45 protein-coding genes and 1 tRNA gene (2 of these 46 running past the window's edge) are annotated in these 57,671 nt (G+C 42.5%); 32 read left to right on the top strand and 14 right to left on the bottom strand.

Going from position 1 to position 57,671, the window contains the following annotated elements:
- A protein-coding gene (locus L0M98_RS05855) for an MFS transporter (protein WP_227216459.1) crosses the window boundary here: on the bottom strand, positions 1–356 show its 5' end (the start). It extends 1,009 nt beyond the left edge of the window; 356 of the gene's 1,365 nt are visible here — the first part of the coding sequence; its start codon is at positions 354–356; the stop codon falls past the left edge of the window.
- Positions 357–443: 87 nt separating this feature from the next.
- Between L0M98_RS05855 and L0M98_RS05850 the strand changes: the two genes are divergently transcribed.
- The 30 genes from L0M98_RS05850 to L0M98_RS05705 all read left to right on the top strand — a co-directional run bounded on the left by L0M98_RS05850 (position 444) and on the right by L0M98_RS05705 (position 33,547).
- Positions 444–1,586, top strand: coding sequence for an isochorismate synthase (locus L0M98_RS05850; RefSeq protein WP_227216457.1), 1,143 nt, complete (start codon positions 444–446; stop codon positions 1,584–1,586).
- Positions 1,567–3,261: a 2-succinyl-5-enolpyruvyl-6-hydroxy-3-cyclohexene-1-carboxylic-acid synthase gene (gene menD / locus L0M98_RS05845; RefSeq protein WP_227216455.1), complete on the top strand. Its 1,695-nt coding sequence runs from the start codon at positions 1,567–1,569 to the stop codon at positions 3,259–3,261. Before L0M98_RS05850 ends, menD begins: the two co-directional genes overlap by 20 nt.
- 35 nt (positions 3,262–3,296) lie before the next feature.
- Positions 3,297–3,869: a DUF4840 domain-containing protein gene (locus tag L0M98_RS05840; protein WP_227216453.1), complete on the top strand. Its 573-nt coding sequence runs from the start codon at positions 3,297–3,299 to the stop codon at positions 3,867–3,869.
- A 38-nt stretch (positions 3,870–3,907) separates the two neighbouring features.
- Positions 3,908–4,729, top strand: a complete 822-nt coding sequence (menB, locus tag L0M98_RS05835; protein WP_227216451.1) for a 1,4-dihydroxy-2-naphthoyl-CoA synthase — start codon at positions 3,908–3,910, stop codon at positions 4,727–4,729.
- Positions 4,730–4,932: 203 nt separating this feature from the next.
- Positions 4,933–5,517 carry an RNA polymerase sigma-70 factor gene (locus L0M98_RS05830; protein ID WP_099291469.1) on the top strand — a complete coding sequence of 195 codons (585 nt, stop codon included), beginning with the start codon at positions 4,933–4,935 and terminating at the stop codon, positions 5,515–5,517.
- A gap of 63 nt (positions 5,518–5,580) precedes the next feature.
- The gene (locus tag L0M98_RS05825; protein WP_227216449.1) at positions 5,581–6,660 is read left to right on the top strand and encodes a FecR family protein; all 1,080 of its coding nucleotides are present in this window, start codon (positions 5,581–5,583) and stop codon (positions 6,658–6,660) included.
- A gap of 154 nt (positions 6,661–6,814) precedes the next feature.
- Entirely contained in the window at positions 6,815–10,171 is a 3,357-nt protein-coding gene (locus L0M98_RS05820; protein WP_227216447.1) for a SusC/RagA family TonB-linked outer membrane protein, read from the top strand.
- 11 nt (positions 10,172–10,182) lie between these two features.
- Positions 10,183–11,640: a RagB/SusD family nutrient uptake outer membrane protein gene (locus tag L0M98_RS05815; protein ID WP_227216439.1), complete on the top strand. Its 1,458-nt coding sequence runs from the start codon at positions 10,183–10,185 to the stop codon at positions 11,638–11,640.
- A 10-nt stretch (positions 11,641–11,650) separates the two neighbouring features.
- Entirely contained in the window at positions 11,651–12,397 is a 747-nt protein-coding gene (locus tag L0M98_RS05810; protein WP_227216431.1) for a DUF4843 domain-containing protein, read from the top strand.
- Positions 12,398–12,417: 20 nt separating this feature from the next.
- On the top strand, positions 12,418–14,064 hold the full coding sequence (locus L0M98_RS05805) for a PKD-like family lipoprotein (RefSeq protein WP_227216430.1): 1,647 nt from the start codon (positions 12,418–12,420) through the stop codon (positions 14,062–14,064).
- Positions 14,065–14,067: 3 nt separating this feature from the next.
- Complete coding sequence (locus L0M98_RS05800; RefSeq protein WP_227216428.1) at positions 14,068–15,195, top strand: TlpA disulfide reductase family protein; 1,128 nt, start codon at positions 14,068–14,070, stop codon at positions 15,193–15,195.
- Positions 15,196–15,214: 19 nt separating this feature from the next.
- Positions 15,215–16,564: a TlpA family protein disulfide reductase gene (locus tag L0M98_RS05795; protein WP_227216426.1), complete on the top strand. Its 1,350-nt coding sequence runs from the start codon at positions 15,215–15,217 to the stop codon at positions 16,562–16,564.
- A 199-nt stretch (positions 16,565–16,763) separates the two neighbouring features.
- Positions 16,764–17,825, top strand: a complete 1,062-nt coding sequence (locus L0M98_RS05790) for an o-succinylbenzoate synthase (RefSeq protein ID WP_186976098.1) — start codon at positions 16,764–16,766, stop codon at positions 17,823–17,825.
- A 3-nt stretch (positions 17,826–17,828) separates the two neighbouring features.
- A complete protein-coding gene (locus tag L0M98_RS05785) occupies positions 17,829–18,854 on the top strand; it encodes an AMP-binding protein (protein ID WP_227216424.1) in 1,026 nt (341 codons plus the stop codon).
- 129 nt (positions 18,855–18,983) lie between these two features.
- Complete coding sequence (locus L0M98_RS05780; protein WP_227216423.1) at positions 18,984–19,898, top strand: glutaminase; 915 nt, start codon at positions 18,984–18,986, stop codon at positions 19,896–19,898.
- Positions 19,899–19,969: 71 nt separating this feature from the next.
- A complete protein-coding gene (locus L0M98_RS05775; RefSeq protein WP_227216421.1) occupies positions 19,970–21,244 on the top strand; it encodes a FimB/Mfa2 family fimbrial subunit in 1,275 nt (424 codons plus the stop codon).
- Between the two features lie 100 nt (positions 21,245–21,344).
- Complete coding sequence (locus L0M98_RS05770) at positions 21,345–22,061, top strand: YebC/PmpR family DNA-binding transcriptional regulator (protein WP_099291457.1); 717 nt, start codon at positions 21,345–21,347, stop codon at positions 22,059–22,061.
- A gap of 73 nt (positions 22,062–22,134) precedes the next feature.
- Positions 22,135–22,207 (top strand) — tRNA-Lys (locus L0M98_RS05765).
- Positions 22,208–22,459: 252 nt separating this feature from the next.
- The gene (locus L0M98_RS05760; protein WP_099291456.1) at positions 22,460–23,695 is read left to right on the top strand and encodes a site-specific integrase; all 1,236 of its coding nucleotides are present in this window, start codon (positions 22,460–22,462) and stop codon (positions 23,693–23,695) included.
- Positions 23,696–23,830: 135 nt separating this feature from the next.
- Positions 23,831–25,963, top strand: coding sequence for a hypothetical protein (locus L0M98_RS05755; protein ID WP_186976133.1), 2,133 nt, complete (start codon positions 23,831–23,833; stop codon positions 25,961–25,963).
- A 503-nt stretch (positions 25,964–26,466) separates the two neighbouring features.
- Complete coding sequence (locus L0M98_RS05750) at positions 26,467–27,198, top strand: hypothetical protein (protein WP_099291454.1); 732 nt, start codon at positions 26,467–26,469, stop codon at positions 27,196–27,198.
- 3 nt (positions 27,199–27,201) lie between these two features.
- On the top strand, positions 27,202–27,411 hold the full coding sequence (locus tag L0M98_RS05745; RefSeq protein WP_099291453.1) for a hypothetical protein: 210 nt from the start codon (positions 27,202–27,204) through the stop codon (positions 27,409–27,411).
- 24 nt (positions 27,412–27,435) lie between these two features.
- On the top strand, positions 27,436–27,951 hold the full coding sequence (locus L0M98_RS05740; RefSeq protein WP_099291452.1) for a hypothetical protein: 516 nt from the start codon (positions 27,436–27,438) through the stop codon (positions 27,949–27,951).
- A gap of 215 nt (positions 27,952–28,166) precedes the next feature.
- The gene (locus L0M98_RS05735) at positions 28,167–28,439 is read left to right on the top strand and encodes a hypothetical protein (protein ID WP_186976134.1); all 273 of its coding nucleotides are present in this window, start codon (positions 28,167–28,169) and stop codon (positions 28,437–28,439) included.
- A gap of 92 nt (positions 28,440–28,531) precedes the next feature.
- Positions 28,532–29,419, top strand: a complete 888-nt coding sequence (locus L0M98_RS05730; protein WP_186976135.1) for an AAA family ATPase — start codon at positions 28,532–28,534, stop codon at positions 29,417–29,419.
- Between the two features lie 73 nt (positions 29,420–29,492).
- Entirely contained in the window at positions 29,493–30,449 is a 957-nt protein-coding gene (locus L0M98_RS05725; protein ID WP_370645591.1) for a DUF3871 family protein, read from the top strand.
- Between the two features lie 984 nt (positions 30,450–31,433).
- Positions 31,434–32,039, top strand: a complete 606-nt coding sequence (locus L0M98_RS05720) for a hypothetical protein (RefSeq protein WP_186976137.1) — start codon at positions 31,434–31,436, stop codon at positions 32,037–32,039.
- A gap of 33 nt (positions 32,040–32,072) precedes the next feature.
- Positions 32,073–32,489, top strand: coding sequence for a hypothetical protein (locus L0M98_RS05715; protein ID WP_186976138.1), 417 nt, complete (start codon positions 32,073–32,075; stop codon positions 32,487–32,489).
- Positions 32,482–33,021, top strand: coding sequence for a hypothetical protein (locus L0M98_RS05710; RefSeq protein ID WP_186976139.1), 540 nt, complete (start codon positions 32,482–32,484; stop codon positions 33,019–33,021). Before L0M98_RS05715 ends, L0M98_RS05710 begins: the two co-directional genes overlap by 8 nt.
- The gene (locus L0M98_RS05705) at positions 32,954–33,547 is read left to right on the top strand and encodes a hypothetical protein (RefSeq protein WP_186976140.1); all 594 of its coding nucleotides are present in this window, start codon (positions 32,954–32,956) and stop codon (positions 33,545–33,547) included. The genes L0M98_RS05710 and L0M98_RS05705 overlap by 68 nt, the downstream gene beginning before the upstream one ends.
- Before the next feature lie 302 nt (positions 33,548–33,849).
- Here L0M98_RS05705 and L0M98_RS05700 read toward each other — a convergent pair whose 3' ends face one another.
- Entirely contained in the window at positions 33,850–35,466 is a 1,617-nt protein-coding gene (locus tag L0M98_RS05700; protein WP_227216419.1) for a hypothetical protein, read from the bottom strand.
- Positions 35,467–35,639: 173 nt separating this feature from the next.
- Between L0M98_RS05700 and L0M98_RS05695 the strand changes: the two genes are divergently transcribed.
- Together L0M98_RS05695 and L0M98_RS05690 are read left to right on the top strand one after the other, a co-directional pair.
- A complete protein-coding gene (locus tag L0M98_RS05695; RefSeq protein WP_227216417.1) occupies positions 35,640–36,215 on the top strand; it encodes a DUF4251 domain-containing protein in 576 nt (191 codons plus the stop codon).
- A 156-nt stretch (positions 36,216–36,371) separates the two neighbouring features.
- Positions 36,372–39,602: a glycoside hydrolase family 2 TIM barrel-domain containing protein gene (locus tag L0M98_RS05690; protein WP_227216415.1), complete on the top strand. Its 3,231-nt coding sequence runs from the start codon at positions 36,372–36,374 to the stop codon at positions 39,600–39,602.
- Here the strand turns inward: L0M98_RS05690 and L0M98_RS05685 are convergent.
- The 12 genes from L0M98_RS05685 to L0M98_RS05630 all read right to left on the bottom strand — a co-directional run.
- Positions 39,568–41,340, bottom strand: a complete 1,773-nt coding sequence (locus tag L0M98_RS05685) for an ATP-binding protein (RefSeq protein WP_227216413.1) — start codon at positions 41,338–41,340, stop codon at positions 39,568–39,570. The two genes, L0M98_RS05690 and L0M98_RS05685, sit on opposite strands and share 35 nt — an antisense overlap.
- A 188-nt stretch (positions 41,341–41,528) precedes the next feature.
- Positions 41,529–43,040 carry a fimbrillin family protein gene (locus tag L0M98_RS05680; RefSeq protein ID WP_227216411.1) on the bottom strand — a complete coding sequence of 504 codons (1,512 nt, stop codon included), beginning with the start codon at positions 43,038–43,040 and terminating at the stop codon, positions 41,529–41,531.
- A 28-nt stretch (positions 43,041–43,068) separates the two neighbouring features.
- The gene (locus L0M98_RS05675) at positions 43,069–43,890 is read right to left on the bottom strand and encodes a fimbrillin family protein (protein WP_227216409.1); all 822 of its coding nucleotides are present in this window, start codon (positions 43,888–43,890) and stop codon (positions 43,069–43,071) included.
- 11 nt (positions 43,891–43,901) lie between these two features.
- Positions 43,902–45,287: a TlpA family protein disulfide reductase gene (locus L0M98_RS05670; protein ID WP_099291438.1), complete on the bottom strand. Its 1,386-nt coding sequence runs from the start codon at positions 45,285–45,287 to the stop codon at positions 43,902–43,904.
- Between the two features lie 31 nt (positions 45,288–45,318).
- The gene (locus L0M98_RS05665) at positions 45,319–46,650 is read right to left on the bottom strand and encodes a hypothetical protein (protein ID WP_227216408.1); all 1,332 of its coding nucleotides are present in this window, start codon (positions 46,648–46,650) and stop codon (positions 45,319–45,321) included.
- Between the two features lie 23 nt (positions 46,651–46,673).
- Positions 46,674–48,170: a RagB/SusD family nutrient uptake outer membrane protein gene (locus L0M98_RS05660; RefSeq protein ID WP_227216399.1), complete on the bottom strand. Its 1,497-nt coding sequence runs from the start codon at positions 48,168–48,170 to the stop codon at positions 46,674–46,676.
- Positions 48,171–48,181: 11 nt separating this feature from the next.
- On the bottom strand, positions 48,182–51,595 hold the full coding sequence (locus L0M98_RS05655) for a SusC/RagA family TonB-linked outer membrane protein (RefSeq protein ID WP_227216397.1): 3,414 nt from the start codon (positions 51,593–51,595) through the stop codon (positions 48,182–48,184).
- A gap of 123 nt (positions 51,596–51,718) precedes the next feature.
- Positions 51,719–52,876 carry a FecR domain-containing protein gene (locus L0M98_RS05650; protein ID WP_227216395.1) on the bottom strand — a complete coding sequence of 386 codons (1,158 nt, stop codon included), beginning with the start codon at positions 52,874–52,876 and terminating at the stop codon, positions 51,719–51,721.
- Between the two features lie 77 nt (positions 52,877–52,953).
- Positions 52,954–53,517 carry an RNA polymerase sigma factor gene (locus L0M98_RS05645; protein WP_186976176.1) on the bottom strand — a complete coding sequence of 188 codons (564 nt, stop codon included), beginning with the start codon at positions 53,515–53,517 and terminating at the stop codon, positions 52,954–52,956.
- Between the two features lie 168 nt (positions 53,518–53,685).
- Positions 53,686–53,967 (bottom strand): RNA polymerase sigma factor, encoded by a 282-nt coding sequence (locus tag L0M98_RS05640; RefSeq protein WP_186976152.1) that lies wholly within the window; start codon positions 53,965–53,967, stop codon positions 53,686–53,688.
- Between the two features lie 349 nt (positions 53,968–54,316).
- On the bottom strand, positions 54,317–56,947 hold the full coding sequence (locus L0M98_RS05635; RefSeq protein WP_227216393.1) for a zinc-dependent metalloprotease: 2,631 nt from the start codon (positions 56,945–56,947) through the stop codon (positions 54,317–54,319).
- 111 nt (positions 56,948–57,058) lie between these two features.
- Positions 57,059–57,671, bottom strand: the 3' portion of a protein-coding gene (locus L0M98_RS05630) for a hypothetical protein (protein ID WP_227216391.1). Its footprint extends 299 nt past the window's final position; the window shows 613 of its 912 coding nt (coding positions 300–912); its start codon lies beyond the right edge, outside the window — the gene reads right to left on this strand; the stop codon is at positions 57,059–57,061.

Genomic DNA, 57,671 nt, shown 5'->3' with positions numbered 1-57,671 from the left:
AGCAAGGCTTGCACCATAGACAGCGATTGCGTCACGACCAGCAAAGCCCGCCGGTTGAAACGATCGACAAAGACACTCATGTAAGGAGTCACGACCAGCACGGGGATTTGCGCCATAAACGTGACCGTCGCCAACAGGAACACGGATCCCGTCAGGCGGAATACCAACCAGCTCATGGCTATCTGCTGCATCCACGTTCCGACGAGTGACACGCATTGTCCCCCGAAATAAAGCCTGAAATTACGATTCTTCAGCGACGCAAACACCTGGGAGAAAGCCCCCGAGTTATTCGGCAATAACTCACGAAGCCCTCGCCAACCGCCCAAGAATTTATGTTTGTCACCACTTTTATTCATGTTTTACAAAAGTAGTTAGTTTTTACTTGAATCATGAAGCAACGCAGAAGAATTTTGGTTACTTTCGCGTAAAGATTAGGGTACATCATGACACTACAAACAGAAAATAGATTATCCGTGGCAGAAGCACAAGCCATTTGCTTGAGGAATAATATTCCTTTCTACTCTTATCGCCTGCCCGGTTCGCATGAAGTCGTATTCGGGGCACAATTGACCAATAACATCCGCCTTTTTAAAGGATTCGAAAAACACCGGGGCGAGAAAGGCTTCATCATCACCCCTTTTAATCCCGCGTCATGGAGTTTCCCCTTCTTCATACAGGCAGACCTGACGTTCACGGACTATCTCACGGATCAAGAAGCTATCGTTAATCTCCGGAATACCGTGTTCAACACGCCGGGACGTATTTTCACCAAGCAGGATTGCGAGCATTTCGAGTATCTGGACGAATTGCGCACCCTAATCGCCACGTTGAAACGGGAGGGAATGCGAAAAGCGGTACTATCCCGCACGATCACCATCCCGTGTGATTCCCTGCGGATAGCTCCCGTGTTGTTTGAACAGATGAGGCAATACCATCATGCCTTTCTTTTCTTTGCTGCCATTCCCGGCAAATGCGCGTGGATGGGAGCTTCGCCGGAGACTTTCTTGAAATACGATCGCAACGGATTTTTCTCTATGTCGCTTGCCGGCACGCAACCCGTGTCTACCGCACAGAACCCGCCGCAATGGGGAGAGAAAGACATCGAGGAACAACAAATAGTAACCGATTATATACAAAATACTTTAAAGCAATTTTTCACCCGCCATCTCGAAACGGAAGGACCGATCACGCTTCAAGCGGGCAACGTGTTCCACCTCTGCACCTTTTTCAGAAGTGACGAACAGATTCCACCCGACCGGATCGACGAACTGGTCACACAATTACACCCTACCCCGGCCGTTTGCGGTATTCCCAAGAAACGGGCGATGCAAGTAATAACCGAAATCGAGAAGCAGGAACGGGGATATTATGCCGGGTACCTCGGCCCGTTACAGGCAACCGGGGCGTTTGACCTTTTTGTCAACCTGCGCACGATGGAGGTATTCGACGATGCCTTGAAACTATACGTGGGCGGAGGTATCACCCCATTGTCCGACCCGGAAACCGAATGGCAGGAAACTTGTCAAAAAGCCGATACATTACTCAATTTGATTCGCCAGATCAACTATGGAAAAACTACATTCTGATATCGAGAGCGTTCGCGTGCTCGTGAGCCTGCTCGTGCAAAAAAGAGTACGCCACGTCGTCCTCTCGCCCGGTTCCCGCAACGCGCCGTTGGTGGTGTCAATCGCCCGGGAAAGACGCATACTCCACCGTGTCATCACGGATGAACGCTCCGCCGCTTTCTTTGCCCTCGGGATGGCTCAACAAAGTGGTGAACCCGTGGCACTTGTCTGTACTTCGGGTACGGCTTTGTTGAATTACGCGCCTGCCGTGGCAGAAGCTTATTATCAAGGAGTGCCGCTTATCGTCATTTCGGCCGACCGTCCCGCGGAATGGATTGATCAGGATGACAGCCAGACAATCCGGCAACAAGGCGCACTCGACCGTTTTGTCAAGAAAAGCTACCAACTGCCCGCGGCGATAGCAAACGAAGAGGAGCATTGGTACACGAACCGCATGATTAACGAGGCTATCAACCTGACGAGACTTCCCCGCAAAGGTCCAGTCCATATAAATATTCCCCTGCGGGAGCCCTTGTACGAGTTTCACCAAAAAACACTTCCGGCGGAACGTGTCATTGAAGCGACTCCTTCAAGAAATGTTTTCCCGGACGAAATTATAAACCAACTGAGGCAGGAGTTCGCGTCTTCGACCAACGTGATGATCATCGCGGGATTTCAAGCTCCCGATCCCGTTTTACAACGACATATCGAACAACTCGCGGGATTCCCGAACACGGTAGTTCTCACGGAAAGCGTGGCTAACTTGACTACTCCTTGTTCCTTCTCGACTATCGACCGTATTATCTCGACCGTGCGTCCGGGGGAAGCCGGGGCATACGCTCCCGATTTACTCATCACGTTCGGGGGAGCCATTATCTCCCGCATGATAAAGGCGTTTATCCGCGAGCATCCGCCCCGCGTACATTGGCATATAGACGAACGTGCCACCCCGCCGGACACGTACAAGTCCATGACACGGCACCTGCAAACAAATACCGGGGAGTTTTTTAAACAATTCCTGTCAACACCGCTTCCCTTGATATCCGCTTCCGGCTACGCGTGGAAATGGTTGCAAAAAGCGGAATCGGCGACAACGAAACACGAGGCATATATAAACCGCATCCCGTGGTGTGACCTGAAAGCATTTTCCGTGTTGATGCCCGAGTTGCCCGCCGATAGCCACCTGCAACTCGGGAACAGTACTCCCATCCGTTACGCCCAGCTTTTCCGCTATTCCCAAGTATCCCGTTCGGATGCCAACCGCGGAACCAGCGGCATTGACGGATGTACCTCTACCGCTATCGGGGCAGCCTGTTCTTTTGACGGGACGACAACCCTCATCGTGGGGGATAACAGTTTCCTGTACGACTCGAACGCTCTTTGGATGAAACAGATACCAGCCCGCCTGCGAATCATCGTGATGCAGAACGGCGGAGGCGGAATCTTCCGTTTCCTCCCGGGACCGTCGGCATTGCAGGAGGTGGAAAAGTATTTCGAAACACCGCATAAGGTGAACCTGAAACAATTGGCAAAAACCCATAATTTCGAGGTTTACAAGGTCGACAATGAAGCTGCTTTACGGGAAATCCTACCCGTTTTTTACGGACCGTCACAACGTCCGGCGGTATTGATTGTCGAGACCCCGGGGGAAATAAACGGCGAGATTCTGAAAAAATATTTCGAGGCTTTGAAATAGACTTGGAAGTAATTTATTATCTTTAAATCGTGGAAATGAAAAAGAAATTAATCGGATTAAAGATTTTAAGCATTCTTTCTCTCGTTATCCTTTTATCAGGGTGTAATGATGATGAAGAAAAGATTAGCGCCAAGCAAATCCGACAAGCTCTATTCGATATGAAAGGGACATATCATGGTTCCATTGAAGTTGCATTTTATCACGGGGATGAAATCAAAAAGATTGACAACGCCAAAGCCAAATCACGCAATTCACTTTCATTCGTGATGCCGCTTGCACCCATTGCCGACATCATCGACGACAAGCAGGTTGCTAAGACCCTACGTGACATTGAAGAAGTGGAAGTCAAAGCCGAATACGAATTTTTACAAATTGACAACGATGGATACTCCGTGCATTTTGTACTTATTCCGGAAAACATTGTCATTCCCGCCAATGGAAACACGCCGGACATTACGATAGTCCTCGCCGACACGTTCGGCGGTGATTTTGAGAAAGCCTTTAATTTTATCATGTTCAATGTTTCTCCTAAAGAAATTTTAGTGGGAGGCACCAAACTTGATTCTTTCAAACAACTTGTCTATCACTTCAGAGGAGAGTATGAATAATCTAGCTTACAGTATGTAAATATTAAAACCATAAGAATATGTCAAAACGAAACTGGACTACTATCAAAGAATACGAGGATATTAAATTTGAGTTCTTCGAGGGAATAGCCAAAATCACGATTGATCGTCAGGAAGTGTATAACGCTTTTCGACCGCAAACCAATTTTGAAATGTTGGATGCCATGAATATTTGCCGCGAACGCGGTGATATCGGGGTGGTGGTACTCACGGGGGCAGGGGATAAAGCCTTCTGCTCGGGAGGCGACCAAAAGGTGAAAGGCGTGGGTGGATATATTGACGAGAACGGGGTACCCCGGTTGAACGTGCTCGACCTACACAAAGCTATCCGTTCACTTCCGAAACCCGTGATTGCCATGGTCAACGGTTACGCCATCGGGGGCGGACACGTGCTGCACGTGGTGTGTGACCTTACTATCGCTTCCGAGAATGCCCGTTTCGGTCAGACCGGCCCGAAGGTGGGGAGTTTCGACGGGGGATTCGGTTCCTCTTATCTTGCCCGTCACGTGGGACAGAAGAAAGCACGGGAAATATGGTTCCTGTGCCGCCAGTACACGGCAAAAGAAGCCGAAGAGATGGGTATGGTGAATAAAGTGGTTCCCTTCGAGCAACTGGAAGACGAAACCGTGGAATGGTGCAAAACAATCATGCAACGAAGTCTCATGGCAATTCGCATGATTAAACGGGCATTGAACGCGGAACTCGACGGACAACACGGGATAATGGAATTTGCCGGAGATGCCACCCTCATGTATTATCTGATGGAAGAGGCACAAGAGGGTAAAAATGCCTTTTTGGAGAAAAGGGACCCGGATTTCCAACAATTTCCCAAGTTTCCTTGACAGCAGGGGCTATAAAATTTGTCATCATCAAGTATCAATATCCGTTCGTTTATTAAACGAAAAAAGATATTTTGTAGTTACAAACGTAATACATTGAAAATAAGCAAATATTCAAAATTCAATCAAAAAGTAAAGAACACAAAAAACAATATCAATAAACGAACGTTTAATAATATAGAATTACCCATGGTAGTACATTGATAATGATAGAAAAAGGTAGTCATACGACTGAAAATGCTAAAAATGAAAAGGCTCAGATAGACCAATCACTATTGGACGCATTAATCAAAGGAGAGGAAGCGGCTTTCGAGAAAATATATAAAAGCTATTTCGCTCTCCTTCGAAACTATTCTGCCTCTATCGTGGGTGATTCCGATGCGGCTTACGAAATTATTCAAAATATCTTTGTCGCCTTATGGGAAAACCGTAAAAATCTTGACCGGGAGAAATCTCTCCGCAATTACCTTCTTCGCAGCGCGCACAACAATTCCTTGCGTTATCTCAAAACCCAATCTCTCCACCTACAACATCAAGAAAACCTCAAAAAGGAAAAAAGCGAAGAGGAACAAGAAAACGTGATCCGACACGAAGAATATCCCGATCCCGAACAACAATTATCCGCTTTACTGAATGAATTACCGGAAAGAAGCCGACAAGTGGTGATCATGAGTCATATCGAGAACAAGAAAAGTGCCGACATTGCCCGAGAATTAGGCATTTCCGTCCGAACGGTAGAAACCATTCTCTACCAAGCAATGAAAAAACTTCGGGGAAAAATAAAAAAATAATATTTCCGAATACGTAGTTTCGGGAAGTCAGGTATTATATATATACTTTAGTGAATAGTGCGAATGAAAACAGATGCAGACAAATATTTGAATCGCCCCATCGGGGAAAATGAAGATGAGTTGCTGGATGAAATCTGGAACTCTCTCCCGGAAGAGGAGTGCGAGGAACATATATTGAACGAGAATTACCAAGACGTGAAAAGCAGAATCCGCCAGAGAAGAAATACCCGCCGGATGTATTGGATTTCCGGCAGTGTTGCCGCGGCTTGCGTGTTCGTGTTCCTGTTTCTGTTGTTCCGTCCCACTGCCTTGCAAGATGTTCCGGTATACGCCCAACTCGATAACATGGGAGTATCCGTTTGCAACGAACAAGTGCAGTTGATTGTCGGGGATTCTGCCGTTTCAAACTTGGGAAGCGACGCAAAGATAAATGTAGACAAACATTCGAATGTCGCACTGCAATCTGCCGACGGGAAAAAGATCATGCTGCAAGAGGCTAAAGTATTGAAAATATATGTCCCCTCGGGCAAGCATTTCAATCTTGAATTAACAGACGGGACACGTATCGTGCTAAACGCCGACACGTGGTTCGAGTACCCGTCGACGTTTGACTCCCAATCTGAACGCAGGGTGAAAATCAACGGAGAGGGATTCTTTGAAGTGAAAAGCGATACGACGAAACCTTTCTACGTGGAGATTCCCAACGGGGAATCGATTCGGGTACTCGGTACCTGTTTCAACGTATCGGCTTATGAAGACAACACGGAAAACGTGACCACGTTACTTTCCGGTAAAATAGCTTATCACGTTCCGGCGAACAATCAAACGGTGACTTTATCACCGAACGAGCAAATTCGCGTGGACAAAGGAACGAACACGGTAAAAAAACACGAGGTAGATGCTGCGGAATACGCCATGTGGAAAGAGGGCGTAATTTATTTCAACAACGAGAAACTAAGTGTGTTAGCTAAAAAATTGTCCAGAATGTACGGTATCGATATTCAGGTATCGGAGGAACACCACGATTCCCGTTTTTCGGGGATGATCCGACACGAGCGGGGAATCGACTATATCACGAGGTTAGTAACAACGACAAGTAATATCAAATGTATTATTGAGAACGGGATTATATATTTGAAGTAGGTAAGAAAGGAGATAACGATTAATAAATCATAGTTAGAGGAACTCCCTCAATATCAATAATAAAACTTTATTGAAAAATAAAGTTCAAGACTTTGTATGCTTAAAAAAAATGAAAACTCGAGTATAAATAAATATCAATTAACACTAAATCAACATGAAAAAAGACAAATCATTTAGTCTGAGCCGGATGATACCCCGGGATAAACTCCGGGGAAAGATCCTCCTGCCGGTATTCCTGCTTATAGTGCTTTGCAGTTTTACGCGGGTAAGTTACGCTCAAGAGGCACAACTAAATTTAAAACTGGAAAATTCCACGTTACTGGATGCCTTGAAGAAAATCGGGACAGCCACGGGAATGGAATTCTTTTATAATGCCGGACAAATCAGTACTTCCAATAAACGAATCACGAGAGAATTCAAGAATACCCCGTTAAAGACGGCGTTGGAATATGTTTTGGACGAAACTCCTTTTACGTTCAAAATTGAAGATAAGACGATTATCATCACGCAACGTCCGGCGGAACCTCAAAAGCCCCGAACGAGAATCATCGAATTGAAAGGGGTTGTCGTAGACGGCGACACGCAGGAATCATTACCGGGAGTAACCGTCATGGTCGAAGGGACAACCAAAGGGACTGCCACTAACACGGACGGACAATTCACGTTTCCTCTCGATTCGGCAGAGTATAATATTATTTTCTCGTACATCGGTTACGAGCGCCAAATAAAGAAATTTACCGGAAGCAATATGGCGGATTTTCAGAAAATCGTGCTCGTGCCTGCCGTTGAAAAAATCGAAGACGTGGTGGTGACCGGAATCTACCGGAGAAAGAAAGAGAGTTTCACCGGAGCGGCAAGCACGTATAAGGTGGAAGATTTGAAAGCCGCAGGAACGCAAAATGTACTCCAAAGTATCAGAACTCTCGACCCCTCTTTCAAGATTAATGTCAATAATCAATTCGGATCAGACCCGAACCGGCTGCCGGACGTGGAGATACGGGGCAAGAGTAGTGTCATGGGATTGAAAGAAGAGTACGGTACCGACCCGAACCAACCGTTGTTTATATTGGACGGTTTCGAAACGGATTTGCAGACTGTCATGGATTTGAACATGAACCGGGTTGCATCCGTAACACTATTGAAGGATGCCGCTTCCACGGCAATTTACGGTTCGAGAGCCGCCAACGGCGTACTGGTTATCGAAACGAAAGCTCCGGAAAAAGGAGTGCTTTCCCTCTCGTACAAGGGTGATTTCAGCGTCACCATGGCTGACTTGTCGGACTACAACCTGATGAACGCACGGGAGAAATTGGAGTTTGAAACCAGAGCGGGCAGGTACACCAGTACCAGCAGCAATCCGATGGATCAGGTCACGCTGGACAATCTCAGAAATCAACGTTTACAAGACATCGAACGCGGTGTTAACACCTACTGGCTCAGCGAACCGATTCGCACGGGTTTCGTTCAGAAACACAACCTTTATGCCGAAGGAGGCGAGGAACGCATCCGGTACGGGCTGGGGTTAAGTTACGGCAACACGCAAGGAGTGATGAAAGGTTCCGACCGTCAAACGATAAGCGGAAATATCGACTTGGTTTACCGTACCGGGAAATTCCAGTTCAGTAATAAATTTATACTGGATTACATGAAAACGAATAACCCGGCTGTTCCTTTCTCAGAATACGCGAAAGCCAATCCTTATTTCAGAAAATACAACAGCGAAGGCGGTATCGACAAATATTTATACTACACGGAAGACCCCGAAGAATATTCCGTACCCAATCCCTTGTGGAACGCTCACCTGAATAATTACGACGTGCAGGATCAATTCGGGTTCACGAATAATTTTATCCTCGAATGGTTTGCCACGAATGACCTGCGTGCAAGAGCCAAGTTCGGAATTACCAAAAACAATTCGACAGCCGAGGTACGTCTTTCCCCGCAACACAGTGATTTTGATGAGATGAGCGAGACGGAGAAAGGACTCTACACGAATGCTCAAACGAAAAATTTGAATTACGAAGGAGATATTTCGGTTACCTACGGACGCCTGTTCGCCGGGAAACACATGGTAAATGCTGTTGCCGGATTCAATTTCAGCACCAAGGAAAACACTCGAAACGGTTATAAGGCTATCGGCTTCACGGAAGATGAATTTGACGCCCCGTCTTTCACGAACAGCTACCCGGCAGGCTCTAAGCCGACTTACACGGAAAGCAAAACACGTGCCGCCAGTTTTTATATCAACGGGGGATACGCTTATGACAATCGTTATCTGTTTGATTTCAACTACCGCAGTGACGGTACTTCCGTGTTCGGGACAAACAACCGTTTCAGAAACACGTGGTCTGTCGGTTTAGGCTGGAACATCCACGCCGAGAAATTCATGGAGAATTGCGATTTCTTCCAGTTATTAAAACTCAGAGGTTCGGTCGGGAACCCGGGGAACCAGAATTTCGCTTCTTACCAAGCATTCTCGACCTACGCTTTCACGCACTGGATGAGCAATATTTTCGGAACCGGAGTTATTCTCGAAGGCTTGGGCAATCCCGATCTGGCATGGCAGGAAACTATCAATTACAGTTTGGGAACCGATATCACGATGCTGAACGAGCGAGTGAACCTCACCTTGGATTTGTACCGGAAAAAGACCGATCCGCTGGTAGCAGCCATCACGACACCGAGCTCTATCGGGGTGAAGAGTGTTATGATGAACATGGGACAACTGAAAACAGACGGTATTGAAGTAACGTTAAAAGTTTCTCCCATTTACCGCCCGCAAGAGCGTTTTGTATGGAATATCAGCCTCAACGGGACGCACGCCAAATCAAAATATTCGAAGATAGGGAACAGGTTACAATCGATGAACGAACAGAATCAAGCGAACCTGAACACGACCAGATACTATGACGGCGGAAGCCCTACCGATATTTGGGCAGTAAGATCGGCAGGTATCGATCCGGCAACAGGTCAGGATCTATTTATCAAGAAAGACGGGACTTACACCTTCGCGTATGACAAGAATGACGAGGTGGTGGTCGGGAATACCGAACCGAAACTGGAAGGAGTGCTCGGCACAACCCTTTACTATAAAGGTTTCTCGTTCGGATGTTACCTGCGTTACCGGTTAGGAGGTCAGGTTTTCAATAGCGCTCTTTACGAAAAAGTGGAAAATATCGACCGGGAAGGGATCAATTATAATCAGGATAAACGGGCTTTGTACGACCGTTGGAGTACCCCGGGACAAGAGGCTAAATTCAAAAGAATCTCTCTTTTCCAAACGACCGAAACTTCTTCCCGATTCGTGATGGACGAGAACACGCTGAGCGGAGAGTCTTTCAACGTCGGTTACGAGTTCACCCAACCTTTCATCAAACATGTCGGGTTGTCCACATTAACCGTGCAAGCGAACATGAACGATATTTTCAGAGTTTCGTCGGTAAAGAGCGAGCGAGGCATTGACTACCCGTTCGCACGCACGATGTCATTCTCTATATCTGCAACCTTTTAAACGGAAGAATTATGAAAAGAAAAATACAATTAATCACGCTTATATGTTGCTCCCTTGTTTTCGGGGCTTGTGACAGTTGGTTGGACGTGAAGCCTTACGACCAGATAGCGGAAGAAGACCTGTTAAACTCGGAAGCCGGTTTCCAGAAATTACTGAACGGCGTGTACATCGAGTTGAACGACGAGAACCTTTACGGAAGTACCCTCATGGTGGAGATGCTCGAACTCATGGGCGGAGCCTACAAGATCGGCGACGACCAAGGGAAATGGGGGGATTATATTGATTTGAACAGTTATAAATACAGCACGGAATACTGGCGGGGACGTTTGGATAAAGTTTGGGAGAAGGCTTACGCACTGATCATGAACTGTAACAAGATTCTCGATAACATAGAAGGACGGGAATCACTCTTCACGGGGATCAATTACGATATTATCCGGGGGGAAGCCTTGGCGTTGCGTGCCATGTTGCACTTCGATATGTTGCGCCTGTTCGGTCCGGTTTACATGAATAACCCGGAAAACGTGTGTATCCCCTACTATCTGCATCAATCACCGAACGTGAATGATTTGTTACCCGCGAACAAGGTAATGGAATATATCATCGGCGATTTGCAGGAAGCGGAGAAAGCGTTGGCAAATGACCCGATCATCACGAAAGGTACTTTGATGGAGTCTGCCGGGAATGAATCCAATTTCCTGCGCTACCGGGCATTACGCATGAATTACTACGCGGTACAAGGGCTCATGGCACGGGTTTATCTCTATGCCGGGGATAAAACCAATGCTTCCACCTACGCCAAGAAAGTGATCACGGCGGCAGAAGCGGGGACATTCCCGTTCACGGAAAGGACGGAAGCAAAGAGTGACCGGATTTTCTCGTCAGAGGTATTGTTTGCTTTAACGAACACGAATCGAGTTTTGTTATTCAAGAATTACTACGACCCGTCCCGTAACCCGGCGTTTATATTTACCATGGATGAAAAATTATTGAATTTCCTGTACTCGGCGTCGGGTTCCTCTACCACGAGCGACACTCGTTTTGAGGCTAACTGGGAACAGGCTACTCTTCCCGGATTGACAAGCGGTGCCCGGTATTTCTATAAATACAATGATATGAGTACCACCGGACTGATACAGAACACGATGATTCCGATGTTAAGGTTGGGAGAGATGTATCTGATCGCCGCAGAAAGCGAATCGGAAACTTTAGATGACGGACTTCCATATATCAACACGTTGAGAAATAAAAGAGGTATCTCGAATTTAGGTTCACTAACCATAACGGCTCTGACCTACGAATACATGCGCGAGTTGTATGGTGAAGGACAATTGTTCTATTTCTATAAACGGACGTTTACAATGATCCTAAATAGAACGAATAGTCGCAATAATCCCACAGGTCAAGCGGCATCTACCCAAGTTTTCGTGGTGCCTTTACCCGACACTGAAATCAATAACAGACAATAATATGCGAATCATGAAAACAAGAAATATATTTATATGGATTATACTCATTCTAGGATTAACCGCTTGTTCTGAAGAAGAAGTTAATACCTATAATGCAGAGGAAGGAATCTATTTCAACCAACGTATAAGAGTGGGTAATATATTGACGGACAGCACGAATTTCACGTTCGTGTATATCGAGGAATCACAGAACGAGGCAACCGTATCTATTCCGGTTCAATTAGTCGGGAGGGCTACTGATGAACCTCGCCCGGTAAACATCAAAGTTGTCGGGGGAAGTGCAAAGGAAGGGGACGATTTCGTGTTACCCGTCAACCCGGTATTACCCGCAGGAGCCAGTTCGTTCAATTATGAAATTACGTTGAAACGTTCGACTACCCTGCAGGAAGAAGCAAAAACAATCGAGATTGCCATTGAAGAAAACGAGTATTTCAGACCGATTATCACGCACGAGATCACAGATATCCAAAGCGGTACGGATGTCACGACCATGCGTCATAAAATAGAGTTTTCGGAATTGTTCACGGAGGCTCCTGCCGCTTGGGTTACTCAAATAGTTGATTTTACCCCTCAGCGTTTCTTTTTAACCTGCCGGGTAATGGATGTACCGAGAGCCGATTTCAATGATAGATCAAAAATCTCATCCGCCCGATTCCAATATTTTATGTCTGAAATGGTAAAATATGTAGCGGAACAATTGTTACTTGAGAATCCCGATCCGGAAATCTTTGACGAGAACGGAAATACGATCTTTTAACAACATAAAAAAAGCAGATTATGAAACAGATATTATATAGAATAAAATCACTTTTTTTACTTGTTGCAATCGCAGGTGGAATTAGTGCTTGCGCAGACGATAAAGGTAATTATAATTACCATGATATTCCGGAAGTGAAAATTGAAGGTATCGGTAATTCCATTACGGCTTTGGCATACCAGAATTTGTCTATCCCCGTGCAGTTAGACGGCTTGCAAGCCGATGAGAACCGGTATGAATACGAGTGGCGGGCTATCCGTCAATTCGAGGCAGAAGATGAAAATGATGCCGCAAGCGAAGTGTTGGCAACCACAAAAGAATTTAATGATATTATATCTTTACGCCCCGGCCCTTATAAATTGATTTACACGGTAAAGGACAAGCAACTGGACGTATTTTACCAACAGCAGGCAAATCTTTCCGTTGTCACGACAACTTCCGAGGGATGGGTTCTTCTGTGTTCCGAGAATGGCAATGTCCGTTTGGATATGATTTCTACCGTGTTAGGAGAAGAGGTACATTCAAAGGATATGCTTGCCGATTCGGATATGCCTTTCAAGAAAGGACCGTTGGCGTTCATCGCCCTTAGTCCAGAAAGCACGGAAGATATGAGTGCCGTACAACAAGTAGAGCCTACATCCCCCTTCTATCTGCTTACCGAAGAAGGAACTACCCGGTTACATAAAGATGCTTTCGAATGGAAAGAAGAGTATATTATGAAATATGAAATGGGGGATATGAGCGATGTCAAACCGACTCATATCACAGCAGCAGCAGCTTATCGCATAATGGTCGCACCGGAGGGTGTATTTAGTAGTGATTATAGCATGGGGTCCGGAGCATTATGGGGATCAAGGTTAAATTATCTTCGTAATGATGATAACACGAGAGAGTATGTACAAGTTGCACCACACGTGGGATGCAATATCACGAACCCGGCACAATTCGCCCCGATATTTATGTTCTATGATTTAGACCACAAACAATTTGTTTATCACCCGGGAGGTATGTATGGTGGATTAACCGGAGATCAAACTGTCGGATGCTTGAATATGAGCGATGATGAAGCCGGAGGAGATGCATTTACATTCCCAGTAGGGTACAACTACGTTTATATGGAAAATAGTGGTCGCAAATATTCCTTATCTGGCTTCGGTTTCTTCAATAATATCACTTTCACAATTTTGGAGAATAACGGAGTTTATCATCTTTATGGAATTGCATTAGATGACTACGCAGCAGAAATGATAACAGGAGTGCCTACACCACCCTACACAAAAACCCACTACGCAAACCTCTCCAATTGTACCGATATCACGCGAGCAAAACATTTTGCATTCAGTCCTTTGAACGACCAAATGTTTTATGCCGTGGACGGCAAGGTTTACCGGGTAAATTTGGACACGAGTACCCCTTCTGCCCAATTCCAGTTTGACGTGTCGGGAGAAATTACTTGTCTGAAATTCTATCTATACAGGAACGCAGAAAATGCCAGACGTTCTTACGATTTGCTCGTGGGTAGCGACAAGGGCGGTACTGACGGAGGTGAACTCAGAGTGTACGAAGCCATTGATAACCTTGCACAAATAACCGATTACAAAGAGTATCATTCCGGTTTCGGCAGAATCGTGGATATTATCTATAAAGAACCTATAACTCAAGAATAAAAAATGAAATACATTTTATTTATCGCGTTCATTCTATCCGTCGTCAGTTGTGCAAAACACGACGGATATACCCTCACGGGACACGTCCCCGAAGCATGGGAAGGGAAACCCGTTTTTCTGGCACTGGATGATACAAATCAACCTCATTTTATCGACAGCACGAAAATATCGGGAGGCAAATTCAAATTCCAAGGTAAATTCGAAGTTCCGCGTTATTGCACGATTAACATTTACCTTGATCCCAATGACCGACAGACCCGTAGTAAAATTATAAACTTCTCGTTATTTATCGACAGTACAGCGGTTGAAGCCACTTGCGACTATTCCGGCAAACACCCCGTGTTCCAAATCTCCGGAAGCGGCACACAAACTGAATACCAGAACTACCTGAGCGAGATACAGCCCATGGAAGATGACCGGAGTAAAACGTTTTACGCTTACGGGGAAGCCTATTACAGCACAAAGGATTTAGCGAAAGCGATTGACCTTGCCAAACTTGTCACGGAAAAAAGACTCGCGATCAGAGAGGCTAAAATGAAATACCTGAAAGCGCACCCCGAATCCGCCATCAGCGTTAAGATAGCGCAAGAACTCTCCGACAGAAATTCCGACCTTTCCCTGAAAGAAATTGAAGGATTGTTCACCAGCCTATCGCCCGAAATGCAAAATTCGGAAATGGGGCAGGCTCTTCGGGCAACAATTCAAGGCAGACAGGTATTTATCGGAAGTGCTTTCATCGATATGGAACTCACGGCACCGGACGGAAGCAAAAAGAAGATATCGGATTTCGTGAAACCCGGATGTACTACATTGATCGAATTTTGGGCATCTTGGTGCAATCCCTGTCGTGCGGAAATTCCCCACATGCGTAACACGTACAGTAAATACCATCCCAAAGGGTTAAATATCGTGAGTATCTCCATTGACAGTGAGCCCAAGAATTGGCTTCAAGCCATGGAAGAGGAAAAAATGCCTTGGGGACAATTACTGGATCAAGCCAGAACGGCATTCCGAGGATATAACCTGACCGGAGTCCCTTCCTCTATCCTTGTAGACGACAAGGGAAAGATTTTTAACGTAAACGCAAGAGGCGGATGGCTGGATGCTGCCATGCAGGAAATCTATGATTAATTATTAATATATACTTGAAATGAGAAGCTTTATATTTATTATTTTACTCTCGCTCGCTTGCTCTTGTTCACAGAAGAACAACGACGATATTGTCGTGGACTTCAAAGTGCAAAACATGACCTATTCCAAGATCGCCATTGTTGTCAGCCCGGAAATAATCAAGGAAATGGATCTGGACAAACACGGGAAAACCACCTGTACATTGCAGGGCAATGTGATATACGCCCGGCTATTTTATGGCGAGGAAGCCAAGAATGTTTTTTTCCGGAAAGGCGATCGTGTAACGATTTCTTTTGATGCCAACAATTTTAAGGACGGCATGAAATTCGAGGGAAAGAATGCTCCGGCGATAGAATACCTTAATTCTATCACTTATGCCCCGATAAATCCCCCCGATTACGAGCGTTCATTGGACGGGATTATGAGTCTTGCCAACGAGAAGATAGACGAGGCTACCGCCTTACTGAAAGCCCGAAAACTGGAAACGACAAATCCCGAATTTGTAAAACTGGAAGAGGGACGAATTAAATATTCATATCTGGTCAGTCTAGTCATGTATCCCATGGGACATATCATGTTCGACACGACTTATCGCCCGAACGAGGAGTATTATTCAACGTTGGAACAATATGTACAAGAGGACGAGAGTTTGATTGACCTCGACATTTACAGGGAATTTATTATAGAGTCCGCTCTTATACTTGGAAGCAAGGATAAAGAAATCTCCGGCATTTACAATAAAAATGTTGCCCGAATGAAATATATCGCTCAACATTTCAAAAATGACAAGCTAAAACAATCTCTTCTTAACGAGATTGCAGTCAGACAGATAAAGAAAAACGGTATTAATAATATCACCGAAATGGAAAATATTTACAATACCTACGTGACAGACCCGACTTTACGGGCTGCCTATAAAACAGAGTACGACAAATGGAATATTGCCGTTGCCGGAAAACTTTCCCCGGACTTCGAAGCAAAAGACATTAACGGCAAAACTTACTCCTTGAAGGATTTCAAAGGGAAGTATTTATATATCGATATGTGGGCAACGTGGTGCGGTCCCTGCAAAAGAGAAATGCCCTACCTGAAAGAACTGGAAAAGAAAATGGAAGGGAAAAACATCACCTTCCTCGGTCTTTCCACTGACGAGGACAAAGCGGCATGGGAAAAAATGGTCAAATCGGGAGAACTCTCCGGCGTTCAACTTTTGCTTGGGCGAGGGAGTCAATTCCAACGGGATTATAATATCAACGGCATCCCTCATTTCATTCTTATTGATCCGGATGGCAAGATTATTACCCCCAAAGCTGTCCGTCCTTCTTCCCCGGACGCCGAAAAGATTTTAAACGCTCTTCCTAATATTTAACCCTAACGCCTCCCTACACAGGCGGGAAACTGTTTGGTTAGTTATTATTCACGAAAAGAAGTGATTACCGAAGCGGTTTCTCTCCCCCTGTGTAAGGGGGTGTTGGAGGGGGGAGTTCGTACAAACCGACTTTTTAGCCTCTTCCTTGCTTTCATTTACAGAATATCTTACTTTTGCTTGTACAAAACCGAAGAATGATATGTTACAAGCAAAGTACACGAGATATATTCTGAAATTCAAACAACCCGCGGGAACCTCCCGCGGCATTCTCACGGAAAAAGAGACTTGGTTCATTAAAATCTGGGATTCGGAACACCCCGAAATATACGGACTGGGGGAATGTGCTTTATTCCGGGGATTAAGCGCGGATGACCGCCCGGAATACGAGAGGAAACTACAAGAAACCTGCCGGGATATTGGCAAAATACGCCATATACACTACTTCCGAAACTGGAGTTCTATCAGCTTCGGAGTGAATACCGCCCTGTCGGATTTAAAAAACGGAGGCAAACGCATTATCTATCCCGGTCTTTTTACCGAAGGACAAAAAGACATCGAGATTAACGGTTTAATCTGGATGGGTGATAAGGATACCATGCGCCAACGGATTATCGAAAAACTGGATGCCGGATTCCATTGTGTCAAACTGAAAATCGGGGCTATCGGTTTCGAGGAGGAATTAGATTTATTACGCTATATCCGAAAACAATTCAGCAAAGAAACCGTCGAGTTGAGAGTAGACGCGAACGGTGCTTTTACCCCGCGGGAGGCTCCCCGTAAACTGGAAGAACTGTCACGCTATGACATCCATTCAATAGAGCAACCTATCCGCCAAAGACAGTGGAAAGAGATGGCTGCTTTATGCCGAAATACCCCTATCCCGATTGCTCTGGATGAAGAACTGATAGGAATTAACAGAACAGGTGAAAAAGGCGAGTTACTTGACATGATTCATCCCCAATATGTTGTAATAAAGCCATCTTTAACAGGAAGTTTCTCCGGCTCATGGGAATGGATAGCACGTGCCCGGGAACGCGGTATCGGCTGGTGGATTACTTCCGCGCTGGAATCCAATATCGGACTCAACGCCATCGCACAATGGACTGCTTATATATTGAATTTCCACCCGACGGGTATGCCCCAAGGACTGGGAACCGGACAACTCTACACGAATAATATTCCCGCCCCGCTGGAACAAACCGGTTCGACTATCCGGTATAACCCGCAATGTTCATGGGATGTAACCCCGATAGAATTTTAGATTATGACAATCAAAATAAACGGTATTCGCTACACCACGCCGGAAGCATTGCAGGCTATCGACAATCCGGATGTAGTCACATTCCTGCAAGAATGGTATGACGATAAAGACCACGTGACCGGACATACTTCCGGCTCCACGGGAACACCGAAAACTATCCGGTTGTCAAAGCAGGACATGCTGGCGTCAGCTAAAATTACAAACGCATACTTCGATATCCATTCCGAATCCCGTTTATTATTATGCCTCTCCCCGTCGTATATCGCCGGGAAGATGATGATTGTCCGCAGTATTCTCGCGGGAGCCGATTTGATTGTAGTTCCTCCCTCGTCATCCCCGTTGAAGAATTTAGAACAAGACATTGACTTTGCCGCCATGGTACCCATGCAGGTAGAAACCTGTCTTGCCACCCCGGAAACAGCAGAAAAATTCTCCCGAATTAAACAAGTAATTATCGGGGGTGCAGCCCTTTCCCCGGTACTGGAAGAACGCCTGCAACAAGTCCCCACACGTTGTTATTCCACCTACGGCATGACTGAAACCGTGTCACACGTTGCCCTGCGGGATATTAACGGCGTAAAGAAATCACCCGACTACTTTGCCTTAGGCAACGTGCATTTCGAAACAGACGAAAGGCAGTGCCTGATCATCCACGCCCCGCATTTGCATCAACAAACCTTTACCACTAATGACATTGTTAATCTCGTCGACACGACACGTTTCGAATGGCTGGGACGTCATGACAACGTGATTAATTCCGGAGGCATAAAATTATTCCCCGAGAAAATCGAAGCAAAGATTGCCCTCCTCATGAAACAACGTTTCTTTATTATGCCCGAGGAGGATACCCGACTGGGACAACGAACCGTTCTCGTCATTGAAGATATACCATGGGATAAGGCAGGAAAAAAACGACTTCAGGAACAACTGAAACAGCTATTACACCCATACGAAGTACCTAAAAAGATTTACTTCCGGGAACATTTCACGGAAACTTACTCGGGAAAAGTCATCCGAAAACTAATGTAACAAAAACTTTTCTATCTTTGCCGCACAAAAAACATACAAATTAGAGTTGCAATCCAGCGAGTTTCCGGTTTCTCAACTTGTAACCTGCCAACTTGCAACCTGTAACTCAAGAACAAAGTTTTTGAACTTATGAACTACAAGGAAGTTATCGAAAATATATATAACGAGGTAAAACCTTTCTTCGGGAAAGGAGAAGTCGCCAATTATATACCGGCTCTGGCAAACGTGAACCCGCGACAGTACGGGATTGCCATAGCTACCATGGACGGGCAAATCATCGGCACGGGAGATTACCAGACCAAGTTTTCCATCCAAAGTATATCTAAAGTATTCACGCTCGCCATGGTCGTGCGCCACATGGGAAGTGACCTGTGGCAATACGTGGGACGGGAACCGTCGGGAACTCCTTTCAATTCGCTCGTCCAGCTTGAACATGAACACGGCATTCCCCGTAACCCGTTCATCAATGCCGGGGCTCTCGTGGTCACGGACAAATTGATGAACCTCTACCACCGTCCCAAAGAAGCGATACTCCAGTTCGTGCGGGGAGTCGCCGGCTCGGAAGATATTTATTTTGACAAAATTGTAGCCCAATCGGAACAGGAACACGCCAGCCGTAACCAAGCCTTGGGATATTTCATGAAAAGTTTCGGAAACATCGACAACGACGTGGATTCGCTTATTGACGTGTATTGCAATCAATGCAGCCTTGCCATGACTTGCGAGGATCTGGCAAAATCTTTTCTCTTTCTGGCAAATCACGGGGTGAACCCGCACAACGACGAACAAATCCTGACGGTCAGCCGCTCGAAGCGCCTCAGTGCCTTAATGCTTACCTGCGGTTTCTACGACGAATCGGGAGATTTCGCGTTCCGGGTTGGTATGCCGGGTAAAAGTGGCGTAGGCGGGGGAGTGGTCGCCATTATCCCGGGTAAACTCAGTATCGCCGTGTGGAGCCCTGAACTAAACGAACACGGGAACTCGTACATGGGTATAGAAACACTCGAAAGATTCACCACGAATATCGGGATTTCTATTTTCTAATCAAGATATATAATTCTTGATTTTCTCGCGCTTATTCCTTACTTTTGTTAAGTAAGGATAAATTAGCGTTTATGAGGAAAATCATCTTCTTTGGGCTATTGCTGTTTTTTTCTTGTAACCGGGACGAACAAATCACGGGAAAAGAAACACAACTTTTGTTCCAAAGTTACACGCCCGGTAACGCATCTCTCCATACCCCGGCTTTCGAAACGCTGGCTCTGTTCGCCATAGACCGGGATAACCGTGTTGTCCGTCACGAACATTTCACCCGAAATGATTTGCATGAAAACACGTTACGGGCAAAACTTCCCTTCGGACGCTATCGCCTCGCTTGCGTGGCTAACTGCCCGGATATAAATTTCGATACAGGAGAAATACTGGAAAATATTCTATTTCGGTTACCTCAAAAAGGAGAGATTTTTGAAGAGGCGGGTGATATACTGACATCTCTCCAAAGTGTAAGTATCTCGGAAAATAAAGACGCCGTCTTTACCGTAAATCTTTATCGAAGGGTGGCACAATTACAAGTGAGGTTGGAAAATATACCCGAAGAGGTCGATAACGTGAATTTTGAACTGTCATTCGTCCCCTCCGCCATCAATTTTACAGGCTCAAACACGAATACATTCGGGACTATCACGAAACCGATGCATCGGGAAGCAAATCAAGGGCATGTCGAACTCTTGACTTTTCCCGCCGAAAAAGGAGAAGCAACCCTGTCCGTCACCTATCGCACGGGAGATAAAGAAAAACGCAAAATCATCCCGTTCACGGAAAGCATAGACACGAACCGAATCATCCGGGTGGAAAGCAGTTTTCTTGAATTGGAAGAAGGAGGATTGCAAGGAAATGGCATCAATCTATTGGAAAACGGGGGATTTGAATCATGGAAAGCTCCCGACAAAGAACCCGACCACTGGCGTTTCTTTAGAGACGGGCGGGATAGCTGCACAATAAAAGTAAACGGGGATAAAACACGCTCGGGAAAACAAGCGGTATTCCTGCAAGGAAAGACTTATCTATACCAAGATGTTCCCGTCGAAGCCCTCACCCGCTACGAGATTAAAATGTTCGTGAATGCCCCGTCCGCTAATTTCTCGTGGAAATATTACTGTTACTGGCGAAAGAACAAAAGTACGGCTCTCCCGTCGGAATACAACAAACCGATTCAAGCACAAACTTATCTGAAGCAAACTGACGGGTGGATTAATGTCTTCAACGGCAAAACATTCACCGCCCCGGAAGGAGCAAAATATTTGCGGGTGGAAATCCGCACCTATGGTAAGGCTATTGTCCCCGACGAGGGTATTTATATTGATGATTTTAGCGTAGAACTCGTCGAATGAGATACTTTCATACCAGAAAATCATGGAATTCCTTTTAAGTTTTCAGTATAAAAACTAAATTCGCGTTCCAAATCGTATAATAAATTATATTCACAATAATATGGGAAGAGCGTTCGAATACCGTAAAGCACGGAAGCTAAAAAGATGGGGCAACATGGCCCGCACGTTCACGAGAATAGGAAAAGAGATTGATATTGCCGTAAAAGCAGGAGGACCAGACCCAGCAAATAATACTCGTTTGCGCATCCTTATCCAAAATGCAAAAGCGGAAAATATGCCGAAGGAAAACGTGGAACGTGCCATCAAACGCGCCATTTCAAAAGACACTTCAGATTACAAGGAAATCGTGTACGAGGGATACGCACCTTTCGGTATCGCCGTTGTCGTGGAAACCGCTACCGATAACCATACGCGTACCGTTGCCAACGTGCGCCACTGTTTCTCCAAATACGGCGGCTCACTGGGAACAACCGGAAGTCTGGACTTCTTGTTCGACCGCAAATGCGTGTTCAAAATCTCCCGCCCCGAAAACTTCGACCTCGAAGAGTTCGAGTTGGAAATGATTGACTACGGTGCCGACGAAATCTTTGAAGACGAGGAAAACCACGTGATTATCTACGGTGCATTCGAATCATTCGGTGCTATCCAAAAATATCTGGAAGATAGCAAATACGAGATTACCAGTGGAGAGTTCGAACGTATTCCTCTCGATACAAAAGAATTAACCGAGGAACAAAGAGAAACCGTCGACAAATTGCTGGAAAAATTAGAAGAAGATGATGACGTAACCAACGTTTATCACAACATTAAAGAATAATTTTCTTGCAGATTAAAAAATATTGTTGCATATTTGCACCCGCAAAACGGTTAAAACCGCTCGCAACAAGGAAGACTTCGTAGCTCAGCTGGTAGAGCAATTGACTCTTAATCAATGGGCCGTGGGTTCGAGTCCCACCGAGGTCACCGAAAATGAGCCACTTACGAAAGTAGGTGGTTTTCTTTTTATCCTCATATCTATTAAATACATTGACAATCAATAATATAAGATTAATTGCTAATCTAGTCTATTGATAAATTCTTAACATCTTTCTTCTAAGAATAGATAAAATATGAATATGCTAGGTACACAATCAGGTGTAATTATAGTGAACATAATAAATTACACCTAGAAGTGATATATCTTACTATATACCAGATAGTAACATCACATGAAAAATGATACAAAAATTGAAGATTTCATTCTATTTACTATCCTCAAAAATGAATATCAAAGGAGAAGCACCTATTTATTGTAGAATATCAATAGGTAATGAAAGGCAGCAATACTCTACTGGAATGTATTTAATCCATAACCAATGGAATAAAATCAAACAACAAGCTAAAGGTTCATCTCCAACAGCAGAAACCATCAACCTTCATCTCAATAGTATCAAAAGTAAGCTATTAGACATTGAAGCACTGTTTATGGTAGAGAAGAAAGAAAACTACACGCTGCATGATATTTATTCCAAATTCACTGGTGCAAATCAAGAGTCAGCAGTCACACTCATACAGGTGTTCAAAAAGAAGATTGATTCAATGGAGAAGCTGATAGGTAAAAGTTATAGCAAAGGTACTCTAACAAAATTCAAAGAGGTATTCGCACATACACTTGATTATCTGATAGAAATTCATAACATTAAAGATATTGCTTTTACACACCTGAATAATGACTTTATCCAAGGTTTTCAGGAATATCTACTTGTCAATAAGAATCATAAACCTGCAACAATCAATAAAATCATTCAAAGAGTTTGTCAAATAGTTTGGATAGGAGTTAATTATGATGGTGCAAAATACCCTTTCAGGAACTATAAACCTCTTAAAGAGGTCAAGCAATTGATATACCTAACAGAGGAAGAAATAAAACTTCTTGAAGACTTCCAATTTGCTCAAGAGAGATTAGAAAGGGTTAGGGATTATTACATGTTCTCCGTGTATACTGGACTGGCTTACAATGAAGCTTTCGAGCTAAAAGAGGAACATATCATAAAAGGGTTTGATAATCAACTATGGATAAAGATGATAAGACTGAAAACACAAAGGGAGATTAACATTCCCCTGTTACCACAAGCATTAAAAATCATCCAAAAGTATCATCAAGCGGGAGAGCAAGGGTACATATTACCAACTATCAGCAACCAAAAGATGAACAGCTACTTGAAGGAAATAGCCGAGATAGTGGGAATAAAGAAAAAACTCACGCATCACACGGCAAGAAAAACCTTTGCTTCAACTATCCTCCTCTATAACAATGTTCCTATCGAAATAGTGAGTAAATTGTTGGGACACGCTAATATTAGTATCACTCAAAAATCTTATGCCGAAGTAGTAAACAAAAATGTCAGCAACCACATGCTCCAGCTATCCAAGCAACTAGAGAGCAAACAAGAGCACAAGGAACCATTATAGGCTCCAGAAGTGAGATTAAAAAAGAATCCCTGTAGTTGATTGGGTTATAGGGATTCTTTCTCTTTTAATTCTTCAATTTTTGCGTATATTTGCGCACTTAGTATTATATATTTTATAATTAAATACAAGTGAGACATGACAAACATAGATACTAATGATACAGATTATCAATATAGTGATATTTTTGATCTTACTCCAGAAGACATAGAAGAGAGTTCAACTATTTATACATTAAGAGAAGAAGAAAACATCACAAGTAATAATGATATAATTCTCTCTAATGAAGAAGAAACATTATACTCTATAGAATCCAGTAATAACATCATTATTCAAGATACTATTGAAAAACAGGAAACTCCAGATAATATTCTAAAAGAACAAGAGGCTATAGTTATTGAATGTACCCCTACCACTTCTCACTTATCTGAAAGATTAAATGAAACTCCTTGTGGTATTATAGAGTGCCCTGTACCCAATATAGGAGCAACCTACCTAGAACTCCACACTCAAAGAAACTCCATCATACTATTCTCCACACCAGAAGAAGCCCTACAACATTCCCAAGTGACAACGAGTAGCCTTTGTATAGATAGTCTGCACGGAAATATAAAAGAAGAAATTATCTGTTATAAAGCCAATGTAGAATGGAAAAAATTCATTATTTCATCATTCACTTTAAAGACATTAGTATTTTTACTCAAGGATGAAATAATCAATTATTTTTTCATGATTAGAAACATGGAGGAACTTCAAGCAACTAGCAATCAATTGAATGCAGAAGTTCTGGATTATTATATCAAGTTTCCACCTACCAATAGATGTATTTACACGACAGATCATTTGGCATTCACCCATCCCCTCTTGAAGGAAGAAAAAAGGCATATCATTCACTGGCAACAACCTTTACACAAGAATGTAACCTTGTATCCTTGCGTGAATATCACGGGTAGAATTAAGACTATCATAGAGAAATTACCCGTTCAGGATAAGGTTATCCTGATATACCCCTCTGTAAGACAATCCAAATTATGTATATTGAATTTAGAAGAGAGATATCAAAAAGAATGTGGCATCATATGTTCTCCCAACAAGCAATTAGAAGCAGGCAAATACCACGTGGAACAAGAAGGGGAAACTCCAAGCTCTCCTAAAAGAATCATCTTTTGGTGCTTTAACAAACTCAAGAAAGAGATAACAGAAAAGGCTCACTTGATTATTGTTTCTGACACGAAACAATGGAATACCCTTTTTTCATTAAAGCAAATAATCAATCTAACCAAAGAAGAAACACTTAGTAATCATCTAGTTCACAACACTATGTACTATAAAGAAACTTGGCTTAATGAAATTGCATTGATGATTGAAAGAGGAAGTAAAATTGTTAAACTACTCAACGTGGCTGATGAATTAAGTGATGGTGATAAGAGCTTAACCAAACTATTTGCAATAGTACAAAACGTGATAAAGGAGAAGGTTACAGGAAGGTTACAAGGAAGGTTCTCTCCGGTGTCCCTTGTAAGAAAGAATATTGAAAACACGTGGGAAGTAGCTTATATGAATCTTGACTACTTGTTATTAAGAATTAACCTTTACAGAAACCACTACAAAGTACCCAAATTTCTTGAAACAGCATTAAAGAGCTATTATGACGTAACCTCTATTCCTGATGATCCAAACGAGAAACCAAAGAAACAACTAGAGATAGAGGAGGAAGAAAAGAAACAACAGAAAGAACTAACCCAGAAAGAACGAGTAAAAGTACTGGATGAGATTCTGGAACTACATAACAACCAACAAGTAGATGAAAAAGTTTTATCAAGGAAAAGTTACCACGGGAATAGTGCCCAAAGAAAAGTTTACAAGCAAGTTCTCTCCCTGTACAAGTATATCAACATGGAGGAAGCCATCCAGCTATTGAAAGAGCTAAAAAGTGGTAATAATATAGGCTTCAAGAATCTCAATAATTCAGTTGTATTCTGGGCTCTGGATGAAGAGCACCCATTGAAGTTATCTGTTCACGAAACTTTCAAAGTAGGCAATAAATACACAAACGAGGAAATTGAAGCTAAAATGCAGCCTATCATATACTACCACCTCCATAAGGACTTTAAAGAGAAAGGGAGAAAGCTTATCACTTTATTCAGGTGTTTTTTCAAAACCACCAGACCCAAGAAGGAATACATAATCCTAAAAGAGTCTAAATTCTCATCACACAAGAACAGGTTGAATAAATCCGAAAATGACTTACTTCAATATTTTATGTTTTAATGTATTGATTTTTAATACCATAAATTTGGACATCTCATCTTTTTTGCGTATATTTGTATATCAATTAAGGTGATGGGTAGTTTGATGGAACTTTTTTTTACCGAGATCACCTTTAATAAATTTGTTTTTTAGTGCAAAAAAGTTCCACTTAAAACATATTTTTTATGTAGAAAAAAATTATTTCTATTAAAAAAGGTATCAAGTACCTCAGTGAAATAGAAGGGTTTGAATTACCCAATGGTATCCTTAACAAAGAAGTAACTGGATGTGGTGCTACCACTATTGCATTAACAGACAAGCATCCCACTATTATTTGTAGCCCAAGGAATGAACTATTAAAAAACAAAAACTCCCAATATCCTAATGCTTTGCTTGTTATTGGAGGGGTGCACAAGAAAGAAATTGAAGATTATATCAAGCAGGCTACTATACCAAAGATTCTTGTTTCCTATGATTCTTTTTAGAAGATTGGGGAGTGCATTCCTAACAAGAAGCCATGGAGAGTGGTGGTGGATGAGTTTCATTACATTTTAGGAGATGCTTCTTTCAAGTCAGAAGTGAACCTCAGGCTATTAGATAGCCTAAAGGAATATCCACACATTACTTACCTGTCTGCAACACCAATACTAGACCAATTTATTGAACAACTAGATGTATTAAAGGGTGTTGTATACTATCAACTGAAATGGGAAGAAAAAGAAACTGTAGAAGTTATCAGGGAAAAATCCCCTACCCCTATGGCTGCTGGAGTTGGTATTGTTTCAATGTATAAAAGAGGTGATTATCCTGTCTTGCTTGTTGACGGGAAACAAGTATATTCAAAAGAATGCATCATCTTTTTAAACTCTGTTACTAACATTCTGAATATAATCAAACAATGCGAGTTATCACCAGAGGAGGTAAACATCATTGTCGGGGCTTCAGAAGATAATAACAAGTTAATAAAGGAACTAGGAGAGGGGTTTAACAAGGGTAGAATCCCCTTGAGAGGAGAAAAACACAAAATGTTCACCTTTTGTACTTCTACCTCTTATGCAGGATGTGATTTCTACTCTGAATGTGCTTCGACTTTTGTTATCAGTGATAACAGGAAATTGAATACAACCATTGATATAGGCACTGATCTTGTACAAATAGCGGGAAGACAAAGGTTGGAAAGTAATCCATTCAGAAAAAGATTGTATTTCATATACAACACTGGAATTGAAGATATTGATGATACAACGTTTGAATAGTACATGAGAAAAAAAACTGATCTAACAAAAGAGGAAATCGAAGAGTGCAACAAGGCTTCTCACCTGTTGAGACCTAAAAAGATTGATGATATTGTTAAATTACAAAAAATTGACAAGTACTCGAAGTCTTACACCATGTATGATTCCAATACAGATACATTTAGGTTCAATGATTTAGCCAAGTTAAATGAAGAGTATTGTTACAAGGTATAGAAACACGGATATGAAAATGGTATTATGGTAAAGAGACAACTGGAAGATAGTGGATTCAAGATTATAAGTAAACAAGAGTGGAAAGTATATGATACACAATTAAAACAAGCGATAGTTAAAGGTTCATTCAAGGAAAAAATGGAAGAATATTGTCTTCATAAAGAAAGTAATTCCATGCCTGATAAGCTGATAATTGCATCAATGAGATCAGCTGACCCTAGTTTAGAGGTGTATTACTCGACTTTAGGTGCTTCAAAAATTAAAGCTCTAAACTTCAAGGAAAGTAAACTCAAAATTGAATGTGAAAATATTCTCTTAAAGAATAAAGTATTTCCCATTCTCAAGGAAGAACTTGAAAGCAAAGATTTTATTCCAGCTAAAGAAGCAAAAGCTATCCTAGAAAAGATATACAAGCAAGTAGGAATCACAAGTACTGCCAAAGGTTCTGACCTCAAATACTGGTACAATATTAATGATACAAGTAGATATATTGACGGGATAAAAACTAAAGGATACGAGATTCTTAGTACCATGTATTGATAAGTACAAATAATCCCCTGTTTTCAACCAGAGAGAGGGGGATTATTATATATAGAACATGGTAATGTATAGCTGTTTTTACTGATTAAAAAGACCTGTCCAAAATTATTTTTTTTCTATTCTGGAGTCATGAATGCTATATACTCCAACCAATCCACCCTCCCCATCACTCAGGTGGGGATAGTCCCCCCTACAACAATAATAAATTCACAATCATGGAAAGAGATTTAAAGTTCGTGAAAACAATGAGTGTAGCAGAGTTTAAAGCACACCACAATGTAGAAAAGATTGAAGTGAAAAGGAATGAGCACACTGGCAAATGTTTCTTTGTCTATGGCTTTGAAACTGGTGCTTGTTCAAGGAAGGTAGAAACAGGAGAACTAACAGTACCAGTAATTTCTGAAGTATGCTCCGCTACAACTGGAGAGATGTTCTTCTTGTTGCACCAGAAAGGAGAAGGAGGGGCTACTACATTGGCTACCTTGTAATAGCTAATGAATACACTCCAGAAGGGCAGTTGGATGAATGTCTGGCTGCTCTTTTATTTTTCTAAATTGTTAATCATTAATAGTATTTGAATATGCTAAATTTAAGAGTATCATCAAAGAAGCAAGCCAAGATAAAGCTTGCCCTTCAAGGCTGTGCAGGCTCAGGAAAGACCTATTCTGCCTTGCTATTAGCCTATGGCTTATGCAATGACTGGACTAAAATTGCAGTTATTGATAGTGAAAATGGAAGTGCTGATTTATACGCTCACTTGGGAACTTATAATGTATTGAATCTAAGTGAAAACTTCACCCCAGAAACTTATATTGAGGCTATAAAAGCGTGTGAAGATGCAGGGATAGAAGTGATTATAATTGACTCAATCTCTCAATGCTGGGATTACTTGCTTGAATACCATGCCAACCTGCAAGGTAACTCATTCACTAACTGGCAGAAAGTAACTCCAAGAATCAATGCCTTCATGCAAAAGATTCTACAATCTCGAAGCCATGTTATTTGCACCATGAGGTGTAAACAAGATTATGTTTTGAATGAAAAGAATGGTAAAATGGTACCTGAAAAGGTAGGATTAAAAGCTGTCATGAGAGATGGGATAGATTACGAGTTTACCATAGTGTTTGATATCAACATGAAGCATCAAGTTATTGCATCAAAGGATAGAACAGCACTGTTTGTAAATAAACCAGAGTTTATCATTACCCCCACTACAGGACAGGCTATTTTAGACTGGTGCAATGAAGGGGTAAGCATGGAGATGGTTAAAAGCAAGATTAACCAAGCCAGAACCATTGAAGAACTGACCACTATTTACCATGCCTACCCTGAATGGAACATTCAATTATCAAGTGACTTCACCACGAGGAGAGTCAAACTACAAGAAGCCATGAAACAACCCGGTATCAATTACCAACCTAATTTTACAAGATATGGAAACAATGCTATTACAGCCCGTCAGAACTAATATTTATCCAAGCATCATCACTACCTACAATTCTGGAGCAAGCACTTCACCTGTTGCTCCTGAAACTGGAATAATGAAAGGGACTCCAGAAGATGCTATATTAATAGAGGGGCAACTACCTTTCATCGAGGCAAACACTAGAGAAGCCACCATGCAACACTTGAAAAATGATTGCGTGGTGCCCGTATTCAGCAAGGATAATGAAGTGACCATCTCTCACCCTTCTTTCATTGAAACTGTCTGGGAAGCTGCCAATCAAGCATTTCCAAGGGAAGAGATTGAAGAACCCTCCATCAGGGTTAGCCATGTTATTAAAGGTAGAACACCAGATGCCATTCACAAACCAGTGAAAGACTTGCTGGATGAAGACAAGACCATCTACTATGAAAGAATGATGTTTTGTATTCAAATCCCCTCCATTCACGAGGATATAGAAGGCAACAGGCTCAATCTCACTGTTGGAGGGGTTAGGGCTTACAATCATGAAAATCTTTACAGCAAGAAGGGCATCGAGAAGTTCAAGGTGTTTATTGGCTTCAAGAACATGGTTTGCTGCAACATGTGTGTTTCAACCGACGGGTACAAGTCAGAGTTGAAGGTGACGAGTGTTGCAGACCTGTTTAATGCCACAATAAGGGTAATTCACGAGTATAATGCAGCCCAACACCTTCACAACATGGCTACTTACAAGGATTGTTACATGACTGAAAGCCAGTTTGCACAGTTCTTGGGAAAGAGCAGGATGTATCAATTCCTACCCAGTGAACAGAAGAAGAGGCTACCTTCAATGCTTATGACTGATACCCAGATAGGACTTGTAGCCAAGGCATATTACAATGATGAAAACTTTGCCATTCAAGAAGGTAACAGGGAAATCAGCATGTGGAGAGTCTACAACCTTCTTACAGGGGCTAACAAGTCATCCTACATTGATAATTTCATTGATAGGGCTCTTAATGCCACCCAATTGACAGAAGGGCTAAACAAGGCTCTAAATGAAAGAAACGAGTATTCATGGTTTATCCAGTAACTCTCTTCACCATAACTCAACTTCTGGAACTACCAGTTACATTTTATCCATTATGATGGGAAATTTTATAGTGTCGAAAAAATTGATGTTACACCGTATAAGGTTAAACTGGAAAAATTCGACATTGCTCACTTGGGTATATAATAATACATTGTATCATTAAAGTGAGCCATGTATTCACTTCCATTGTCTAATAAAGGAGAAGTGAATACAACCTGTCACTGGAATTAAAAGACGTGATTACGCGTTGAAGGTGGTTTATAGAGCCTAGAAGGGGTGATGTATCCCTGTTTATTAACAATACCCTATTCTGGAGTAGCTTTTAGATAACAGGCTTAAAGTTGTACAAGATAAATATGGTCTAATGAATATGATTATCGAGGCTATTGTTCATGTTATTATCTGGATAATAATGATATGTGTTATTGCGAAGAATGAATGAGGGTATCCCTCGTGTGATTGTTTTTATTGTTGTTTCAAGCCCCTTTCTGGTAAAGATTGGGGCTTTTAAATTGAATTGATATGAGAATCAGGGACAAATGATAGAAATGTGGTACATTTGCCATCAAGAATGAAGGATTGAAGTACTTCTTTCCTCTTCTGGAGTGTATTGAACACAAACAAGGATACAAGCTCATGCCTGTGGTACTAGCATGGATTGAAAACCTTCTAAAATAGCTTTTAAATGATTGTTTATTGCAGAAAAGTCATAACTTTGCGGTAGTAACAGTTAAATGATTGCTAATGAAATAGAAGTTTAATCAAGACATACTAGAAAAAGAAGTGTTTGCTTCTTACTCGTGATAGTCCTAAAATTACCACCTTGAAGACTAATAATCACAACAGTAAGTAGTGGATACTCATACCATACGGTGTGGGCTTCCCTTATATTGTGTGATTATAGGTGTGTGGTAATACCTTGGACTTGCAATTGAGGCTTGGCTCACACCTTCTTTTTGTACTATGGCTACAAAAAGAAAAACTATGAATACAAAAGAATTAGATGCCGCTTTAATGCAGCAGTACAGCATTGAATCAATGTTAAAACCTTCATGTGATGCATTTAAATTGACAAGTAGTAAAAATCAAAGTATTGCTGCAATGCAAGTCCAAGCCCCTGATTATTGTTTTAAAAGTAAAGGTTTTTTATGTTCGCATTATGTAGACCCTAATGCTCCAGAGGGGAAATTTAGCTTATTCATGAAGCTACATATGACAACATACAAAGACAACCTATTCTGCCAGAATAATCAAGCAATGAAACATCTTTATAATAAAGATATTAATATCTTGTACCAACAAATAAGTATGCTTACAATGCATGCACAATTTAAAGATGTAGAAGATATATTGAACGTTGATAATGAAGTTGAAAGGCGTTCTTTAGACCCAGAATCTGTTTCAATAGGAATAGGGTTATATGTTTATTATACAATACTAATTAACAACTCTCTTGATGCATTATCATTCAACGAACTATTTGTTAAAAGCTGGTATTGTTATTATGACAATTGGATGACACGACGACTTATGTTCAAAATGAATGGTAATAATTGGAAACTCCAATTCAAAGGAGTTCTATTAGACTAATTATCACTTCATAAACTCTATAATGAAAATAATATGGATAAATCATTCCCAATCACTTTAGGACTACAAAAAGCAGGATTACCCTTAATACTAACATCAGGTAAACTAAAGAATCTATGTTTCTTGATAGATACGGGTTCAACACATAATATCTTATTTGATTTTGTATATAACCACTTTAGGGATGAGTTTAAATTACTAGATGACACCCAATCACTTATGGGAATAGAGGGACAATACCGAGAGACTCCTACTATTGAAGCCACATTCAATTTTGAAGGGAAAGATTATACTTCCACTTTTTCTGTATTGGATGCTTCTGAAGCTATTAAACAAGTGCAGGAAGAAACTGGAATACAAATTCATGGGGTACTTGGTATAAAGTTTTTACTAGAAAACAAGTGGATAATTGATTTTAATAAACTTAACATATCAAATTATAATGAATAAATATCACATTTTGCTTCCTATATTCTTCTTTATTATAGGATGCAATACTCAGCAAACACAAAAAGCAAATAAAGTAAATCCTATAAGCCTAATGGATAGTGTTTACTCATGTAATAACTTCCTCAAAACGAATATACCATATACAGCTAGTGGTTATGGAGCTGTATTAATTAAAACAACAGAAAATGCTTCATTTAAAGATAATTATTCATCAAGATTAAAAGTACTTTTCGAAAATAAGGATTTAGTTACTATTGAAGTAGGTATTGATAATCCTATTACATGTGCAATTAAATCTGTTGAATATTATGGTCTTGCTACAGGATATATGCAAAATACTCCTTTAGGTTCAATGTATGAATTAACAAAACTAGCTATAGTTAAGACAGATACAGGAGAAATAAGAATTGCAGAATCTCAAGGGTATTTTAGGACAATTTATCATTTCTATATAAAAATAGGGAATGAAGAAATTGAAGCAGGAAATCCTCTTCTTTGTTGTTTTCTTCCTTCTGAAAGAGCATTATGGTAAACTGTTTGATTCAATAATATACACCCTCTTAATGACAATATTAAAATTGATGGAAAAATTTAAAGCTCAACCTATGATATTAATTCAAGTCAAGGGTATAGGATTCACTTTCTTGGTGGATACTAGTTGCAAGTACAACCTACTTGCTCCTTGCTTGGTTGACTTCTTTCACGAGGAATATCCAGCTTCACAGGAAAGGATTAAATCTCATGAGTGGTTGAATTTAAATTTTCCCTCTCCAGAAGCCCCCATAAAAACCCCTTTATACTTGTTTAGAGAGGTATTCCAGAAGAGAGAAGGTATCAAGAAGGTTAGATGTAAAAATGGGGTTATAATGGGATGTGAATCTACTATACTCAAATTTGAATATAATGGAAAGACTTATTCTGAACTATTTTACATTGACCAAAGCCTATGTCCCTATTGCACATCCAAAGAGAAGATGTTCTCTGGGGTACTAGGAACAAACTTTCTCAAAAAGCACAAATGGATTATTGACTTTAATAAACTAGAAATTAATGATTGAATTATGAACACAGTAACATGAAACTTATTCAGCCTCTACATTTCCATTATGGTGGGAAGAATAAAGATAATATGATTTGTAAGAAAAATATTGTTTAATCTATATCTGGTATCCTTACAGGTGCATATCACATTCAGCAAGCATCTAACATGTTGTATTTTAATGTTATACAGAGTGGGTTCGAGTCCCACCGAGGTCACCGAAAATGAGCCACTTACGAAAGTAGGTGGTTTTTTTATGGGAAATAAATACCCACCTAACTATAGAAAAGTCAAGTGGGTACCCTGTAGATTATTAACTACTTAATTTTTCTTCACGAAGATAGGATTCGAGTAAAACCATAAATCCTCGAAAGAGACTTTTGCCGCAGCTTCATTATTTGCCGTGGGAGTATCGACTAACGGATTTCCGTTAGCGTCGGTTTCACCTGCTTTATTCAAGCCATGATTTGTTCCGCGTAACCTAAAATACGTATCCTTGGTAAGTTCTACCTCGTACTCGATCACTTTAACTCCCCCTTCTCGGGTTGTCCATTTCTGGCTCACGATACCATTCGCATCAGTTACACCACCGACTGCATCGAAACGAGCTATAACTTTCGTTTTATCGTAATTGTCGATACTGTATTCCGCAGAACCTTTAGTTATTTTAGAACGCATTTCGCCGGCGATTAAATCGATATGATCAAGTTTTGGATTTATCAGCGACGTGTACATGTTATTATTGTTTGTTTCAGGGTCCCGAACAACAATACTAATCTTGATTTTTTCTGTTTTCGCAGTATACGTTTGTCCCATGGTTGCCGAGCCGATAGAAAATTCAAGTTTATCAATCAGATCACCATGAACCGTAAATATATTGCCGGAGCGAAGACCGTCAACAATACCTTGTGCCGTTTTTTCTTTGACAGACACATATGTTTTCTGGTATTCACCGGGATAAAAATCATCCGCCCCCTTACTGACATGCTTATGAAAATCGGAATTGGCAACTAACCAAAAATTCCGCCCTTCGGACAACATCGCATCCCAGAGTCCCCCGACTTGCGCTGCCATGATACCGGTACCGCCGTAAGTATAACTCTTTTTGAATGAAGATGAATTACCTATTCCTCCACGGTTCGCAGATGCTTGATGCCCCGGAGTACTTTCAAAAGCGACAAATACATCCGGTGCGACATCATTCAAATCCCGGAAATCGGATATAGACCATTTGTTCTGGCGTTCCGGGTGTGCAGGTACTATCCAGCTTGTTTTCCGGTGATTAGCCTGCAACCAAGCCGCAGCTTCCATTGTTTTTTCGTGACCTGCTTTCGAGGACTTAACCCAACCGTATTCATTGCCGCCAGTCTGATCCTTGTCATTGTTATCAAACATATATTCAAACTGTGCCATCGCATCAGCATTTCTCGAAGCATCGGGACCATCAAATTGTCCCGTGATAATGCACGTACTCGCATGTTCGTGTCCCGCAGGGTTCCATTCCAAACCTTGCATGATAATCATATCTTTGTTTGCATCCCCGAAAGCCTTTGTCTGTAACCAACTATAATCTTTTATCGATTGCCAACGCCACATGTTTCTACCGTTTGCATCCCCTTTAAATACGGTTGTTTCACTCCATCTCGGGCATTCTCCCTCGAAATCCCCCTCACTGGCATCACCCCCGAAAGCACCCCCGTGTTCACTGTTCACGGAGAAATCAAGGTCATATTTTTTAGCTTGAGAATAGACAAATTTAATTGGATTCGTACCATCCGAGTAAGCCGTGTGTTGGTGAAAATCTCCTGTCAAATACGTTCCGAATACCGATTTTTCTTCTTCATTGCCTCCACCTCCGATTTCCGGATCGGAGTTTTCATTACAAGCCGAGAATAAAGCTACAACGAGCGCAAGTGATAATAATAAATTGTTTTTCATGTTTTCAAAGTTTCATTGATTAAATTTTGCGTCACAAATGTATGTACCCAATGTTACCAATAGATTTCAGAATAATGAAGAAATAGCAACGCCCTCTCGTAACAGGCTTTCCCGGGTGCAGGGGAATAACTTTCTTGTTTCTTTCACGTAAAAATCTCAAAATACACTATATTATGAGACACATCACTACATTATTCATGATGCTGGCCCTCGTGCTAGGCACCTTCGCGTCGCTAACCGCACAAAACATGACGGCTAAAGAGCAACGCAAACTAACCAGACAAGAACGTAAAATCGCTCAACAAAAAGAAAATGAACGATTGTACAAGGAAGCGATCCGGGCTCTGGAAAACAATAATTTTGTACTGGAAGCCCACCATTTGATCTTCAAAAGAGGTAGATCAACAAGTGTAAGTGCCACGAGAAATTTCATTTCTATGGCAAATAAAAAAGCTACCGTGCAAGTAAGTTTCGATACCCCCCGTCCGCTTCAAAACGGATTAGGCGGTTTCACTGTCGAAGGAAATGTATCGGACGTCAAAATGAAAACGGACAAGAACGGAAGCGTTATTTATAGTTTTTATGTCCAAGGAGTGAGTATTTCTGCGTACGTGACTATTTCTCTCTCTCCCAGCTCTAATAACGTTTCGGCAAGGATTTCGCCCTCCTTCAATTCAAATACCCTTACAATGATGGGCAAACTTTTGCCACAGGAAAAAGCAAGTATTTTTGAAGGGATTAAACGTTAGTGCATACGTTCAGATACAACCACGCCCCTTCATCCCCCGTACAAAGGAGAGATGAAGGGGTATATTATTAAAAATCTTACGACTTTACATCCTTCGTGTCATCTTTTAACAAAAATGTACTATCTTTACATTTGTAACCTACAAACCACACGAAAGATGAAAAGACTATTCTTCACTATTCTTTGTTGTTTCATTTGTCTTACAGCCTATATGCAGGACAAGCCGGAATGGCAGGACGAAACGATCCCTTTTGTCGGGAAAGAATACCCGAGAACCCCGTTTATGACTTACGGGGATATTGACAAAGCCCGAGATAACGATTTCAAGGCTTCCGCAGACTACAAGTCTTTGAACGGTAAATGGAAATTCCTCTGGGTTTCTACCTACAAGAAACGCCCGATAAATTTTTACAAAACGGATTTTAATGATTCCGGTTGGGAAGAAATCGAGGTTCCGGCAAACTGGGAAGTCAACGGGTACGGGGTCGCCTTGTATACGAATCACCCGTACGAGTTTTGCCCCCGCAACCCGCAACCGCCACTTCTGCCGGAAGAAAATCCGGTAGGATCATATCGCAAATACTTCGAATTGCCGGAACAATGGGACGGGAAAGAAATATTCCTGCACATCGGGGCGGTGAAGTCCGGTTGTTACCTTTACGTGAACGGGACAAAAGTGGGATATAGCGAAGATTCCAAAGATCCCGTGGAATACAATATCACCCGTTACTTGAAACCGGGGCAGAATCTGATCGCTCTTGAAGTCTATCGCTGGTCAACCGGCAGTTATCTTGAATGTCAGGATTTCTGGCGTATCAGCGGGATTGAAAGAGATGTCTATCTCTTCGCGCAATCTCCCGTTCATCCTTGGGATTTCTCCATCCGACAGGACTTGGACAGCAGTTATACCAATGGACTTTTCGGGCTTGACCTAACCTTGGTAAACAAAAATCCGAAACAACCGGGACAAATCACCGTGCGTTATCAATTGGAAAGTCCGTCGGGTACACGAGTAGCGGAAGGGCAGAAAATAGTCAACGTCGATTCTATCGCCCGTGTTCATTTCGACACCACGATTCCACAAGTAGAGGCATGGACAGCGGAAACACCCCATCTCTACCAACTTTTTATTCAAATCGAACAATCGGGCAAACAAACCGAAATTATTCCTTTTCGGGTCGGATTCCGCAAATTTGAAATCCGGGGCAACCAATTCCTTGTGAACGGGCGTCCCGTACTCATCAAAGGTGTCAATTACCACGAGCATAACGAACACACGGGGCATGTACTCGGCGAAGCCGATATGCGAAAAGATTTCAAAACGATGAAACGCCATAATATCAATGCTATCCGTTGTTGTCATTACCCTCAACAACGTCGTTTCTATGAACTCTGTAACGAGTACGGTTTCTACGTGTGCAATGAGGCGAATATCGAATCCCACGGCATGGGATATGACCTTCGCAAAGGTCGCACGCTCGGTAATAACCCACGCTGGCTGAATGCCCACATGGATCGCACCGTGAACATGTACGAAACAAGCAAAAACTATCCCTGTATCACGTTCTGGTCTCTCGGTAACGAAGCCGGGAACGGGTACAATTTCTACGTGACTTACAATTGGTTGAAAGCACAGGATACTTCTCGCCCGATACAATACGAACGGGCCGGACTCGAGTGGAACACGGATATTTATTGTCCCCAGTACCCGGGTGCCGACGCTCTCGAACGGTGGGGTAATTCACAAACAGACCGACCGTATATCATGTCCGAATACGCTCACGCCATGGGCAATAGTACCGGAAACTTAATGGATTTATGGAACGTGATCTATCGTTATCCCAATCTCCAAGGCGGATTTATCTGGGACTGGATAGACCAAGGCATACTCGTGAAAGATGAGAACGGTACACCATTCTGGGCTTACGGGGGAGATTTCGGGAAAGACGCCCCATCCGACGGCAACTTTCTGTGTAACGGTCTTGTCGGTCCCGACCGGGAACCGCACCCCGGACTCACGGAAGTAAAAAAAGCCTATCAGTACGTTTGGTTTCAGCCGGTCGATATCAGCAAAGGCGTCGTGAAAATAGAAAACCGTTATGACTTCACCAACCTCAACCAGTTCGCCATTGAATACACGTTGATCGGCGACACGGAAATTCTACATTCGGGAACTCTTCCCTCGCAAAACATCGCTCCGGGTAAAGACCGTCAAGTAACCATCCCGCTTAGGAATCTAAAGATAAAACCCGGCGTGGAATATTTCTTGAATCTACACGTGAAAACCAAAAAGCCCGCCTTATTCGCTCCCGCGGGCTACATCGTGGCTTCCGAACAATTCCAAATCCCGGTAACGACACCTAAACCCATTTATCAAGCCGCCCCGGAACAAGTGCTTTCCATGGAAGAGAACGGACCGGAAATTCGTATTTCCAACCCGGACATGGAATTTGTCTTCCACAAGCAAAAAGGGTACGTTACTTCCTACCGGGTGAAAGGCGTACAGTATATAGCGGATGATTTCGGCTTCCAACCCAACTTTTGGCGGGGAGCCACCGATAATGACTACGGCAACGGTATGCCCCATCGCCTGCAAGCGTGGAAACAAGCCGGCAAGAATTTTAAAATCGCCGGAATCCGGACTTCTGCCTCGACAATAAGTACGAATCTGACAATCACGTATCGGTTGCAGGAAAGCAACACCCGTTATCACGTGTCCTACACGATTTATCCCTCCGGTTACCTGAACGTGGCCTGTCATCTAGAAGCTAATCCCAATGCCCCGGAAATACCCAGAATAGGTGCACGCTTCCGTGTCCCGTCAGACCTCAACCAAATGGAATATTTCGGACGCGGTCCCGAGGAAAACTATCGCGACCGCAACCACGGGACACTCGTCGGGCATTACAAGAGTACCGCCGAGCAACAGTACGTGCCTTACGTTCGTCCGCAGGAGAACGGGCACAAGACAGATGCCCGTTGGTTAGCCCTAACTGACAAAACAGGTAAAGGACTCCTCTTTGTAGCCGATTCGAATCTAATGGAATTTAACGTATCCCGCAATCGGATAGAGGACTTCGATAGTGAAGAATCCACTAGCCCTTACCAATGGCAAAACTTCACGAAAGCCGAATCCCATGATCCGTTAATGGCACAAAACCGCAAACCCAAGCAAACCCATGTCAACGAGCTCCTCCCCCGTAACTTCGTGGAAGTATGTCTTGACCACCGGATGATGGGTGTCGCGGGCGACGATAGTTGGGGTTCCCGTCCCTACCCGCAGTACACGATCCCCGCGAACCGTGATTACTATTGGAGTGTTATGATCATCCCGAGCAACAATAACTCTGAGATTAACAACCACACGGGGTATCGGTATTTGCCATAGAAACCTCTTCCAACTTAACCAATTCCCAAGCCCGGTAAACGACAGCGATATAACGTATTTCCGTGAGTCCGGCTTGGGCTTTTATTTTTTTGTCATCGGCATATCGGCGCAATTGCTCTTTTGCCTCTTCCAGTTTATTGGCAACTTCTTGGTCTGTGGCTCCATGCTTCAGATACTTGAACTCCACCACGTAACTGTACTTCATTCCGGGATGATTCACCAAATTCGGTGCCATCCACAGGTCGCAATATCCCTTTCCCAATTCTTGCTCCGGCCAAATAGTAAAATGATTCGTCAACCCCATATACACTAAATGGAGTGTTTGCACGGCTTTCTCTCCCTCGATATAATCCCGGATAGACGTTTGATTTCGCAATTCTTTCCCAAAATACTCGAATACCGGACGCCACTCTCCACGATAAGCCATATATCTCATCATTTCACTCAATTCCATCATTTTTATCTCAAATACACCCGCCTCCAAATATCCTCGCTCAAGATACGAGAATAACATCTGCCGTATCGTCAAATTAGGTATTTTCAGTATAACCATACCTTCTTCTTCCCGATCTATCGTCAGTATCCCGAAATAAAAGAGCAGCGACACGAAATTCGTCGGTTTCACCAATTCCTCCGCGGGAAATCCCGGTAATATATCCGACACAATTTCCCCATCCTCTGCAATTTGCTTAATCCGGGAAAAATTACCATTTAACTTTTTATCCAAAATAATCAGGTAACGTAACTTCGCGTAATCCGTCTTCACGTTCGGGTCAACCAGACTATCGGGAGTGCAACCGGACGTGATTAAACTATTCACGAAATATAACACCATGTCCGAATTATACATCCTTACATTGCAACAAGATTTCGAGAAACAATAATTATCATACCATTCACGCATTATCTCCAAACGCTCCTCCACATTCCCCACCAGACACCCCTCGTTCTTGTAGTATTCCAACATTTCCCGCACCTCATTCTCCGTGAACCCTAGGAATTCGTTGAACCGAGCCTCCATACTAGCTTGATGTGCTATATTGAAACCGCTGGTCACGTCGTCCAGCGTCACCGGAGAAACTCCCGTGATAAACATCCGCTTTACCGCGGCATCACCACCTGTTGTCGCCTCTTTCAATTTATTAAAAAACGCCCGATAAAATCCGGCAGCGTGCGTCAACTCGTGATAACGTTCATGCCCATGTTTCGATAACACCACGTTCGTGAAGTTATCATATTCATCAATAATCAAATAAACAGAAAATTTCGCAAATTGGCAGCGAAGCATAACGTAACCGAAGCGCTGTTCCGCATTCACGCATTGGTGATACCCCTCCATGTAATCCGCGGGGAACAAATGGGCGTATTTCAGGTTAAACGCCATTAATCGAAGATCCAAATGCCCCCAGAAAGATTGTTCCAAACGATCGATATCCGGGCTCACTCCGGCAAAATTAAAACTCAATATCAAATATTTATTCCGTTCCGATGTCGGATGTTGCCCGATGTAATATTTCCCGAACAACTCCTCGAAACGATCCTCGAACGCCACGTCATAATAACTTTCCAGTATCGACAACCACAACGACTTCCCGAAACGGCGAGGACGTATCATAAATAAGAATCGAGGAGAATTCTCCACCTCCTCGATAAAACGAGTTTTGTCCACGTAATAATAATCATCCGTTTGCAATAAACGGAAATCACTTAAACCATAAGGAAGTTTCTTCGTTGCCATAACCTGATATTTTAATCATCACAAAGTTACAACTTTTCAATCATTAAACATATTCGGTCCATAAAAAGATATTACTACCCGTATCCATAACAAAACACGTTGTCATTTCTAGAAATCAAATGCAACAATTCCAGAAAATGACAACGCATCCACATAAATAAGCCACCAAGGACTAATCACATTCTATTTCAAAACTCCCGAAATGCCCTGACATAGAATATTGCTTCCTGAGGGAAAAGATTAGCATCAACGTAATAAGTACCCCACCAATAATTATTCGTCATTGAACATCCCGCATTCCTCACATTATCAGTCATAGACAATGTAGATGAAGCATAATAATAATCATTCCAACTATTCCAATCAATGTTTACCGGGGACGAATTAGCGACTGAAGAATTCCTAATTGCTTGATTAAATTGCGCCCATGTATCTGGATTACTAATTAATCGTGCGAATTTTTTCACCACGTTATGAGCTGGAAGCACCCAACCGGTTACCCCATCCACGTTCTTATCATTACACCACTTCATAGCGGGATAATTCTTTAAATCAGGATCTACCGCCAAGACTGCATTCAAATTAGCTTGTGCGTTATTATTATCATACGCATTCGGGAAGTAAGTGCCCATAGGAGCCGTTCCCCAAGCTAACTCCACTTCATCCATGGAAACTATCCATCCGTGTGTTCCCGTTTCGTCCACATCAATAACAATTCCTTGTACTCCATGACGGTCATAAAAATCGAGCACTTTAAATGTTGGCAGATCTTCGACAGCCTCGCCCAAGATTGGAGATTGTCCCTCTTTCCAAGGAGAAATATCCTTTATCCGAACATGACACTCTCCCTCGTCAATCACGACCTCCATGACAATCTGTTTACCGGATTCAAAAACCAACTCCTTGTCCGCGTTCCAAACACAAGAATAATTACCGAGCGTAAAGATATCCAAAAATTGTTCCCCGACATGTATCGTCTGGGGCACGATAATAACCTCCCGGGCCATTTCATACCCGCTCGGTATATCTTGAAGCTCCCGGGCAACAACATTACCTTTTGCTCCTACCGGAGATACGGTTCCCGTTCCCAAATCTATATTGGCAGCGGTTTGAGTATTGCACACGGATAGTCGCCCACCTATCAAACTCCCGGGCATGGAAGTATTACTTTTCACGTGCAGGATTATTTTACTCATCAAGTGGTGAAATGACAACAAAAGCGGTTCACTCGTGTAAGTTGCCGCATGTTTCGTCCATAAAAAATCACTTTGCCGATTCCCATCCGGAATCAACGAAACGGTATCTTGCCGCAAATTAAGCTGAAAAGGATAAGCATGAGGCGCATCTTGAGCCTCCCGGTCATACGGAGCGTAAGCGTACACGTTAATTGTTGAACGATTGTTCCAAGTGGCACGAGGTTCGGCAACCAAACCTCCCGCACTTTGAGAAAAACGCATATTATGTACCCCATCGGCATTAGCCAATTTTCCAGAAACATCGGTAGTTGATAACCAAATACCTACTTCCTGCCCTCCTTGAAACCGATAAGCAGTTTCCTCCGCCGTCATCCCGTCTATCAAAGCTGACAGATGAAGTTCGGCTCCTGAAGTATCATTACCCGTGTTATCATCATCATTACATCCTTCCACGAACCAAAAACAGAATAACATGGAAAGCCATATATAATATTGTCGTTTCATTTTATTATCTGAATTTTACTTACAACCCTTATTTCACTTCAATTTCAAATTCCTGCAAACAAGCCGGTTCCAATCTTATCCCGGGAGAACGATATATACACGTGATACCGTCAAATTCACATTGCAAAAACGCACACCCTTCTTCCACCTGCTGAGCGGGAAGCACTGCTTTATACAACATTTGCTCCAAATCGACACAATACAATGCCACGCTTCCCATCGTTAAAGGGGACAGTTCCCCTGTCCCTAAATTAAGTTGCATATTAGTCGCTATCTCATTAGCGGTTACTTTCACGAGAGAACCTGCCACGATTCTATCTCCCACCAGTTTCACCTCAACCAAAGAAAATATATGCTCAAACTGAAGCTCCACCTCACCTTCGCTCAATCCTCGGGTATTTGCCGCACGCAAGACATCCGATTCCTCAACAGCCACCTCCGAGTTTTGTTTCGAATGTACACGAACATTTATTGCAGCAGGGTCAAAAGCCTCTCTTTGGTACGGGTAATAAGCATAAAAATCAAGGGGTGCATTATCTTGACTCCAAAGTACTTTATCTATCGGGGAAGCCGGTTGCCAACCGTCCTCCGTTTTTACCCATTTAGCATTATGCGCTTGATTACCCGTTTGAGCGGGTATCGCCGAAATCCCGTCCTCCGTACGTTTCACCGCGTAAATCCCGATAGAATCTCCCACGGCGAACACCTCTTTGCCGGAACGGGCAAGCGCTGAAGCCTGAACTTTAAACTGAACTTCCTTAGGCGTATTTTCCACTTCCGCGTCTATCGTATGTACACATGCCGCCCCGACCACCGACAGACACAAGACAATTAACCATCTTACATTCATAATTCCACGATTTAAATTCCCTCTAATTCTTCCAATACTTTCTTAGTTACAGCCTCAGAGGGACGACTCATATTATTATCAATCACTTTTCCTTCCCTATCAAGCAATATAAAACGAGGAATCCCCTTTATTTTATAGTCAATCGCTATCTGAGCACTCGGTCCTCCCCATAATTGGATGCCTCCCAATTTCTCCTGTTCCACCATTTTAATCCAATTCCGTTTCCGTTCATCCATAGAAATACTCACGAAATGAATATTTTTACCATGAAATTCTTCTTCCAATTTTTTCAAGAAAGGAATCTCTGCCCGACAAGGTCCACACCACGTTGCCCATACATCAATGTAAATATACTTTCCTTTCAAATCATCCAAACTGACGGTATTTCCTTCCACATCCTCATAAACCGCACCACTGGAAACAACGTGTTGCCCTTTTTTCAATTTATTCCACATGGCATACACCTTTTCAAGCTCCTGCCTATATTCCGGTTTAGACACATATTTATCATAAGCCGTTTGGAAACCCATCAAAGAATCACCTCTTGTGCTTTCGACATACACGAGAGCCATATTTTGCACCATATCTTCCAAGATTCGAGGACTCTTAAAATATTGTGTCAATACCCTCAACCGCTCCTGTATTATCGATTCCCAAGAAGCTCCAAAATCGGTAAATGCCAACATAGCTACAGCTGACTTCACATACTTTCTATAAGCAGAAACTTGCCACGCTTTTTCATCATCAATTAATTGTCGAGCTATGTATTCTTTTACAATAGGAGTTTCTCCTCCCTTAAAAACAGCACTTGTTTTATTTCCCCCTTCCCAAAAATGTTGAATCGGATAACTCGTTACGCCTTCCAGCACTTGATAACGGGCACGCATTAACTCTTTTTCTTCAAATTGTTTATTCAATTTATACTTGTGAATTGTTTTCTTATTTTGTTTTAGAAGTTGCTCTATTTTCCGAAGATAAGTCGTTTCATCTAAAAGAAAATCTTTATCCTCCATAGAGCCCAGTTTACACGTGTTCAAATAAGTATTAATATCTGCGTTCTCTCCTTCAAAACGAAGATCCAAATGTATGGCGATAAACTCTCCTTTTTCATTCGGGACCACGCTTATCATCAGATCTTTTCCCGGTTCTAAATAGAGAGTATTAGCACTAAGATCAATACTCAAAGTGAAATAAGCAGCTTCTTTTAATGATAAGGATATCACACTTTTCCGAGACGAATCGTAAGTCAGCACTTCATTAAAATTCGGACCGGACAAACTAACCTTCGGCCTCTGAAAATATTGGCTCAAATCAATTGTCAATTTGGTTTCTTGTGCGAACAAACGAGAAGAACAAGTAACAAGTAGCAAAATCAATATAAGTAAAAATGTTTTCATAGTATTATTTTTTATATTTAATCTTTAATCATTATTTCCGATCCTCTAACTTTCCGGTAAAAGCGAATTTAGATTTATACATCCAGCGAGAAGGACAACGCTCTAAATGCAAACGAACGCGAGCAACTTGATCAACCGTAATGGAATTCTTGTAACTGTAACTATCCATCACATTATACGAGGTAAAGTATAACGTATTTTTATCCGTGCTATTTCCCTTGCTATTATTTTTAAAAACAGAAGAAAAATCATTCCAATAATAAGGAGTGTCCGAACAATAATCAGTATCGCCATTCACGAAATTCGTTTCCCCGTACGCTTCCACACCCCGAGTCGTAAGCAATCCTAAATATTGAGCCATCGCCGTTGAAATTTCAAAATAATCGGCGGATTGCAACGGATTCAAGAAATGAGACATGTTGACAAAGAAACCAATATCCGTGGGACGCTCTGGAAAAGTTGCCGACAAGGCTCCGGCATTCAATCCGGGAATAGGATTTTCAGGCTGATCTATCACGTTAGGTCCTCTCACGATAAAAGACGACCCTCTAGGATCATTAATTAACCAGATATTCAAATAGTTCCGGTAATCATACATTAACGTGCTCCCCTTAGACATAACATAATTCTGATAATCATCGCTTTCTTTAAAAACGACAGAACTCCCGATCTCGTAATAATGCACCCCCGGATTCTCTAATTTAACCCCGTTATTATCATATTCCGCCAATCTAAAAGTAATTCTGGCATTCCCCCCGTTAGGGTCAGTCGTGGCTTCACCATTAAAAACGTCATTCAATCGCTTTACATTTTTCTCCACAGTTTCCGGGGTAATATCAATAGGTGCTATACTCGGATTTTTAGCAGGATGCAAAACATGAAAGATCACGGGGATTTCTATTTCCTCGTACTTCTCCCGCGGTAAGGGCCTTACCCGAATTTCCACTTCTTCGCTCGTCAATTCCCCCGCTTCCACGCGAAAACGAATCGTACGTTCCCGCGTATCGGTAGTGGAAAAACTAAAATCGGAATACTCATTCCCGGAATCATCCAGCAAACGAAACAATCCTGTCGGCAAAAGATCTGCCGGAATCAACGAAGTATCCCGAACAATTCCCGGTATGTAAATCGCACTATCCCCCTCGTAAGTTGGTGTATAATCAGGTAATTCCAATATATTGTAAGCCTCCGCGTAAAACTTCATCGTGGCTTTTCCGTCCGGCAGCAAAGTATTGTGGTCAGCACGCAACCGAACCAGTTTAATATTTCCTTCCGTAACGGGATTTTCAAAAAAGAAATCGTCATCCTTTTCACACCCCCCGATAAACAAGGAAATCAGTATCAAATAAAATATCTTTTTCATAAACGACCTATTATAAATTTTCACTAGTTGAAATTCGTCCATCCCGGATTCTGACTGATATCATTATAATCCAATTCGATATCGGTGGGAATGGGCAAAGCATAACGATAATCATTCGCGTCAAGGGTATACTCTTTAGTCCCGCTACTTTCCTTATCAAACCCCGAACGAGTACAACTAATCCCTAAACGTTTCATATCCAACCAACGCGAACCATTTTCAAAACACAATTCCAAGCGCCGTTCTTTCAACACCTCCGCCAATATATTACCGGTAACAGAAGTATTGTATCCCGGGATGCGAGCCCTCCTAAAGTCCTCAATCATGCGTGCAGCCTCGGACTCTTGCCCCAAACGACATTTCGCTTCAGCGTTTATCAAGAAAAGATCTGCTTTACGATATAACACCAAAATATCACAAACCGGACCATAATAATAAACAACCGGTTTGGAAATACAACGTCTTACTCTACCTTCATCTTCATTCTCCCGGAACCAAGCTTTTCTTCGAATATCCTCAGGTTCGTACATCAACCAAAGCTCCGAACTTACTTGTTGAGCATTGTTAGACCCCCATATACCCGTGCTTTGATTTCCTATACCAAAAAAACGGCTAGTTGCCAATTTCAACGCACAATAAGGATGCTCAACAGTATAAGACACACTCTCGCCGGAAAACATATCCATCAATAATTCAGCACGATTCTCCGGGACGTAAGAAGCAATCACTTCTCCCGAATATTTCTCGGCCATCTCCCAATCCTTATCTTTTGCTGCGGCAGAACCCGCTCTAAACATATACATCTCGGCCAAACAAGATTTAACAAAGCTCGGAGAATAAAAGAAATTCCATTTTTCCCTTGGCGTAGTATATTCCAAGACTTCCTTCAACTCCCGTTCAATAATCCCATAAATCTCCGTTTGCGTGCGCCTATCTCCCGGTGTCACATTTTCCGAATCCAGATTTAAAGGTACACCCAACTTATTATCCTTATAGGGAGCGAAAAACTGAATCAATTTCAAAATATTCCAAGCACGAATTACCCGAGCCTCACCCCCTATCGTTTCCCTCTCGGCTTGAGTTGCCGTTACTTTATCCAAATCGTCAAGTATCGCGTTCATAAACCCGATAGAAACATAACAATTTTGCCAGAGAGAAGAAGCCAAACTAGTTCCTTTCCAATCGATATCCTGATAATAATATGTCATACACCTGTCATTTATATCCGAATGCTCTTTAAAAGCGAGCATATCCATATTATCCTCGTAAAGAGCCAATTGAATATTGACATCATTAAATATAGGCAAGGATAACGGCGCAGAATTACCATAGGAAGTCTTCAACAACGTGGAATAAGTCGTTGCCGCCCAATACGACAACAATTCCGCTTTCACGTCTTCCACGTTAGACACGATTTTTTGATTCTTAGGTATAAGATTCAGGTAATCCTTGCAAGCGGTCATCATGAAACCGATCAGACACAAGGATAACATACTTATTCTTTTCACGCGTAATTTCATAATCTCTATATTTAAAAACCGACACTCAACGAAAGCATATATTTTCTGGAATTAGGATAAGTAAATCCCCCGAAGTTTTCCGGGTCCAATCCTTTATATTTCGATATCGTAAATATATCCCGAATATTCAAGTTCACCCGACAAGAAGAGAGCAACAACTTCTTGCAGATTTTGGAAGAAAGAAAATACCCCAGAGAAATCTCCGTACACTTCAGAAAATCTCCACTTTCCAATTTTCTATCATACCAATCGGTTTGTAATGAAGCAACGTTTCCCGTCGTGTTATACCCCGGCATATCGGTTATATCTCCGGGTTTCCTCCAACGATTGAACTCTTGCTTCAACACGTTTTGAGAAGCCGATGAAAAACTACCCCCGTTAGCCACGGAATAATAAGCCGATGTTATTTTATGCCCCGCCATAAAAGCGAACCGGGTGCTCAACGTCCATTGTTGCCAATTCAAAGCCGTCCCGAATCCCCCGGATATCGGCGGATAACTATCACCTAAACTCTTTTTAATACGCCGCTTATCCTTCTCGTTCAACGAATCATCCATATCCAGCACCCAAGTCCCGTCTTCTCTTTGGAAGCCAATCGGGTTTTCACGATTCGAATTATCCACCAAAGCCAACGTGTGTCCGGTCAACGGGTCAATACCGACAAACCGGTAGCCAATCCACGAATTGGTTGAAGTCCCCTCCACCGGTTCCGTGCGCCCGAACCCTTTAGGAACATCCTGCACGTTTTTATAAAACGACTCTATTATTCTACTCTTGTTATTCGCGAAATTAAGAGATGTCGTCCACGTGAAATCCCGCTTACGAATATTTACCGTGTGCAAACTAACTTCCACACCATAATTTCGAACGGAAGAACTATTATACCGAATCGTACTAATCCCCACCGATACTGGTAATGTTTTAGAATCCAACAAATCGCGAGTCACGTTATTATAATAATTCACCGTTGCCCGAATCCTGTTCCTGAAAAATGCCATATCCACGCCAAAACTGCGGTCCTGCTTCTTCTGCCACTTGATAGAAGGATTCTTGGGAGAAATATAAGAAGGGATATCCATATCAAGAAACTTCGAAGACATCAAATAAGAAAGCACGTTAAACGGTAACGCCGTTTTATCGATACTCCCCGTGTACCCGTAAGAAACACGAAACGCCAATTCGTTAATCCACCCGAACCTTGTCATAAAATCCTCTTTATGAAGATTATATTTCAAACTGGCATTCCACAAGGGAGAAAATCGATTCTTGGTTCCTATAACGTCAGCTCCATCCATCCTAGCACTGGCAGAAAAAACATAACGGTCTTTAAAACTATACCCCAATGACGCGAAAAAAGACACTCTACGATTACGCCCTTCACTCTGGTCCATCAAATTTTTAATCATCTGCTGCACGTAAGCAATCTTATCCGCCCCTATTTCCGGTATATTCGTCAAACCCTTCTCGGGATCATACTCCGGGAAACGCACAGAATTACTATAACCCGAGGCCTCAGACATTTCATATCCCAAGAACAAATTCAAAAAATGATTCTCCTTAAACCCTTGTACATACTCCAAGCGATTGGACCAAGTATAACTATGATTTCTGACATTCCTATGTCGAAGCGAACCGTTGTTCAAGTTATCGGGCAATTCACTGAACAAAGTACGCATCCAAGCGTTATTTTGTGCAACGTAAGTTCCCGGTTTATACACCACCTCCGTGTTATCAAAATATGTATTAATAGAACCCGTGGTAATAAATTTCAGATTATCCAGAATCTTGACCTCAATATCCAAAGAAACATTATTACTCAAAGCGTTCGTGCACGAGGTATTATTATAAAGCTCGTTCAAGATATTAAAATCAGATTTATAACCGTCTTTCAAAGAACTTAATTGATAAGAATAAGAGCGGTCGTACTCCATATTTCCCTCCTCGTCGTAAGGACGTTCGTAAGGATTGGCAAAAGTCGCATACTGCAATATATTCACCCCGGCATCCGCGTCTTTATCTTTTCTAATATTAGAAGAAAGATTCAAGGAAAAATACAGCCGTTTATTAAAATCGCGGGACAATCGCAACATCGCGCTCCAGTTACTGTAATCATTGGAAGGGATTAACCCTTGACGTTGTTGCACGCTCAAACTCGCGTAATACTTCAACTTCCCGTTCCCACCCGAAAAAGAGATATTATGATTGTGAGAAAAAGGCGTCCGAAATATCACATCGTACCAATTCGTGTTAATCTTGCTCAAACGAGTGATTTCCTCTTCCGCCTCTTCACGGGAAATTTTTCCCATATCCGCGTTTTTCAACAACATGATTACTCTTCCCCCCACCGCTTGATTGGGAAAATCCTCGTACACGCTACGTTCAAAAGCAATCTTCTCCTCCGAATTCATTAAATCCAATTTAGACTTCGGAGCCGCCTCTATCGAGAAACTTGAAGTTACACGAATCATCGGGACTTCTTCTCTCCCCTGCTTCCGTTTCACCACTATCACCCCGTTAGCCGCCTGAGAACCGTAAATAGCAGTAGCGGCAGCATCTTTCAACACCGTGATGCTCTCGATATCCTCAGGAATCAAATCATTCAAGTTACCGTAAAAAGGAACCCCATCGACAATCCAAGTCGGATTCATATCACCGTATAAAGAATTTAATCCCCGGATACGAATCTCGGGTAATGCTCCCGGCTTCCCGGACGTGTTACGAGTACTGATTCCCGCCAAAGAGCCCCTCAAAACATCCCCGACCGAAACGTACCCTTTATTAGCTATATCTTTTGCCGTGACAACCTCCACCGCCCCCGTCATTCGAGTCTTATTAATAGTTTGATAACCTGTCACGACAACTTCCTCCACTTCCGAAACATCCTCCTCCATCACCACGTTAATCGTATCCTGTCCCGAGTACTTTATCTCTTGTGTTTTCATCCCGACAAAAGAAAATACCAAAGACAACTTTTCCATTTCCGGGAGCTTCAACACGTACTTTCCTTTAACATCCGTCGTCGTGCCCACAGACAATCCTTTGACACTGACAGTCACCCCGGGCAAAGGTTCTTTTTTATCATCCGTCACCCGTCCCACTATCCGAAGCTCTTTCTTTTCCGGTTCTCTCGAGTTCTGGATAACAATCACACCCCCTTTAAACGTGTACGACAAACCGGTATTTTTCAAGCACATACCCAAAATATCCCGTACCATAGTTTGCCGCACATCCACGGAAACCTTCCGAACGGATTGTACATCTTCCGACTTGTAAATAAACATGTAATCGGTCAACTGTTCTATACTCCTGAACACCTGACTCAATGTTACATCGGACAATTTCAAATCGATACGCGCCTCCTGCCCGCGAACCGTCGCGTGACAAGTGCAGAATCCCCAAAGCATAAATAATGCAAATGTCCTCATTTTTCTTAGCAATTGTTGAATTTTTCGTTTTTTTCCCATAGCTTTGTTTAGCTTATTATTAAATTAATACAGATGTTAGCTGAGGGGCTAACAGGTAAGGGGATGTGAGGGCATCTCCTTATTTTATTGACTCACGTAAATCGTCTTATCCGCGTAAGTGAAACGAATCCCTTTCGTTGTCTGGAGATATTCCAATATCGTCTTCACCTCCGCGTACCGGTTGGAATGAAGATAAAAGCGGACATCTTTCAGCGAGGGGCGAGTGTACACCACTTTAAAATCATACCAACGGGACAATTGCCGGAAAATATCTTCCAGACGTTCGTCGTTAGCGATAAACTTGCCTTCTTTCCAAGCGAGGGTTTCCCGGACATCGGCTTGTTTCGTTTCTAATTTCCCGGAAACACGGTCAAATATCGATTGACGTGAGGGCGTCAACGTGATATCCTTACCCGCTTCCGGAAATTCCTGTCTAATCTTCCCGGTGACGAGAGTGGTAATCACCATGCTTTCGTCATCATAAGCCTTTATATTAAAACTCGTCCCGAGTACCCGTAAATCCATGGATTCCGTGTTCACGATAAAAGGGGCCTCCGCATCATGCTCCACCTCGAAATAGGCCTCCCCATTCAAGTAAACCCTTCGTTCCCCATTTGAAAAAGTTTCGGGATACTTCAACGAACTTCCCGCGTTCAGCCACACCCGGCTACCGTCAGCCAAGACGAGATTAAACTCGCATCCCCGGGGTACAACAAGAGTATTGTACTCCACCTGTCCGGCAATCGAATCCGACTTCGCCACGTACTCCAATCTCCCGGAGTCAGCCAGTTGAATATCTACCCTCCGGGTGGAACGAATGATCTCCGTGTTTCGGGGAGAAATAGGTATCTCCTTGCCATCAGCCAGTTTCAGTATCGGCACGTTTGCGGCGGGAACAGAAACGACAGTCAAAGCAGCGGGTTCCGGCGACCGTTGTTGCCAATTCCAAACCGTCAACCCGGAAACCAGAATCACTGCAATCACGGCGGCATACCTTACAATTCCTACCCGCAAGCGATGGCGGCGCACCCGCCCCACAACCTGTTTTCGAGCCTCATCATTATCTATCGCTTCCCACCGTTTCGCCCAACGGACCAAATGAAACTCTTTCACCCGTTCCGCGAAAATTCGTTGAGCGTCCATATCCCCGGCAAGCCACTCGTTGAACTCCCGTTCTTCCGCCTTGCTTAATTCTCCCGAAAGATACTCCCGGATTCGCATTTCTTTTTCATCCTTATTCATCGTGTCGTATTCGTCTACTCATTTTATAAGACAAACACAAGAATCAAAAAATGGGTGAATCAATTTTGAAAGTTTTTTTAGAAATTATTTCTCTCCAAGATAAAAAATAGCAATAAAGAATCAGGAAATTGCTGCCGCAATTGCTTCAAACCACCGCTTAACAGCGTCTTCACGGTATTCACGGACACCCCCAACTCTTCAGCCGTTTCCTTGTATTTTTTTCCTTCAACGACAATCGACATGACCACCATTCGGGTCTTTCGCGGCAATCTCTCTATCGCTTGGCGAATAGCCTCGATCAATTCCAAAGAAACGGTCGTCGCTTCCTCCTCGATGGCATCATACTTCAATAATTCCGCTTGCGCGAACTCCTTCTGGTCCCGAATCCTGTTCAAACAAGCGTTTTTCACGCTCCGGAACAAATAAGTACTCAAAGCCTCCGGAGTCAACTGCCGGTAAGCGTTATTCTTGATAAACTGGTAAAATACCTCCTGCACGATATCCTCCGGAAAACTACAATCATCAAGCATCGAGCCGGAAAATAGCACCAACGGCTTATAATAGCGTTGAAATAGCAATTTCCCGCCCTCATTCATATTCCTCTGAAAGGCAGTTAATATTTCCGAATCGGACACACCCATTTCATCCAATTTTCCATTTAATAATACAAAGATAAAAATTAATCGTTCAATCGCGCTATTGACAAGAGCAGAATTCTTGAAACAAAAATTCCCGATACACGATTTATTCCACGATAAACGTGTACCCGTATATTTCGTCACTCACGTTAAGATATCACGAACTCTGGATTAAATTACATTCATGAAAACAAACCAACAGAATTTGTTTCCTAAACGACTTTTCAAAAAAGTAATGGTATCTCTCCTGTATGCCTTCACCGCTTTCGCTTGAATAGCAAGCACTTCAGCTATTTCCTCGTTCTTTTTTCCCTGTAAGTGTAACTCGAACACCTCTCGGCTACGATCCGGTAATTCCTGTATAGCCAGAAATAGTTCCCGGTAAATTTCTTCCCGCATCAAATTATACTCCCTTTCTTTCTCTTCATTGGATTCCCGACAAATATAAAACATTCTCCATAACAAACAAAATGCTTGTACACCTCCTCCAATTCAGACATGGGAAAAGTGAAATAAGCTGAATAATTATAATTTTTCATGTATCTACTTTATACTTTCTTTATATCATCTCCTATTCAACTCCCATTCAACTCCTATTCATCTCCTATTATAAAGGTTGTTGAATAGAATTTTAATTGAAATTAAATAAAATTTGATACATGCTAAATATATGGTATTATCACTATAAATAGTAATAAGATTACTGAATAGTCCATTAATTCTACTCGAACGCACACTGTACTCGAAAAGAAAAAGCCCGCCTTTCCAGACGGGCTTTTATTACAAACCATTAAAACAACATCTATTTATTCTTCAACGTCTTGGCAATCTTCGCCGCTAAAGCCTGATAATGAAGTCTATCCTCTCCTGTCGAGGTCGCAACTTTACTGTTGATCAACTTTTGTGCTTTAAAAGCCAGATCGATCAAATAAACAGAAGAATTATCCAACGCTTTCACATCTACCTTTTGCAAGAACCCATAACCGGGAGTACCGAATTGCTCTTGCCTTAATTGAGAAGCGATATAACCGACTCCATTCTCTGACTCTATTTCCCGGAGTTTATTCTCGAACAAACGAACCATTCCACTAGGATCAAGATCATAAGCTAAAATCTCGTCGATACTCGGCGCGTAAGCCGTGTTCAAACCGAACAACCCGCCGGATTGTTTTTGGTCTGCCAAAGGAGCAAGCACCAAATCCACGAGCGTACTTTGCAATAGTTTGTCACCATCCGTCAGTTTCGTGCCCTTTATAGCACTTTCAAAAGCACCGTTATACAAATCGTTCAAGAACTCCTTCACGGTATAGGGATTAGAAGCGATATGCGCGGAAAGTAAAACGTTATCCTTCAATCTTGTCAAATTCCCGGTCAATTTTGTTCTTAATAAAGTAGTCATATCCACTCCCATGGGGAATTTTTTGAGCAAAGGAGATTTACTTAACCAATCCGCGTTCCTGTATTCATTCAAAAGCCAAGCCAAAGAAGCCTTTTGCACATCTTTCGGCACAGACACGTAACGTTCGCCGGGAGTACCTTCCTTGATCTCCGTCAAATAGATACCACCCACGTTATAAGAGACATTCGTGATATAGCGGAAATACTGGTTGGCGATCTGATTGTACAAACCGGAACGGTGGCTGTAATCCGGATCGTTATCAATCCATTGTTCCAGATTAGGCAAAATATATTTCAAATTCTTAATCCCGTAAGTACTTGCCTTGATCGGGTCGTCACCCAAATCCTCTTCAATAGCACTCGGGTCATAACGAGATAAAATCTGTTGCCTTCCGTAACGATAAATAGGATCGCCTGCCTTCTCGTCTACCCAACTTTCCAGAATAGCTTGCTCTTCCCACATATCTTTCGCTTGAGGGAGATATTGATAATTCCATTTGATCGTGAAATAGTCGTAAACACCCAAATCCGGGGGTGTCAACTTCACGCCTTCATCCCCGGGTTGCGCCACATAATTGAAACGGGCGTAATCCATAATGGAGGGGGTTGTCCCGTATCGTTGAGTGAACGATGCCGAGCGTAACGAATCCACCGCATAAGCAGCGGAAGATGCCATATTATGCATGAAACCGAGCGTGTGACCGATCTCGTGTGCCACGATGTATATCATCGACTCTTCCATGATGTCTTCCGGCATTTTTTTCGCCCGTATTCTGGGATCAACCTGTGCCGTCTGCACGAAACGCCAGTTGTTCACCAAACGAATCACGTCATTATAAATCAACACCGTGGCATTTATAATCTCTCCCGTGGAAGGATCTACCCAAGAGGGACCCATCGCGTTCTCCGTAGTTGACGGCAAATAACGGATACAAGTGTACTTGATATTGTCCGGATCAAATTCGGGATCGTTCTTAGGGAAATCACGTACTTGCATCACGTTCTTGAACCCGATCGCCTCGAAAGCTTTATTCCAGCTCAAGATAGCTTTCTTCACCGGACTGATCCACTCCGCCGGGAAAGCATCGTCCACGTACCACACGATAGGTTTCACCGGCTCCACCAACTCTCCCCGTTGATAAGCGGCCACGTCTTTCGGCTCCAAACGCCAACGATTCGCCAACGAGTATTTTTGGATTCCGTCCTCTCTCGTGGAAACATGATACTTGCTCGTGTTGAAAACACTTACTCGTGAATCTGAAACGCGGGGACGCATTTTGTCTTCAGGCAGGAGAACTAAAGAACGGGTTACCTTGCCCGTGACCGGAAGATTGTCCAGTAGCGTGAAAAACAAAATCTTAATCGAAACTTTGTATGTCATATAAGATTTAACGACCAGATTATCATCGAAACTCTTGATTTCATCCAATCCGGAAGCTTCCTTGCGGAAATCACCTGTCACGCTAAGCATTCCCATGCGCGGCAAAAACGAAAAGTCCTTCACATCCGTGGTAAATAATTCCGTCATATCAACCACCACTGCCGACCGGTCGTTATTATAAGTTTCGATCTTGTAACTTGCCACGATAGCATCGGCATAACTCCGGTTCACGGCATTTTGCAACGCCTCGTTGCCGGGATCAATCGTCGCGGATGTCGTGATATTCTTTAAATAAATACAACTGTCACCCATCACGAAACGCACGTGTAAAGGATCATTCTGTTTATACCCGACATCCCCGAACATGGCATCGGAAGTCTCGGTCAACGTCGAAGCCAACAACATTTCCCGCCCCAGATATTTCAAGGGGATCTCGAAATAAAGTTTGCCGTTCAGTTTATGCATCGTGATAAAATTACTCTTTGCCGTCACCTTGCCCGGTTTATTCAGCAATTTGTCATAATCCGTCTGCACGGGAGTTGCTTCTTTTTTCTCCACGGCAGCTTTCTTCTTTTTACGGGAAGACGCCAAAGCCTCTTGGCTAACGGGTAGCACGAATACGGCTACCAACAATACTAACATCCATTTTTTCATAAAAATCATCTTAAAAATAAAATTCATATATAATTGAAAAACATACAATTCTCTCTTAAATGTCGGTAGTTACCCTACCGACATTTATCGTGAAATGAAAAAAACACATGTTCAGAGTTCCGGTCCTCGTGCTATCGCTTCCAAATCTATATTATATTTCTCTTTCATGTAATCGAGTACCTCCAAGCGTTTTTTCTGTATCAACGGGTAATCCGCGGGAGGATATATAGACAAGAACTCCTCTTCCGTGTAACGGAAGCCCAAGAAAACATAAGTCAAAAAGTTCAAGGTCGGGTTCGTGTAACTAATCCCCCAAATACTTCCGAAGTTATAAATATCTCCTGACAATGTCCCAAGGAAACCTCTTTTCAAATAATAATCCACATCACTGGTATTCCACGTGTTTATATCCTTCGTGTAATTGAATCCATCATGAAAACTGGCAGGAATGACCACTTTCCCCCGATCTATGGCAGACTCTAAAAACTGTTTCATAATTCTTATCCGGTGCTCCCTCAACTTTTCCCAAGTAGCGGGAAATTCAGTCACGCTCGGGTTATAAATAGAATTTGCCCAAAAATCCAACCCTCCGGTGAAATTCGTTACAGCTTCCGTTGATATCCCTCCCGACCAACCGACGGTTTCTGTCCTGTAATCATGAATAAGAAAATAATACATAGGCAAAACGGAACGAGACAAATCCGTCGGCAAATAATCAAAAATA

Origin of the sequence: Butyricimonas sp. DFI.6.44 (genome assembly GCF_022132345.1) — a bacterium.
Classification (GTDB): Bacteria; Bacteroidota; Bacteroidia; order Bacteroidales; family Marinifilaceae; genus Butyricimonas; species Butyricimonas muris.
The sequence above is the reverse complement of the archived record's forward strand: the minus strand, read 5'-3'. Positions and strand labels throughout refer to the sequence as shown.

What these genes read in the sequence shown, in the direction of transcription:
- L0M98_RS05850 (WP_227216457.1), top strand. Translation starts at nt 444, where the DNA reads ATGACACTACAAACAGAAAATAGATTATCCGTGGCAGAAGCACAAGCC.
- menD (WP_227216455.1), top strand. Translation starts at nt 1,567, where the DNA reads ATGGAAAAACTACATTCTGATATCGAGAGCGTTCGCGTGCTCGTGAGC.
- L0M98_RS05840 (WP_227216453.1), top strand. Translation starts at nt 3,297, where the DNA reads ATGAAAAAGAAATTAATCGGATTAAAGATTTTAAGCATTCTTTCTCTC.
- menB (WP_227216451.1), top strand. Translation starts at nt 3,908, where the DNA reads ATGTCAAAACGAAACTGGACTACTATCAAAGAATACGAGGATATTAAA.
- L0M98_RS05830 (WP_099291469.1), top strand. Translation starts at nt 4,933, where the DNA reads ATGATAGAAAAAGGTAGTCATACGACTGAAAATGCTAAAAATGAAAAG.
- L0M98_RS05825 (WP_227216449.1), top strand. Translation starts at nt 5,581, where the DNA reads ATGAAAACAGATGCAGACAAATATTTGAATCGCCCCATCGGGGAAAAT.
- L0M98_RS05820 (WP_227216447.1), top strand. Translation starts at nt 6,815, where the DNA reads ATGAAAAAAGACAAATCATTTAGTCTGAGCCGGATGATACCCCGGGAT.
- L0M98_RS05815 (WP_227216439.1), top strand. Translation starts at nt 10,183, where the DNA reads ATGAAAAGAAAAATACAATTAATCACGCTTATATGTTGCTCCCTTGTT.
- L0M98_RS05810 (WP_227216431.1), top strand. Translation starts at nt 11,651, where the DNA reads ATGAAAACAAGAAATATATTTATATGGATTATACTCATTCTAGGATTA.
- L0M98_RS05805 (WP_227216430.1), top strand. Translation starts at nt 12,418, where the DNA reads ATGAAACAGATATTATATAGAATAAAATCACTTTTTTTACTTGTTGCA.
- L0M98_RS05800 (WP_227216428.1), top strand. Translation starts at nt 14,068, where the DNA reads ATGAAATACATTTTATTTATCGCGTTCATTCTATCCGTCGTCAGTTGT.
- L0M98_RS05795 (WP_227216426.1), top strand. Translation starts at nt 15,215, where the DNA reads ATGAGAAGCTTTATATTTATTATTTTACTCTCGCTCGCTTGCTCTTGT.
- L0M98_RS05790 (WP_186976098.1), top strand. Translation starts at nt 16,764, where the DNA reads ATGTTACAAGCAAAGTACACGAGATATATTCTGAAATTCAAACAACCC.
- L0M98_RS05785 (WP_227216424.1), top strand. Translation starts at nt 17,829, where the DNA reads ATGACAATCAAAATAAACGGTATTCGCTACACCACGCCGGAAGCATTG.
- L0M98_RS05780 (WP_227216423.1), top strand. Translation starts at nt 18,984, where the DNA reads ATGAACTACAAGGAAGTTATCGAAAATATATATAACGAGGTAAAACCT.
- L0M98_RS05775 (WP_227216421.1), top strand. Translation starts at nt 19,970, where the DNA reads ATGAGGAAAATCATCTTCTTTGGGCTATTGCTGTTTTTTTCTTGTAAC.
- L0M98_RS05770 (WP_099291457.1), top strand. Translation starts at nt 21,345, where the DNA reads ATGGGAAGAGCGTTCGAATACCGTAAAGCACGGAAGCTAAAAAGATGG.
- L0M98_RS05760 (WP_099291456.1), top strand. Translation starts at nt 22,460, where the DNA reads ATGATACAAAAATTGAAGATTTCATTCTATTTACTATCCTCAAAAATG.
- L0M98_RS05755 (WP_186976133.1), top strand. Translation starts at nt 23,831, where the DNA reads ATGACAAACATAGATACTAATGATACAGATTATCAATATAGTGATATT.
- L0M98_RS05745 (WP_099291453.1), top strand. Translation starts at nt 27,202, where the DNA reads ATGAGAAAAAAAACTGATCTAACAAAAGAGGAAATCGAAGAGTGCAAC.
- L0M98_RS05740 (WP_099291452.1), top strand. Translation starts at nt 27,436, where the DNA reads ATGGTAAAGAGACAACTGGAAGATAGTGGATTCAAGATTATAAGTAAA.
- L0M98_RS05735 (WP_186976134.1), top strand. Translation starts at nt 28,167, where the DNA reads ATGGAAAGAGATTTAAAGTTCGTGAAAACAATGAGTGTAGCAGAGTTT.
- L0M98_RS05730 (WP_186976135.1), top strand. Translation starts at nt 28,532, where the DNA reads ATGCTAAATTTAAGAGTATCATCAAAGAAGCAAGCCAAGATAAAGCTT.
- L0M98_RS05725 (WP_370645591.1), top strand. Translation starts at nt 29,493, where the DNA reads ATGAAAGGGACTCCAGAAGATGCTATATTAATAGAGGGGCAACTACCT.
- L0M98_RS05720 (WP_186976137.1), top strand. Translation starts at nt 31,434, where the DNA reads ATGAATACAAAAGAATTAGATGCCGCTTTAATGCAGCAGTACAGCATT.
- L0M98_RS05715 (WP_186976138.1), top strand. Translation starts at nt 32,073, where the DNA reads ATGGATAAATCATTCCCAATCACTTTAGGACTACAAAAAGCAGGATTA.
- L0M98_RS05710 (WP_186976139.1), top strand. Translation starts at nt 32,482, where the DNA reads ATGAATAAATATCACATTTTGCTTCCTATATTCTTCTTTATTATAGGA.
- L0M98_RS05705 (WP_186976140.1), top strand. Translation starts at nt 32,954, where the DNA reads ATGAAGAAATTGAAGCAGGAAATCCTCTTCTTTGTTGTTTTCTTCCTT.
- L0M98_RS05700 (WP_227216419.1), bottom strand. Translation starts at nt 35,466, where the DNA reads ATGAAAAACAATTTATTATTATCACTTGCGCTCGTTGTAGCTTTATTC.
- L0M98_RS05695 (WP_227216417.1), top strand. Translation starts at nt 35,640, where the DNA reads ATGAGACACATCACTACATTATTCATGATGCTGGCCCTCGTGCTAGGC.
- L0M98_RS05690 (WP_227216415.1), top strand. Translation starts at nt 36,372, where the DNA reads ATGAAAAGACTATTCTTCACTATTCTTTGTTGTTTCATTTGTCTTACA.
- L0M98_RS05685 (WP_227216413.1), bottom strand. Translation starts at nt 41,340, where the DNA reads ATGGCAACGAAGAAACTTCCTTATGGTTTAAGTGATTTCCGTTTATTG.
- L0M98_RS05680 (WP_227216411.1), bottom strand. Translation starts at nt 43,040, where the DNA reads ATGAAACGACAATATTATATATGGCTTTCCATGTTATTCTGTTTTTGG.
- L0M98_RS05675 (WP_227216409.1), bottom strand. Translation starts at nt 43,890, where the DNA reads ATGAATGTAAGATGGTTAATTGTCTTGTGTCTGTCGGTGGTCGGGGCG.
- L0M98_RS05670 (WP_099291438.1), bottom strand. Translation starts at nt 45,287, where the DNA reads ATGAAAACATTTTTACTTATATTGATTTTGCTACTTGTTACTTGTTCT.
- L0M98_RS05665 (WP_227216408.1), bottom strand. Translation starts at nt 46,650, where the DNA reads ATGAAAAAGATATTTTATTTGATACTGATTTCCTTGTTTATCGGGGGG.
- L0M98_RS05660 (WP_227216399.1), bottom strand. Translation starts at nt 48,170, where the DNA reads ATGAAATTACGCGTGAAAAGAATAAGTATGTTATCCTTGTGTCTGATC.
- L0M98_RS05655 (WP_227216397.1), bottom strand. Translation starts at nt 51,595, where the DNA reads ATGAGGACATTTGCATTATTTATGCTTTGGGGATTCTGCACTTGTCAC.
- L0M98_RS05650 (WP_227216395.1), bottom strand. Translation starts at nt 52,876, where the DNA reads ATGAATAAGGATGAAAAAGAAATGCGAATCCGGGAGTATCTTTCGGGA.
- L0M98_RS05645 (WP_186976176.1), bottom strand. Translation starts at nt 53,517, where the DNA reads ATGGGTGTGTCCGATTCGGAAATATTAACTGCCTTTCAGAGGAATATG.
- L0M98_RS05640 (WP_186976152.1), bottom strand. Translation starts at nt 53,967, where the DNA reads ATGTTTTATATTTGTCGGGAATCCAATGAAGAGAAAGAAAGGGAGTAT.
- L0M98_RS05635 (WP_227216393.1), bottom strand. Translation starts at nt 56,947, where the DNA reads ATGAAAAAATGGATGTTAGTATTGTTGGTAGCCGTATTCGTGCTACCC.